A 57,432-nucleotide genomic window follows, 5' to 3' on the forward strand; every position below is an offset into this window, starting at 1 on the left:
CGTGCACCGCCGGGACGACGTTCTCGCCGTCGACCTCCACGACCGCCTCGCGCGGGGCGCGCAGCGCGGTGTGCAGAACCGCCCGGTCCTCGGTGAGGTTGATGCGGTCCCCGCGGAACATGGCGTCACGCAGGCCGAACACATCGGTGGCGACGGCCAGTTCCTGGAGCAGGGCCAGGGTCTCGTCGTCGACGAGGTGCTTGGAGTAGTCGATGCGCAGATCGCCGACGCGCACCACGTACCGCCGCGCGCGCTCGGGGTCCTCGGCGAAGAGGTCGCGCAACTGCGGGCGCAGGGCCGCGCGGTGGTCCTCCAGGGCGGTCCACTCGGGCCGCCGGGTGGGCTTGGGGTAGTCAGACATGAGAGGGCTTCTCCTTGGGGGCCTCGCCCCGCAGGGCGATGGCGTACATCTCGTCCGCGTCGAGGCGCCTGAGCTCCTCGGCGATGAGTTCGGAGGTGGAGCGGACCTTCAGCGCGAGGGTGCGCGAGGGCTGGCCCGGCAGCGACAGCGTGGCCAGCGGGCCCTCGGGGCGGTCGATGACGATCTCGCCGTTCGCGGTGCCCAGCCGGACGGCCGTGACCACCGGTCCCGCGGTCACGATCCGCTCGCTCTTCACCCCGAGGCGCGCCTCCAGCCAGCGGGCCAGCAGTTCGGCGCTCGGGTTGTCGGCCTCGCTCTCCACGGCCGCCGAGGTGATCTCCACCCGCGCCTGGTCCAGGGCCGCGGCGAGCATCGAGCGCCACGGGGTGAGCCGGGTCCAGGCGAGGTCGGTGTCGCCCGGCGCGTAGGCCCGGGCGCGGGCCTCCAGCGCGTGCAGTGGGCGCTCCACGGCGTACATGTCGGTGATGCGGCGCTGGGCGAGCCCGCCCAGCGGGTCCTTGGCGGGGATCTCGGGGGCGTCCACCGGCCACCACACGACCACCGGGGCGTCCGGCAGCAGCAGCGGCAGCACCACGGAGTCGGCGTGGTCGGAGACCTCGCCGTAGGTCCGCAGCACCACCGTCTCGCCGGTGCCCGCGTCGGCGCCCACCCGGACCTCGGCGTCCAGCCGGGAGGCGGTGCGGTCGCGCGGGGTGCGGGCGTGCCGCTTGATGACGACCAGGGTGCGCGAGGGGTGCTCGTGCGAGGCCTCCTCGGAGGCCTTGATCGCGTCGTAGGCGTTCTCCTCGTCCGTGACGATCACCATCGTCAGGACCATGCCCACGGCGGGGGTGCCGATGGCCCGGCGGCCCTTCACAAGGGCCTTGTTGATCTTGCTTGCCGTGGTGTCGGTCAGGTCGATCTTCATGGCCTGCGCCAGCTCCGTCCGTCTCGTGCGAGCATCTCGTCGGCTTCCCCGGGTCCCCAGCTGCCCGAGGCGTACTGCGCCGGCCTGCCGTGCCGCGCCCAGTACTCCTCGATGGGGTCGAGGATCTTCCAGGACTCTTCCACTTCCTGGTGACGGGGGAACAGATTGGCGTCGCCGAGCAGGACGTCCAGGATGAGCCGCTCGTACGCCTCGGGGCTGGACTCGGTGAACGACTCGCCGTAGGCGAAGTCCATCGTCACGTCCCGGATCTCCATCGAGGTGCCGGGCACCTTGGAGCCGAAGCGGACGGTGACGCCCTCGTCGGGCTGGACGCGGATGACGATCGCGTTCTTGCCCAGCTCCTCGGTGGCGGTGTGGTCGAAGGGGGAGTGCGGCGCCTGCTGGAACACCACCGCGATCTCGGTGACCCGGCGGCCCAGCCGCTTGCCGGTGCGCAGGTAGAACGGAACCCCGGCCCAGCGCCGGTTGTCGACCTCCAGCCTGAGCGCGGCGTAGGTGTCGGTCGTCGACTTGGGGTCGATGCCGTCCTCCTGGAGGTAGCCGCGCACCTTCTCGCCGCCCTGCCAGCCGCCCGCGTACTGACCGCGCACGGTGTGCCGGCCGAGGTCGCGGGGGAGCTTCACGGCCTTGAGGACCTTCAGCTTCTCCATCAGCAGCGCGCCCGCGTCGAAGGCGGCCGGCTCCTCCATCGCGGTGAGCGCCATCAGCTGGAGCAGGTGGTTCTGGATGACGTCACGCGCCGAGCCGATGCCGTCGTAGTAGCCGGCCCGGCCGCCGATGCCGATGTCCTCGGCCATCGTGATCTGGATGTGGTCGACGTACGACCGGTTCCAGATCGGCTCGAACATCTGGTTGGCGAAGCGCAGCGCCAGGATGTTCTGGACGGTCTCCTTGCCCAGGTAGTGGTCGATCCGGAAGACCTGCTCCGGGTCGAACACGTCGTGCACGACGGCGTTCAGCTCGCGCGCGCTGCCCAGGTCGTGACCGAACGGCTTCTCGATGACCGCCCGCCGCCAGGAGCCCTCGGGGGCGTCCGCCAGGCCGTGCTTCTTCAGCTGCCGGACCACCTTGGGGAAGAACTTCGGCGGCACCGAGAGGTAGAAGGCGTAGTTGCCGCTGGTGCCCCGAGAGGCGTCCAACTCGTCGACGGCGGAGCGCAGTTGCTTGAACGCCGCGTCGTCGTCGAAGTCGCCGGGGATGAACCGCATGCCCTCGGCGAGCTGTTGCCAGACCTCCTCCCGGAAGGGGGTGCGGGCGTGCTCGCGGACGGCGTCGTGCACGACCTGCGCGAAGTCCTGGTCCTCCCAGTCCCGGCGGGCGAACCCGACGAGGGAGAACCCCGGCGGCAGCAGACCGCGGTTGGCCAGGTCGTAGACGGCCGGCATCAGCTTCTTGCGGGACAGGTCGCCGGTGACGCCGAAGATGACGAGCCCGGAGGGGCCGGCGATCCTCGGCAGCCGCCGGTCGCGCGCGTCACGCAGCGGGTTGGTCCACTCGGTGCTCATTCCGCGTCCACTCCCTTGTCCGTTCCCTTGTCCGCGAGCGACTTGGCGACCGCCTCCAGCAGCTCCTGCCAGGCGGCCTCGAACTTGGCGACGCCCTCGTCCTCCAGCCGGGTGACGACCTCGTCGTAGGAGATGCCGAGGGCCTCCACGGCCGCGAGGTCGGCGCGGGCCCGCGGGTAGCCGCCGGTGACGGTGTCGCCGGTGATCACACCGTGGTCGGCGGTGGCGTCGAGGGTGGCCTCCGGCATGGTGTTGACGGTGCCGGGCGCGACCAGCTCGTCGACGTAGAGGGTGTCCTTGTAGGCGGGGTCCTTCACACCGGTCGACGCCCACAGCGGGCGCTGCCGGTGGGCGTCCGCGGCGGCCAGCTTCAGCCAGCGGTCGGAGGCGAAGACGTCCTCGTACGCCTGGTAGGCGAGGCGGGCGTTGGCGAGGGCGGCGCGGCCCTTGAGGGAGAGCGCCTCCTCGGTGCCGAGGGCGGTCAGCCGCTTGTCGATCTCGGCGTCGACCCGGGAGACGAAGAACGAGGCGACGGAGTGGATCGACGACAGGTCCAGGCCCCGCTCGGCGGCCCGTTCCAGGCCCAGCAGGTAGGCGTCCATGACCTCGCGGTACCGCTCCAGCGAGAAGATCAGCGTGACGTTGACGCTGATGCCCTCGGCGAGGACCGCGGTGACGGCCGGCAGGCCCGCCTTCGTCGCCGGGATCTTGATCATGACGTTGGGGCGGTCGACCAGCCAGGCCAGCTGCCTGGCCTCGGCGACGGTGGCCGCCGTGTCGTGGGCGAGCCGAGGGTCGACCTCGATGGAGACCCGGCCGTCCCGGCCGCCGGTGGCGTCGTACACGGGCCGCAGGATGTCGGCGGCGGCGCGGACGTCGGCGGTGGTCATCATCCGTACGGCCTCGTCGACCGTGACGCCCCGCACCGCGAGGTCGGCGAGCTGCTCCTCGTAGCCCTCGCCGGAGCCGATCGCGGCCTGGAAGATGGACGGGTTGGTGGTGACGCCCACCACATGCTTGGTGGTGAGGAGTTCGGCGAGGTTCCCGGAGGCGATCCGCTCACGGGACAGGTCGTCCAGCCAGATGGAGACGCCTTCGTCGGAGAGGCGCTGGAGCGCTCCCGTGGCAGCGGTTGCTTCGGTCACTGTGATCATCTTCTTTCTGGCGGTCGGATCAGCCACGGGCGGCAGCGAGCGATTCCCGCGCGGCCACGGCGACGTTCTCGGCGGTGAAGCCGTACTCGGCGAACAGGGTCCCGGCGTCGGCGGAGGCGCCGAAGTGTTCGAGGGAGACGATGCGTCCTGCGTCACCCACGAACCGGTACCACGTCAGACCGATCCCGGCCTCGACCGCGACACGCGCTCGCACGGACGGCGGAATCACGCTGTCGCGGTACGCGCGCGGCTGCTGCTCGAACCACTCCACCGACGGCATCGACACCACCCGGGTGCCGGTCCCCTCGGCCTCCAGCAGCTCCCGCGCGGCGACGGCGAGCCGCACCTCGGAGCCGGTGGCGATGATCACCACCTCGGGCGTCGGGGTGGAGGAGTCGCGCAGGACGTAACCGCCCCTGGCCGCGTCCTCGTCGCGCTCGTACGTCGGCACGCCCTGGCGGGTCAGCGCCAGTCCGTGCGGGGCGGGGTCGGTGGCGTGCCGGCGCAGGATCTCCGCCCAGGCGACGGCGGTCTCGTTGGCGTCGGCGGGCCGCACCACGTTCAGGCCGGGGATGGCGCGCAGCGAGGCGAGGTGCTCGACCGGCTGGTGGGTGGGGCCGTCCTCGCCGAGGCCGATCGAGTCGTGCGTCCACACATAGGTGACGGGCAGCTGCATCAGCGCGGACATCCGCACCGCGTTGCGCATGTAGTCGGAGAACACCAGGAACGTGCCGCCGTAGACACGGGTGTTGCCGTGCAGGGCGATGCCGTTCATCTCCGCGGCCATGGAGAACTCGCGGATGCCGAAGTGGATCGTGCGGCCGTAGGGGTCGGCCTCCGGCAGCGGGTTGCCCTCGGGGAGGAACGAACTGCCCGCGTCGATGGTGGTGTTGTTGGATCCGGCCAGGTCGGCGGAGCCGCCCCACAGTTCGGGGAGCACGGCGCCGAGCGACTGCAGGACCTTGCCGGAGGCGGCGCGGGTGGCCACCGATTCGCCGGGCTCGAAGACCGGCACGGCGGACTCCCAGCCCTCGGGGAGCTGACCGGCCACGATCCGGTCGAACAGCGCGGCGCGCCCGGGGTTGGCGGTGCGCCACTCGGCGAGGCGCTTGTCCCAGGCGGTGTGCGCCTCGGCGCCCCGGTCCAGGGCGCGGCGGCTGTGCGCCAGCACTTCGTCGGCGACCTCGAAGGTGCGGGCGGGGTCGAAGCCGAGCAGCCGCTTGGTGGCGGCGATCTCGTCCTCGCCGAGCGCGGAGCCGTGCGAGGCCTCGGTGTTGCGGGCGTTCGGCGCGGGCCAGGCGATGACCGTGCGCAGCGCGACGATGGAGGGGCGCCCGGTCTCGGCGCGGGCCGCCTCCAGCGCCGTGTGCAGGGCGTGGACGTCGACGTCGCCGTCCTCGGTGGGCTCCACGCGCTGGGTGTGCCAGCCGTACGCCGCGTAGCGGGCGAGGACGTCCTCGGAGAAGGCGGTCGCGGTGTCGCCCTCGATGGAGATGTGGTTGTCGTCGTAGACGAAGACGAGGTTGCCGAGCCTCTGGTGGCCGGCGAGCGAGGACGCCTCGGCGGAGACGCCCTCCTCCAGGTCGCCGTCGGAGACGATCGCCCAGATGGTGTGGTCGAACGGTGACTCGCCCTCGGGTGCCTCGGGGTCGAACAGGCCGCGCTCGTAGCGGGCGGCCATGGCCATGCCCACGGCGTTGGCGGCGCCCTGTCCGAGGGGTCCCGTCGTGGTCTCCACCCCGGCCGTGTGGCCGTACTCGGGGTGGCCGGGCGTCCGCGACCCCTGGGTGCGGAACGCCTTGAGGTCGTCGAGTCCGACCTCGTACCCGGCGAGGAAGAGCTGGGTGTAGAGCGTCAGCGAGGTGTGCCCGGGGGAGAGGACGAAACGGTCACGGCCGGTCCATTCGGGATCGGCGGGATCGTGCCTCATCACCTTCTGAAAGATCGTGTACGCGGCGGGCGCGAGGCTCATGGCGGTGCCGGGGTGGCCGTTGCCGACCTTCTGTACGGCATCCGCAGCCAGCAGGCGTGCGGTGTCGACGGCACGCCGGTCGAGTTCGGTCCATTCGAAACGGTCCGGTGTGTGCGTGCTCATCTTCAAGAAGTCCTCGATAAGAGCGGGCTGTGTCGGTTGACGCGTTCAAAAGTAAAAGTCTGACTTTTTCAAGGGAAGGTCGCGGTGTGTCAGCCTGTGGTGAAAGTGGGACAGCGGGAGCAGGGCCGAGGCGGTACGGGACAGACATGGCGGACAGAACAGTGCAAGGCGATGGCGTGGACGGGATCAGAACCTTCCCCTTCCCGGTCGACCTGAGCGTTCGCGGCGTCGGTATGCAGGTGGGCCCGATGGGTGACGCCCGCACCTGGCACGCCGAGGTACCCCTGGAGCGGATGCACCGCATCGACTTCCATGTCGTGATGCTCTTCGACGGCGGTCCGGTCCACCACATGATCGACTTCACCGAGTACGAGGCCGGACCCGGCGACCTGCTGTGGGTCCGGCCCGGACAGAGCCACCGCTTCGCACCGACGGGCGAGTACCGGGGAACCGTCCTGACCATGCAGCCCGGTTTTCTGCCCCGCTCGACCGTGGAGGCCGCCGGCCTCTACCGCTACGACCTGCCGCCCCTGCTCCACCCCGACGAGCCGCAGCTCACCGCCCTGCGCGCGGCCCTCGACCAGCTCCGCCGGGAGTACGAGGACACCACCACGCTCCCCCTGAGCCTGCACACCGCGGTCCTTCGCCACTCCCTCTCCGCGTTCCTGCTGCGCCTGGCGCATCTCGCCGCCAGCTCGCACGACACCGCCCACCGGGAGGCGGGTTCCACCTTCACCCTCTTCCGGGACGCGGTGGAGCGCGGCTTCGCCACCAACCACAGCGTCAGCGCCTACGCCGACCGGCTCGGCTGCTCGCGGCGCACGCTCGTGCGGGCGGTCCGCGCCGCGACCGGCGAGACACCGAAGAGCTTCATCGACAAGCGGGTGATCCTGGAGGCGAAGCGGCTCCTCGCCCACACCGACCTGCCGGTCGGCCGGGTCGGGGTGGCCGTCGGCTTCCCCGACGCGGCGAACTTCTCCAAGTTCTTCCACCAGCACACCGACCAGACCCCGGCCGCCTTCCGGGCGGAGATGCGCTGAGCGCCCCGCCCGCTCAGGACAGCGGCAGGCCGTTGACGCCCAGGCGCCGGGCGCCGCGCGGGGAGAGCGTCATCGGGCCCGCCCAGCCCAGGTGGACGAGGGCGACCTGGGAGGGCAGCGGGGCGACGGGATCGGCCTCTCGGCCGTGCGACCAGTTCTGGAACAGGCCCTCGGTGGTGTCCACCGCGGACACCACCATGGTCACCTTCAGCTCCGACTCGCCCCAGGTGTGCCACAGCGCCCAGCCCTCGGGCCGGGCTTCGACACCGAACCGGGCGCAGGCGCCGGCGTAGTCCTCCGTACCGCCCGGCCGCAGGACCGCCGCGCCGAACAGCGGGACCGTCGCACGGCCCTCCTCCAGACAGCCGTCGCCCTCGAAGTGGTAGTGGTGCAGCACCCGGGCCAGCGCGTTGAGCCGGCGCTGGAGCGGGGTGGCGTCCTCGGGGTCCTCGTCCAGACGGACCCGTCCCTCGGCGGACGCGGCGGCGCCGACCCGATGGGCCAGTCGCTCGATCTCGCGGAGGTACTCCAGTTCGGTGCGCATGGCGCGCAGTCTGGCAGTACGGCACGCGCCGGCGGTCCGGATTTTTCCGGGGAAGCGGACCGCCGACGGCGCACCGCCCCTGTCAGCGGCGGAAGTTGAACCAGTTCACGTTCACGAAGTCGGCCGGCTGCCCGCTGGTGAAGGTCAGATAGACGTCGTGCGTGCCCGTCACCGCGCCCATGTTCGCCGGGACCGTCCGCCAGCTCTGCCAGCCGCCGGTGTTGCCCACCGCGAAGCTGCCGACGGGCGCGTTGCTCCGGCTGTCCAGTCTGACCTCGACCAGACCGCTCACCCCGGATCCGGCACCGCTCGCCACCCGTGCCACGAACTGGGTGGCCGCCGGGGAGCCGAAGTTGACGCCCCGGTAGAGCGCCCAGTCACCGTTGGCCAGCGCGCCGATGTTCTGGCCGCCGCCGGAGTCGGAGGTCGCCTCGGTCATGGTGCCGGACTGGCTGTCGTGGGACTCGGCCTGGATGGCGCTGTAGGCGTCCCGGTTCCCGCTCGGCGGAGGGGTGGTACCGCTCCCACTGGACAGCACCTGGACGTAGTCCACGACCATCGGGTAGCCCGGCACGGTCGCCCCGTCCGGGCCGCCGCCGAACGCGTCGACGAAGCCGCCGCCCATGGCCACGTTCAGGATGACGAAGTACCCGTGGTTGGTGGCGTTGTTCCAGGTGGTCGCGTCCACCTGGTCGGAGCGCACGGTGTGGTAGTTGATGCCGTCCACGTAGAAGCGGATCTGCTGCGGGCTGGTCGAGCGGTCCCACTCCAGCGCGTACGTGTGGAAGCCGGCCTGACAGGTGGTGTTGGGACAGGCGCGCGAACCGCCGATGCCCGTGGTCTCGTTGCAGGGGCCGCCCGGACTGGTGCCGCAGTGCATCGTCGACCACACGGTGTTCAGGCCCTGGACGTTCTCCATGATGTCCAGCTCGCCGACGCCCGGCCAGTTCCAGTAGTTGCCCCGGTACGGCGTGCCCAGCATCCAGAACGCCGGCCAGTAGCCGCGGGCCGCCGCGCCGGTGACGTTCGGCATCTGGATACGGGCCTCCACCCGCAGCTTGCCGCCCGACGGAGGCTGGAAGTCGCCGCGGACGGTCTCGATGCGGCCGGAGGTCCAGTTGCCGGAGCCGTCGCGGCGCGGGGTGATGCGCAGGTTGCCGTTGCCGTCCAGGGCCACGTTGTTGGTGCTGGACGTCATGTTCTCGATCTCGCCGGTGCCCCAGTTGGAGGGGCCGCCGGGGTAGCCGTGGCCGGTCGCGTACTGCCAGTTGGAGGTGTTGACGCCGCTGCCCGCGGCGCCGTTGAAGTCGTCCACGAACACCTGCGTCCAGCCCGAAGGGGGCGTCGGCGCGGAGGCGTCCGCGGAGGCGACGGCGGCGGCCGCCAGGCCCAGGGCGCTGGCGAACGCGATCAGGGCGCGCCGCAGCGGGCGCCGTCGTCTGTGGGGAGTGCCGGAGGTTTCGCTCATGGGCGTACTGCCTCTCGGGTACGGAGTGTGGGGGTGAGCGGGTGCACTCGAGAGCGCCGATGACCGATTGAGAGCGCTCTCAAAGTGCCGCCAATGTGCTCCCCGACGCTTCGGTCGTCAAGAGGTGAAGCAGAGAAAACCCTTTCACGGCACGGGAGTTCACTGCGTGAATGCGCTAGAGCGCGCTCCCTGCCCGCCATTCGTCCCAGGTGAGATTCCAGCCGTTGAGCCCGTTCGCCGGATCGACGGTTTCCTCGTCGGAGTTGGTCACCACGACGACGTCACCGAGCATCGAACTGTCGTAGAAGCGGTACCCGGCAACGGAGTTGTCGTCCGCTCCCTTGGTGTCCCGCAGGCCGATGCAGCCGTGGGTGGTGTTCGCGCCGCCGAACACCGATTCGGCCGCCCAGTAGTTGCCGTGGATGAAGGTGCCGGAGGTGGTCAGCCGCTGTGCGTGCGGGACGTCGGCGATGTCGTACTCGTCGCCGAGGCCGACGGTGGAGGACTCCATCCGGGTCTCCTCGAACCGCTCGCTGATCACCATGATCCCGGACCAGGTGGTGTGTTCGGCGTCGCCGCCGGTCACCGGGTAGGTGGCGAGGGTCTGCCCGTCCCGTACGACCGTCATCCGCCGCGTGGCGAGGTCGACGGTGCTGATCTGCTCGCGGCCGATGTGGAAGGTGACGTCCTTGGACTGGACGCCGTAGACACCGTCGGCGCCCTCGACGTCCCGCAGCCGCAGACCGAGGGTGACGGTGGTGCCGGCCGCCCAGTACGACTCGGGGCGGAAGTCGAGCCGGGTGTCGCTGAACCAGTGCCCGACGACCTCGACCGCCGGTTCCGCGGTGACGGTGATCGCCCTCTCCACGGCCGCGCGGTCCGTCACGACGTGCGTGAAGTTGATCGACACCGGCATGCCGACGCCGGAGGTGGAACCCGCCTCCGGCGTGAACCGGCCGGTGAAGGTCGCGCCGGGCGACTCGGTCGTGAAGGTCGCCGTCTTCGTCACGGCACCGCCCGCCGACTCGGCGGTGACGGTGTACGTCGTGCCCGAGACCGGGTTCCCCGTCGAGGTCCAGGTGGTGCGGGCGTCGTCGTAGGTCCCGGCCAGGGCGGCTCCGTCGGCGCCGGTGACGGAGACCGAGGCGAGGGTGCCGTCGGTGACGGTGACCTCCACGGGCCGGGTGAACGCGGCCTTCCCCGCGCCGTCGGCCGGGTTCACCGCGATCACCGGCACCGGGGCGGAGGACGCCGAGGCGGTCCCGGTGGCCCGGGCGACGGCGCCCTCCGAGGCGTCCGTGGAGCCCCCGCACCCGGTCAGCGCGGCGACGGGGACCGCGCCGAGCACGGCGAGGACCCCGCGCCGCGACCACCCCCGGGACGAGGGCTGGGACCGGTTCGATATGTGCGAGACGCCCACGGCAGGCCTTCCTGATCCATCCATGTTTGCCCGTGCATGGTGCGTCTCGTTCCTGGGACGACTCTTTGAACGGGCGGTGCCCGCCCTGAGATTCCGATGGACTCGCCTCGGCGTGTTGGCGTCGCCGCAGGTGAGAGGTGTACGGAGGTGCCCGGCGGTTGCCGGGTGGCTCACATCACCGTGGACGGCTCGGGCACGGGAGCTGCGGCCTGTGCGAGGGGGTGGGGGCGGTTGGTCCGGGGTGGTGGTGGGTGTCGGCCGGGGTGGTCGTGGGTGTCGGCTCGGGGTGGTGAGTGGTGAGTGGGGGCGTGAGGGGGTGGTGCGTGGTGGGCGGGAGCGGTGGAGGTCCGGCGGTTCGGGGCGGTGGTGGGCCGTGGGCGTGCGGCGGCGGGCGGGTGGTCGGCGTGGGGTGGGGGTCGGGTGGTCCGGGGTGGTGGGCGTGAGGGGTGGCGGTCCGGTTGGGGCGCGGCGGTGGTGGGGCGGTCGGTTGTGGGAGGGGGCGGCGGTGGGCCGGCTTCGGGTGGTGGTGGGTGTGAGGGGGTGGCTGGCATCTGGCCTGGGGTGGTGGGCGTGCGGCAGTGGCGGGTGGCCGGTTTCGGGTGGTGGGTGGTCGGCGTGAGGCGTGGCGGTCTGGTCGGTGCGTGGTGGGCGGGAGCGGTGGAGGTCCGGCGGTTCGGGGCGGTGCGTGCCTCGCGCGGTGCAGCCCCTGCTGCTCGCCTGCGTGACCGCGACCCGGGTGCCGGGGCCTCGCGGGGGCGCGAAGCGTTCGCGGGCCCGCGAGGCTCATGTGCTCCGGTGCTGCGGCTCGGCCCCGCGGGGTGCGGGCGCGTGTACCCGTTCGCCGGGTCGGGCCGGGCACGGGCGTGCCCCGGCAGGGCGTGGTGCCTGCCGGGGCCGGGGCCGGGTCCGGGGCGCGGGTCCGGTGTGGACGCGCCGGTCAGACCTTCGTCGGTACCGGCGGTTCCGGGACGGCCGGCGCCTCCGTCAGGCCGAAGCGGTCGTGGGCCCGGCGCAGCGGACGCGGGGCCCACCAGGCGTGCCGGCCGAGCAGCGCCATCGTGGCCGGGACCAACAGCATCCGCACCACCGTGGCGTCGATCAGCACCGCCAGGGTGAGCCCGAGACCGATCTGGAGGATGGGCGAGAAGCCGCCCGTCATGAACGCCCCGAAGACCACCGCGAGCAGCAGCGCGGCACAGCTGACCACCCGGCCGGAGCGGCGCAGCCCGGTCACCACGGCCGCCCGGTCGTCCTCGCCCCGTTGCCGGGCCTCGCGGATCCGGGCCAGGATGAACAGTTCGTAGTCCATCGCCAGCCCGAAGGCGATGGCGACGATCAGCGGCGGCGCGGTCAGGCTCAGTGCACCCAGCCCCTCGGCGTCGAGCAGTCCCGCCAGATGGCCGTCCTGGAACACCCACACCACCACCCCGAGCGCGGCGCCCAGACTGAGCAGCGTGGTCGCGATGGTGCGCAGCGGGATCAGCACCGAACCGGTGAAGGCGAACAGCAGGGCGAAGATCCCGGCGAGGACCGTCACGGCCGCCCACGGCGCACGCTCCGCGAGCATCGCCCGGAAGTCCACCAGCCGGGCGGCGACCCCGGTCACCTCGACCGGTTCGTCGCCGCGCAGTTCCCTGATCCGCTCCACCAGGTCCGTGGCGGCCTTGCCGTCGACCCCGCCGGGCGGCCGGATCTCCACCACCGTGGCGCCGCCCGGCAGCGTCCGGGACTCGGCACCGGACAGCGCGCCGATCCGTTCCACGGTCGCCGGATCGGCGCCGGGCCGGGCCACGACGGTGATCGGGGAGACCCCGGTGCCGGGCGGGAAGTGCCCGTCGACGGTGTCGTACAGCTGCCGTGCCTCGGTGCTGGTGGGCAGTTGCTTGGCGTCGCCCACGCTGATCGTCAGGCCGGCCACGGGCAGTGCCACCACCAGCAGCGCCGGTACGACCGTGGCGACGACCAGGGTCCGGCGGCGGGTGGCGAAGCGGGCGAGTCGGGCGAAGAGGCGGCCCTCCTCGCGGTCGGGGCGTACCCGGGCGGGCGGGATGCGGCCGCCGAACCTCGCCAGCAGCGCGGGCAGCAGGGTGAGCGCGGCCAGCATGTCGACGACGACCACGGCGGCAACCGCCAGTCCCATGCTGCGCAGGAACACACTGGGGAAGACCAGCAGCCCGGTCAGGCTCACCGCCACCGTCACCCCGGAGAACAGCACGGTCCGCCCCGCCGCCTCGACCGTGCGGTGCACGGCCTCCACGACGTCGTCGGTGTGCCGCCGCTCCTCGCGGAAGCGGACCAGCAGCAACAGGGCGTAGTCCACGGCGAGTCCGAGGCCCAGCATGGTGGTGACCTGGATGGCGTACACCGAGATGTCCGTGACCTCGCTGAAGGCGAACAGCGCGAGGAACGCGCCGGCGACCCCGCTGACCGCGATCACCAGCGGCAGCGCCGCGGCCCGCAGTCCGCCGAACACCACCAGCAGCAGGGCGAGTACGACCGGCAGCGAGATCAACTCGGCGTTCTTGACGTCCTCCTGAGCGCGTTCCCCCAGTTGCCGTCCGAGGAGTTCGCCGCCGCTGACATGGACCTCGGGCGCGTCGATCTGCCGGATGCGGTCGGCCGCGGCGTCGGTCGCCCGTTCCTCCGCGTCCTCCTCCAGGCCGCCCTCGAAGGTGACCGGGATGATCAGGGCCTGTCCGTCCCGGGCGGTGAGCCCGGGCGTGCGGTACGGATCGGGTACGGCGGCCACCCCGGCGATCTCACGGACCTCGGCGACGGCCCGCTCGACCTGGGCGCGCAGGGCGGCGTCGGAGACCGCCTCGCCCGCGACCACGGCGGTGACGGTCTCGCCCGCCGGGTCCGCCCCGGCGAGGTACTCCTCGGCCAGCTCCGACTCGGTGCCGGGCACGTCCGGCACGTCGTCGGAGAGCCGGGCGAAGACACCCGTGCCCAGGCCGAAGCCCAGCAGCAGGAACAGCAGCCAGAGCAGGATGACGGTGAGCGGGCGGCGCGTGGCCGCCCGGGCGAGCGTGGCGAGCACGGTCCCTCCCGGTGATGGACGTCGACTTCGCCCCCAGACTCGTCCCGGACCGGGGTTCGCCGGATCGCCGGAGGGAGCGGTTTCCCGGCCTCCGCCGCACGGGGGAGAGGGCGGGCGGTCTCACCCGTACGAGGGATGCGGGGGCGGGAATCATCGCGGTCCGCCCGGGAGTTGAACGATCAGGAGCGACCGAGCACGAAGGAACACACCTGACCGCCGGGGAGACGAGCGGTCAGGAACCGCCGATCACGAAGGAGTGCCCATGACCGAGGAGCCCGCCGTCCGTGAGCTGCGCCTGGTGGTCACCGCTGAGGACTACGACGCCGCGCTGCACTTCTACCGAGACGTCCTCGGCCTGCCCGAGCGGGCCGCCTTCTCCTCGCCGGGCGGGCGGGTGAGCATCCTGGAGGCGGGCCGGGCGACGCTGGAACTGACCGACCCCCGCCACGCCGAGTACATCGACGACGTCGAGGTGGGACGGCGTGTCGCCGGGCATGTCAGAGTCGCCTTCGAGGTGCCCGACTCGGAGTCGGCCACCCGAAGACTCGCCGAGGCCGGCGCGGAGGTCGTCGCCGAGCCGACCCGCACCCCCTGGAACTCGCTGAACTCCCGACTCCGGGCGCCCGCCGCGCTCCAGCTCACCCTCTTCACCGAGCTGGGGGAGGATCAGGACTGACCGTCGCCGGGAGTGACCAGACCCGTCTCGTACGCGCAGATCACCGCCTGCACCCGGTCCCTGAGCCCCAGTTTGCTCAGCACATTGCTGACATGGGTCTTCACGGTGTGCTCGCTCACGAACAGCGCCGAGGCGATCTCCGCGTTGGTCAGACCGCAGGCCAGCATGCTCAGGGTCTCCGTCTCACGGGCGGTGAGCACCTCCAGCCGTCGCGGGGCGACCTCCGCCGCGGCCTCCCGCCGACGGCGCCGCACCAGGTCCGCGACCAGGCGCCGGGTGACCGTCGGGGCGAGCAGTGAGTCACCCCCGGCGACCACCCGGACCGCGTGCACCAGGTCGTCCCGGCGGACGTCCTTCAGCAGGAAGCCACTGGCCCCCGCGCACAGCGCGTCGTAGACGTACTCGTCCAGGTCGAACGTGGTCAGCATGACCACCTTGCAGGCGGACTGCCCGCACACCCGCCGGGCCGCCTCCAGGCCGTCCATGACGGGCATCCGGATGTCCAGCAGGAGGACGTCCGGCGCGTGCCGCCGCACCGCCGCGACGGCCTCCGCGCCGTCACCCGCCTCCGCGACCACCTCGATGTCCGGCTGCGCCTCCAGGATCATGCTGAAGCCGCTGCGGACCAGTTCCTGGTCGTCGGCGACGACCACCCTGATGCTCATCCGTGTGCCGCCTGCCGGTCGTCCGCCGGGAGCCGCACGAGAACCCGGAAGCCGCCCCGCGGACCGCGCCCGGCACGGGCGCTGCCCCCGCAGGCCGAGGCCCGCTCCCGGATGCCGATCAGCCCGTGCCCGCCGTCCGGGCCCGAGGGGCCGCGTCCGTCGTCCGTCACGGACAGGGTCAGTTCGTCCTCGGTCCAGTCGAGCGCGACCGTGGCGGAGGAGGCGTAGGCGTGCTTGACGGTGTTGGTGAGCGCCTCCTGCACGATCCGGTAGGCGGCCACCTCGGTGTCCGCGGGCAGCGGCCGCGGTTCGCCCTCGGCGAGCAGCTCGACATGGAGCCCGGTGGTCTCGGTGACCTGCCGGACCAGGCCCGGCAGCGCCGCCACCCCGGGCTGCGGGAGCCGCCGTGCCTCGACGTCGCCCCGCTCCTCCTTCAGCACACCGAGGATCCGCCGCAGCTGCGCCATGGCGTCCCGGCCGGTCCCCGCGATCGTGTCGAACACGGCCTCGGCGCGCGCCGGATCGCTGCGCACCACGACCGGCCCGGCCTCGGCCTGCACCACCATCAGGCTCACCGCGTGGGCCAGGATGTCGTGCATGTCGCGGGCGATCCGGGCACGCTCCTGAGCGATCGCCCGCGCCGTGTCGGCGGCCCGCTCGCGCTCCAGCCGGCGCGCCCGGTCCACGAGGGCGGCGGTGTAGGCGCGCTGGATCCGGGCCAGCATGCCGAAGCCGTACGCCCCGGCCACGCTGAGCAGTTGGAAGGCGTACTCGAAGGGCAGCGGCTCCTGCTTGTGCTGCATGGTCAGCACCACGCCGAGGACCCAGCCCGTGAGCATGGCCCGGCGCTGCCAGACCTTCCCCTCGGCGGCAACGGTGTAGAGGACGACCAGACCGGCGTACACCACGTCCGGCGGGGGCGCGTGGTACCAGGCCATCGCGGGGGTGGCCGCGGACACCGCGCAGGCGGTGGCGAACGGCGCCCGGCGCCGCCACACCAGCGGCACCGCCGTGGCCGCGGCCAGCAGCCAGCCCTGCCAGGTCAGCCGGTGCTCCCCCTCGTCGGGGAAGATCCACTGGAGGGAGGCGGCGAAGAGCACCACGGCGGCGAGCGCGGCGTCGACGACGTACGGGTTCGCCGTGCGCAGCCGGGTGACGGCCGGGGCGAACCAGGGGGGCGGGGGCATGGGCGGCTCCTCGGGGCAAGAGGCCCCCTCAGTATCGGAGGCCGGATGCGGCACGGTCCTCACCGGTGAGAGGGATATCGCGGCCGGGGCCGTGAGCGTTGCGACAGCACCGAGAAGGAACCAGAAGTCCGAACCGTCCCTCTTCGTGGTCGCCCTCTCCGTAGCCCGCCCTCTCGCAGTCGCCTTCTCCGCAGTCGCCCCTCCCCATCGCCCCTCCGCAGTCGCAACAGAGCGTTCACAGCGTAGGCATGGTCGCGGGCCGACCGATGCGATCACCATCGTCTGCGGACCCCTGGGCCTGTCGGCCCCAGCCCGCCGCCTCCTGGGAGACCCGTAGGCCGAGCCGCCGCGACTTCTCACCGCGGTCGCCGCCGTGCCGGCCGCGGCCGCGGCGGTCACCGGCTGCGAGGTCGGCGGGCGGGCACTGCCCCCAGCCGACGCGAAGCCCGCCCCTGCGCGCCCGGTGGCCCGGTTCGGCCCGACCGGCTCAGCTTCGTAGTGCTCCTCGCCGACGACCTCGGCCACGGCTAACTCAGCTTTTACGGAAGAAAGTTGATCCGCACCCCCGCCTCGACACCCTGGCCGCCGAGGGACTGCGCTTCGTCGACGTCGACGCCGACGCCACCGCCCCGGTCTGCGCGCCCTCCCGCTGCTCGCTGCTGACCGGACTGCACAGCGGCCACGCCACCGTACGGGAGAACCCCTGGGGCCCCGGCGGCCAAGGCGCCCTCACCGAGGTGGACTTCACCTTCGCGGAGGCGCTCAGGTCCCTCGGCTACCGCACCGGGATCTTCGGCAAGTGGGGATTCGTCCCAGGGCTGCCCGGCCAGCCGAGCCACCCCAACTCCCGAGGTTTCGAGGAGTTCTACGGCTACATCGGCCATCGGCCCGCCCACGACTACTACCCCGGCCACCTCGGATGGCGACCGTTCCGGCCACCCGTGCCCGGTACGCGCCCGACCTGCTCCAGGAACGCGCGCCGGCGTTCCTCGACGCGCACGGTGCCGGGCCGTTCCTGCTCTGCCTCACCCCGAACCTGCCCCACGCCCCCAGCCAGGTCCCTGACGAGGGCGAGTACGCCGACCGCCCCTCGCCCGGCCCCGACCGGCGGCACGCGGCCCGGATCGGCCGCCGCGACAGCCTCGTCGGCGAGATCGTCGACCGCCCCACCCGACTCGGCGTCGCGGACCACACCTGGTGCTGGTCACCGGCGACAACGGCCCGCACGAGGAAGAGGGCGCCACCTCGAACTCTTCGACGCGGCGGGCCCGTTGCGCGGCTGCAAGCGCAACCTGTACGAGGGCGGCATCCGCGTCCCACTGATCGCCTGGTCCCCGGGGCGGGTCCGGCCCGGCACCACCGACCGCCCCACCCAACTGACCGACCTGCTCCCCACCCTCGCCGACCTCGCCGGAGCCTCCGCGCCCACCGACCTCTCCCTCGCCCCGCTGCTGCGCGGCACCGGCCCCGACGCACGCCACGACGACCTGTACTTCTACCGCAACCACAGCGGAGTCACCTCGCGCTCGGACGCCGAGGACCGCGGCCGGCCCCGGCCCCGGTTCAGCGCCGAGGTCCCTAACGACAGGCCCCTCCCGAACCTCAAGGCCGGGAGGGGCCGCCACCGCCGCCGTACGAACCACGCCCGCCCGCCGGCGTTCGGTCGAGCGTGACTCAGGCGCCGGGATCTGGGGGTCTTGCCCCGCCTGGCCTCAACGGCTGCAGGCGGTAGGGCAGTTGCTCCGTCGGTCCCGCGTCCCTCCGTAGCCTCGGGCCGCTGCTTCCTCCTGCGCAACACCTTGACGGCGGCTTCCCATGAGTTTTAAATCACAACGTAAATTAAGTAGTGAGACTTTTGGTGAACCGGCGCCCCCACCCTCCCTCCCCAAGGAGAGCCGCATGCCCACCCGCACCCCCCGCATCCTGCTGACCGCGCTCGGCGCGGCGGTCGCGTTGACGGCGGGCCCCGCCACAGCCGCCCCCGCCCTCGCGCCGAGCGCCGCCGCCGCAGCCGCGGCCGCCTGGGACACCGACCGCGCCGCCGCCGCGTACGCCCAGAACCCGGCCGGGGTGACCGCCTCCGGCAGCGAGAACGCGGGCCTCGCCCCCGGGCGGGCCTTCGACGGCGACGGAACCACCCGCTGGTCCAGCGACTTCGCCGACACCGCGTGGATCCGCCTCGACCTCGGCGCGACCCTCCGGATCGACCGCGTCGTCCTTGACTGGGAGGCCGCCTACGGCAAGCGCTACGTCCTGGAGGTCTCGAAGAACGGCACCGACTGGACCCCGTTCTACACGGAGACCGCCGGCACCGGAGGCACCGTCACCGCCCACACCTACCCGCAGGAGGTCACCGGCCGCTACGTCCGGATGCGCGGCGTGGAACGCGCCACGCCCTGGGGCTACTCCCTGTACGCGTTCAAGGTGTACGGCGGCGAACCGGCCCCCGCCTCCACCAGTCGCGCCAACCTGGCCCTGAACCACCCGGCGTTCACCAACTTCTACCAGCACGCGGGCAATTCACCCGCCTTCGTCACCGACGGCGGCTGGCCTGCCGATCTCAAGGCGGACCAGAGCCGCTGGTCCAGCGACTGGAACGCCGACCGCTGGGTCTCGGTGGACCTCGGCGCCCGCGCGACGATCGACACCGTCGACCTGTACTGGGAGGCCGCCTACGCCGTCGACTACGAACTCCAGGTCTCCGACGACAACCGCACCTGGCGCACCGTCCACCGCCCCTCCGCGTCGGAGGTCGCGGCCCGCAGGGCCGACGTGAAGTCCCCCGGCGAGGCGGCGGGCCGGCACGACTCGGTCCGCCTGGCCCAGCCGGCCACCGGCCGCTACGTCCGTATGCTCGGCAAGGAACGCCGCTCCTTCCACAACCCGGCCCCGGCAACCGCTCAATTCGGCTATTCGCTCTACGAGTTCCAGGTCTGGGGCACTGGAGGCAGCGAGACGGCCGCCTACCCGGCGCTCCCGGCGGACCAGTCCGGCGCCTACCGCACCACGTTCTTCGACGACTTCACCGGCGCCTTGCTCGACCGCGCCAAGTGGCGCGTGGTGCGCACCGGTACGGAGATGGGCCCGGTCAACGGCGAGTCCCAGGCGTACGTCGACTCCACCGACAACATCCGCCAGGAGAACGGCAGTCTGGTCCTGGAGGCCCAGCACTGCAAGGGCTGCACCAAGGCCGGCGGAGGCACCTACGACTTCACCTCGGGCCGCATCGACACCAACACGAAGTTCGACTTCACCTACGGCCGGGTGAGCGCCCGGATGAAGCTCCCGGTGGGCGACGGCTTCTGGCCCGCGTTCTGGCTGCTCGGCAGCGACGTCGACGACCCGTCGGTGTCCTGGCCGGCCTCCGGCGAGACCGACATCATGGAGAACGTCGGCTACGGAGACTGGACCAGCACCGCGCTGCACGGCCCTGGCTACTCCGCGGACGGCAACATCGGCGCCCGGCAGGTCTACCCGAACGGCGGCCGAGCCGACCACTGGCACACCTACGCCGTGGAGTGGACCCCGACCGGCATGCGCTTCTACGTGGACGACGTCCTGGTCCAGGAGACCACCCGGAACAAGCTGGAGTCGACCCGGGGCCAGTGGGTCTTCGACCACAACCAGTACGTGATCCTCAACCTCGCCCTGGGCGGCGCCTACCCGGCCGGCTGGAACAAGGTCACCACCCCGTACTGGGGTCTGCCGCAGTCGAGCGTGGACCGGATCGCGGCCGGGGGAGTGCGGGCGGAGGTGGACTGGGTCAGGGTCGAGCAGAAGGGCTGACCCGCCCCTCGGCGGGCCCGGTGAGCGGCGCGGCCGCTTGGCGACGCGGCCGGAGGGGTCCAGCCCCCTCCGGCCGCCGGCCGAGTGCCCGCGAGATCCCCCGCGCCGCGATCCGCACCGCGGGGGCTCGACAGCCGCGCGGGGTCAGCCCGTGGCCTGGCGGTACGCGTACACGCTCGTCGACACCGCGCAGACGCCCGGCTGGATCACCTGGGCGCGCAGGGTGCCGCTCCGTGCGTCGTAGTCCACGCCCTCCGTCTCGAAGGTGCCGGTGCACACGCTGCGTTGGGGCAGCGCGAACAGGGCCCGCACCGCGCCGGTGACCGGCTGCCCGTCCAACTTCCGTTCCAGATCGACCTGGAGGAGGGGACGGATCTGCGGGAACAGCGATCCGGTGGCGTCGTTGGAGGCGCACACCAGGCGGGTGTCGGTGACGAAGTCGCAGCCCTGGATGTCGCGCACGGGTCTGTCCAGGGTGATCTGCCAGACCTCCTTGAGCTCCCCGCCGGTGGGCGGGGTCGCCGGGTTGAGCAACGGGGCGGGGAAGACCTGGAGGCGGTTCTGGTCGCCCCACTCGCCCGCCACCAGCCACTGCCCGTCGGGGGAGACGGCGGCGAAGGAGTTGTTCAGCTTCTCGCCCGGGTTGAGCTGGTGCACGTACTCGTAGCGCTTCCCGGACGGCGTGGTCACCGCGAACATCTTGGAGGTGGCCGTGTCGGGCCCCTGGTAGGCGTCGAAGACGTGGCCCTCGGCGATGTCCGGGTCGCCGACGTGGTTCCAGCCCTTGATCCGCAGGGAGAGCGGGATGTCCAGCAGCCCCCGGTACAACAGCGAACCGTCCGCCCGGCTGGCGAGCCCCTGGCCGCCGCCCAGCGAGTCGGTGTACGCCGTCCCGGTCTCCTCCCACCGGGGGTCACCCGCCGCGGACGCGTTCCCCGCACCGATCGTGAGAGCAACGAACGCAGCTGCCAGACAAAGAAGTTGACGCTTCATCAGACAAACATCCTTGAGGTCGAGGGGATGGCCCTGGAATGGAACCACGTATCACCCCCAAGGTCACCGCCCCCAACCCACCCGACCCAGCTGCGACCCACCAAGGGGCGCGGGGAACTGCGCGCCCAACCACCCACGACCCGCACCCGCCCACCGACCCCTCCAAGGGGCGCGGGGAACTGCGCGACCAGCCACCAACCGTCCCGCACCCGCCCCCCGCCCCCGACCACCCCACCCCGTGGGCGCCCCCGGAACCCGGTGCGATCTGACCGCCCTGCCCGCAGGGCAAACACCCGAACCACCCCCCACATGCGTAGATTGACCCGGCGAGGGGCCCGGCCCCAAAACAGACGGCAGGAAAGAGCAAGGCGTGAGGCTGACGATCCTCGGCGGAGGCGGATTCCGCGTACCGCTCGTCTACGGTGCACTACTCGACGACCACGCCGAGGGCCGAGTGACCGAGGTCGTCCTGCACGACCTCGACCCCGACCGCCTCGCCGCAGTAACCCGCGTCCTGGCCGAACAGGCCGCCCCGATCCCCGACGCCCCCCGGGTCACCACCACCACCGACCTCGACGAAGCCCTCCGCGGCGCAGACTTCGTCTTCTCCGCGATCCGCGTCGGCGGCCTCCAGGGCCGCGCTGACGACGAGCGGGTGGCGCTCGCCGAGGGCGTCCTCGGCCAGGAGACGGTCGGCGCCGGCGGCATCGCCTACGGACTGCGGACCGTGCCGGTGGCGACCGACATCGCCCGAAGGGTGGCCCGGCTGGCACCGCACGCCTGGGTCATCAACTTCACCAACCCCGCGGGCCTGGTCACCGAGGCCATGTCCCGCCACCTCGGCGACCGTGTCATCGGCATCTGCGACTCGCCGGTCGGCCTCGGCCGCCGTATCGCCCGCGTCCTCGGCGTCCACGATCCCGCCAAGGCGTGGATCGACTACGTCGGCCTCAACCACCTCGGCTGGGTGCGCGGACTGCGCGTCGCCGGACACGACGAACTCCCGCGGCTGCTCGCCGACCCCGCGCTGCTCGGCTCCTTCGAGGAGGGCAGGCTCTTCGGCACCGACTGGCTCCGCTCCCTCGGCGCGATTCCCAACGAGTACCTGCACTACTACTACTTCAACCGTGAGACGGTCGACGCCTACCGGCGGGCCGAGCGGACCCGAGGCGCCTTCCTCCGCGACCAACAGGCCGGTTTCTACGAGGAGATGAACGACCCGAAGGCCGGCGCGCTGGCCGCCTGGGACCGTACCCGCGCCGAGCGCGAGGCCACGTACATGGCGGAGAACCGGGAGAGCGCCGGCGCCGGCGAGCGGGAGGCGGACGACCTCTCCGGCGGCTACGAAAAGGTCGCCCTCGCACTGATGCGGGCCATCGCGCGCGACGAGCGCACCACCCTCATCCTCAACGTCCGCAACCGGCACACCCTTTCCGTCCTCGACGCGGACGCCGTCATCGAGGTGCCGTGCCTCGTCGACGCCAACGGCGCCCACCCGGTCTCGGTCGATCCGCTGCCCGGCCACGCCACCGGGCTGGTCTGCTCGGTCAAGGCCGTCGAGCGCGAGGTGCTCGCCGCAGCCGAGTCGGGCTCCCGGGCGACGGCGGTGAAGGCGTTCGCGCTGCACCCGCTGGTCGACTCGGTGAACGTCGCCCACAGGCTGGTCGAGGGTTACATCGCGGTCCATCCGGGCCTCGCGTATCTTGACTAGACCACTTTCGCGACGGGCCCCGCCCCGAACGGCCCGCGCCGCGGGGGCGGCGGCGTACCCGGGTCCGACCCCGCGTCCGGCGAGGAGATGCCGTGCCGATACAGCCCTGGTTCACCGACGCCAAACTGGGGATCTTCGTCCACTGGGGGATCTACGCCGTCGACGGAGTGGCGGAGTCCTGGTCCTTCTACGACGGCCGCGTCCCCCGCGACCAGTACCTGTCCCAGCTCGGCCGCTTCACCGCCGACCGCTACGACCCGCGGGCCTGGGCCGGGCTGTTCGCCCGCGCCGGCGCCCGCTACGCCGTCCTCACCAGCCGCCACCACGACGGCGTCGCCCTGTGGGACTCGGCGCACGGAGACCTGGGCGTCGGCCGCGACCTGCTCGCCGGATACGCCGACGCGCTGCGCGAACAGGGCCTGAAGGTCGGCTTCTACTACTCGCACTCCGACTGGAACCACCCCGACTACACCTCCGTCCGCCGCCCCGGCCCGCTGCCGGACTGGCAGGACAACCGCTACGCGCAGGCCCCCGCCGACGCCCAGGACCCCGCCGCCTGGGAGCGCTACCTCGCCTACCGGGACGGTCAGATAAGGGAGTTGACCTCCCGCTACCGGCCCGACCTGCTCTGGTTCGACGGGGAGTGGGAACGCGACGAGGAGCAGTGGCGGATCACCGAGCTGGCCGCGCTGATCCGCTCCGAGGTCCCGGACGTCGTCCTCAACGCCCGCATGCTCGGCGAGGGCGACTACGCGACCCCCGAGCAGGGTGTGCCGGTGGTGCCGCCGGACGGCCCCTGGGAACTCTGCCTGACGGTCAACGACTCCTGGGGCTACCAGCCCCACGACCACAACCACAAGTCGCTCGCCCAGCTGATCCGCTACTTCACCGAGACGATCGGCGCAGGCGGCAACCTCCTGCTGGACGTCGGCCCGCGCGCCGACGGCACCGTTCCAGCCGCCCAGGCCGAACGGCTGGAGGGCCTCGGCGCCTGGATCGCCCGGCACTCCGACGCCGTGCACGGCACCGGACGAGGGCTGCCCGCAGGACACCACTACGGGCCGAGCACCCTCTCCGCGGACCGGCGCACCCTCTACCTGACCCTGTTCGACGCCCCGCGCGCCGAGATCGGGGTCCGCGGACTGCTCGGCGGGGTGCGCCGGGTCACGGTCCTCGGCGCCGGCCGGGAACTGCCCCACCGGATCGTCGGCGGACTGCACGAGACCCCCGGCGTGCTGTGGATCGACCCGCCCCCCGCGGCCGACCTCGACGCCTGCGCGACCGTCCTCGCGGTCGAACTGGACAGGGAACTGGAGCTGTACCGGGGGGCCGGACGCTCCTGATGGGGAGGGGTTGTCCGCGAAACTTCCAGGAAGTTTTAAGGAAGCGGCAAAACGCCAGGCCACGGCCGGAATCAGGCCCTCCGCGGCGTTCGCGCTTCGCCTGGCCGACACCCGCAGTTCGCCTTCTGCCTCTGGGATGCGCGCACAACGGCGCAAGAGAGAGGTGTCACGGTGCGAGACTCGCGCACATCGGTGATCGGCAAGGGGCTCCGGCGGCGGGGCAGGCTGATGATCCAGGCGGTGAGCCCGCCGCGCCGCACCCTGGACGGAGTCCCCGCGCCCAGGGCCGCGGCCGAACCCGCCAAGCCCGTCTACGTCGCCCCGCGCGCCCCGCGCCTGGTGGAGTCACCGGTGTTCGTCCTGTCCTCGGTGCGATCCGGCTCGACGCTGCTGCGGGTGCTGCTGAACAGCCACAGCCGGATCCGCGCCCCGCACGAGATGCATCTGCGCACGGTCCACGTCCAGTTGAGCCGGGGCTTCACCCCGGACGCGATGAAGGCGCTGGAACTGGACCGGACCGAGCTGGAACACCTGCTGTGGGACCGGGTGATGCACCTGGAGCTGACCCGCAGCGGCAAGGACGTCCTCGTCGACAAGACACCGCCGAACACCCTCATCTGGCCCCGGCTGCACCGATGTTGGCCCGACGCCCGGTACATCCTGCTGCTGCGCCACCCGGGCGCGATCATCGCCTCCCTCACCGAGCGCCGCAAGGACCCCGACCACGCGGAGATCCTGGCGGAGGTGCTGAACTACTCGGAGAGGCTGGAGGAGGCCCGCCGCACGCTCGACGCCCATGTGGTGACCTACGAGGAACTCACGGCGGAACCGGAGCGGGCCACCCGTGCGCTGTGCGGATACCTCGGCGTCGACTGGGAGCCCGGCATGCTCGACTACGGCACCAAGGACCACGGCACCTTCCGCCCGCAGCTCGGCGACTGGAGCAGCACCATCAAGTCGGGCCGCATCCAGCCGGCCCGCACGGCCGACGCCACCGCCGAACTCCCCCCGCGCCTGCGGGAGATCGCGACGGCGTGGGGATATCAGTCCCCCTGACCTGACCTGACCTGACCGGTGACGGCGAAAGCCCCGCACCCCTCACGCCCGAAGCCGGACGCGAGAGACGTGAGTGACGGGCGGGACCTGCTGGAAGCGAACCGCGGTTCGCCCCCGGCACCGCTACAGCGGCAGTGCCTGACCCGCCCGGGTCCCGACCGGACCGACAGGACCGATCGGACCGGCAGGACCGACCGCACTGACGGGACCGACGGAACCAACCGTCTCCGAGCCGTCGGCGGTCTCGACCGCCTCGGCCGGGGCCGGACCCGCCACCACGGGCAGCGCCTGCTGAAGCTCCTCCGCCCGCTGCTGGGGCAGCGACACCCCACGCAGCGGGCGCGGACCGGAGACCACCGTGTAGTCCTGCCCGAGGAACGGCGGCGCGACGTCGCCCGGGTCCTCGCCGAGCGCCAGCTGCACGGCCGCCCAGGGAGCGTTGATCCCGCACAGCGACAGCTGGTGCAGCCCGCCCGCCGGACGCGTGTTGACGTCCATCAGCACGGGCCGGTCCCCGAACATCCGGAACTGGATGTTGGACAGGTAGTGCAGCCCGAACCCCTCGGCGACGGCCCGCGCCGGCTCCAGCCACTGCTCGTGCAGCGTGAACCCGCGCCGGCGGCCGTTCTTGGTGCGGCCCACGGCCATCCGGAGCCGGTTGTCGGGTCCGGTGAGGCAGTCCACGGACACCTCCGGCTGCTCCAGCCGCGGCATCACCAGCCAGTCCACCTGCTCCTCGGAGTCGGCCAGCGCCTCCAGCACCAGGTCCAGCGGGACGTAGGGGCTCGGGAAACCGCTCAGGTGCATGAGGGAGAAGGGGGTGCGGGTGATCACGCGGAAGCCCACCCCGCCCGCCCCGGACGCCGGCTTGAAGCAGGCCCGGTGCCCGGCGGCCTCCAACTCCTCCACCGCGGCCACCAGTTCCTCGGCGCCGCGCACCCGCCACCACGGCGGCACCGGCACCCCGATCGCCTGGACGGCCTCGTAGGCGATCACCTTGTCGTGGAAGACGGCCACGGCCTCCGGCGGCGGCGCCAGCAGCGCCGTACCGACCGCCGCGAAGTCCGCCCGGTGCGCCACCACCGCGGCCTGGTGCAGCCGCGGCACGAACACGTCGATCCCGCGCCGGGCGCACTGGTCGAGCGCGTACTCCACGTACCCGGCCGGGGAGAGGCCCTCCGGCTCCAGCTCCGCGGTGTCGGCGGCGGCCAGCACCGGGGAGTCCGCGTCGCCGTGCGTGGCATGGATCTCGACGGCCCGATCGCTCGGATTTCGACGCAGCTGATCCATGAAGAACACGTTCTCCGCGTACGTGCGGTTGAGCCAGACGCGTACGCGAGAGACCATGCAGGCCGCCTTTCACGGTTCACGGGCACGGCGAAGCAGGCCGTGCCCGGCCAGGGAGGTTGGAGGTACACCAAACCGCCCCGTGCGAAGGGAATTTCATGGCGGTGGTGTTGGGGCGATCATACGGCTTGGCACAGGCCCCGCGTGCAACGTGCGTGTTACGGATTCCCCGACCGGGCCCGGCGTGATCAAGGGACACCGTAGTCGCGCCCCGACACGGGCGGCGCGGGCGGGAACCCGCCTTGTACCCGAACCGCTTATGTGTTCTGGTGGTGCTTTCTACGCGCGGAGGGGGACGAGAGGTGGCGTCGACGGTCGGCGGTGCCGGACAGCTGCTGGCCATCAGTGACCTGCACATCGGCTACGAAGAGAACCGCTCCTTAGTCGAGAAGATGCGGCCGGAGAGCGACGACGACTGGCTGCTGGTGGCCGGCGACGTCGCGGAGACCGTGGCCGACATCCGCTGGGCCCTGCAGACGCTCGCCGGACGCTTCAGCAAGGTGATCTGGGTGCCGGGCAACCACGAGCTGTGGACCCACCCCAGGGACACGGTGACCCTGCGCGGCGTGGCCCGCTACGAGTACCTGGTCGCCCTGTGCCGGGAACTCGGTGTGACCACGCCCGAGGACCCCTACCCGGTCTGGGACGGCGCCGGCGGCCCCGTCGCCGTGGCCCCGCTCTTCCTGCTCTACGACTACTCCCTCCTCCCGCAGGGCTGCGCGACCAAGGAGGAGGGCCTGCGGTACGCGCACGGCACCGGCATCGTCTGCAACGACGAGTACCTGCTGCACCCCGACCCCTACCCCACCCGCGAGGCGTGGTGCCGGGTCCGGGTCGCCGAGACCGAGCGCCGCCTCGCCGCGCTCCCCGCCGACCTGCCCACCGTCCTGGTCAACCACTACCCGCTCGACCGGCACCCGATGGAGATCCTCTGGCATCCGGAGTTCGCCATGTGGTGCGGCACCGGGCTGACGGCGGACTGGCACCGCCGGTTCCGGGTACAGACCATGGTCTACGGCCATCTGCACATCCCGCGGACCACCTGGCACGACGGCGTCCGGTTCGAGGAGGTGTCGGTCGGCTACCCGCGTGAGTGGCGCAAGCGCCCGGAGCCGCCGGGACGGCTGCGCCGCATCCTGCCCAGGGAGGTCGGGGCCCCTTGATCGAGGAACTGCTGCCGGCGGCGGTGGTGACCGTGGAGGCGTACGGCGACGAGGACGCCGAAGGCACGGTCCTGTACCCCGAGGAGGCGGCGGTCGTCGCGCGGGCGGTGGACAAGCGCCGGCGTGAGTTCGCCGCCGTCCGCGGCTGTGCCCGCCGTGCCATGGAGAAGCTCGGGGTGCCGCCGCAGCCGCTGGTGCCCGGCGACCGGGGCGCCCCGCGCTGGCCGGACGGGCTGACCGGCAGCATGACCCACTGCGACGGCTACCGCGCGGCCGCCCTGGTCCGTGCCGGCGACCTCGCCTCCCTCGGCATCGACGCCGAACCCGACGAACCGCTGCCGGACGGGGTGCTGGCCGCCGTGGCGCTGCCCGGCGAGGCTCTCAGGGTGGGCCGGCTGACCCGCGAACGGCCCGGGATCCGCTGGGACCGGCTGCTGTTCAGCGCCAAGGAGTCCGTCTACAAGGCGTGGTTCCCCCTCACCGGCCGGTGGCTGGACTTCACCGAGGCCGACATCGAACTCCTCGCCGAACCCGGCGGACCGCCCCACGGCCGTCTCACCGCGACGCTCCTCGTCCCCGGCCCCCTGGTCGGGGGCCGCCGCGTCGCCGCCTTCGAGGGCCGCTGGACCGTCGGACACGGTTTCCTCGCCACGGCGGTCGCGGTACCGCACGGCTGAGCCGACGAACGACTGAGTCGGCGCACGGCTCGCGGCCGGCGCGGTCAGGGCTGCGGGCACCAGCTGTGCAGCAGCCGGAAGAACTCCTCCTCGTTGCCCGTCAGCCCGGCCTCCGCCAGGGCGCGCTCCGCCTCGGCGAGCACCCCGGGCGGCACCACGGGTGGTCGCCCCCCGCCCGGCGGGCCCCCGGCGGCGTCGAAGGCCGCCCGCACGGTGTGCAGCAGCCGCAGATACGCCTGCACGGCGACGCGTTCGCGGTCGGTCAGTACGGCGGTGGGCATCGGTCGGCTCTCCCCGAAGTCGGCGTCGTCTCCCGCCCCGCGGAACAGGGCGCCCCACCAGCTTGCCGCCCAGCACTGACAACCGGGGTCGGAGCACCCCGCGGTTCGCCCGCTCAGCGCAGCTCGGGGGGCGTACGGGCGCGACTCAGCCCTGCGGTCCGCGGTACCCCAGCGACGCCTCGATCCGACCGGCCAGATGGTCCTTCTGGACCGGGCCGCGCAGCGAGGAACCCGCGAGCCAGGTCCGGCACTTGCTGGCCAGCAGCAGCCCGAAGCTCTCCGCCTCCTGCTCGTCGCTCAGGTCGAAGCGGCTGCGCGCCGCCACCTGCCGTACCGTCGCCTCCAGCTGGGCGTCGTCCTGGAGCAGCCGGGCCGCGACCGCGGCGCCGTCCACGTGGTGCCCGCGGTGCCCGGCCTTCATGTGCCACAGCTCGTGCCCGAGGATCACCAACTGGTGGTCGGGGGCGGTGCGTTCCTCGATGACGACGAGGTCCTGGTCGGCCATGTCGAGCCACAGGCCGCTCGCCGTGCCGGGCGGGAAGGCGGCCATGCGGAAGCGGACCGGGCGGCCGCGGCGCCTGGCCATGGCCGCGCACAGCGCGCCGTACAGGTCCGCCGGGTGTGCCGGAGCGGGGAGTTCCAGCTCACCGACCAGCTCGCCGCACAGGCGGTGCATGTCCCTACGGATGCCCACAGATCTCCCCCGGGTCACGACTCGGGCCGCTTGACGCTCTCCAGGAGCATGTCCAGCCATTCGGCGACCTTGTCGCGGTGCTGGTCGGTGGGCAGTTGCGCGGCCCGCCAGGCGATCCCGCGCACGCCGTGGTCCTGCAGCAGCCGCTCCAGCGGGTCCTCGGAGGTGACCGCCGACTCCCGCTCGGCGAGTTGCTGGAGGAGTTCCTGTTCGGTGCGCTGGAGGGCGCCCGCCAGCGCCTCGGGGTCCTCGGCGGTCAGGAAGCCCGCGTGGACCCGGAAGAAGCGCTGGATGGCGTCGCAGTGCTCCATGGTGGGGCGCCGGTCGCCGTTGATCAGGGCGCCCGCCTGCTGCCGGGACATCCCGGCGCCGTCGGCGATCTCCTGCTGGGTGTACTTGCGGCCGTTGGGCTTGAGCCGGGTGCGGCGCAGCAGGTCCAGGCGTTGCAGGAAGCGGGCCTGGACGTCGGGTTCGCCCGCGGGGCGGCCGCACAGCAGCGCCTTGACCACGGGTTCGGGGACGCCGGAGGCGAAGGACAGCCGGACGGTGTGGAAGACCTCGGTGTGCGGGACGCCCAGCCGGTCGGCGAGCGCGGTCACGCGGGCGACGACGGCCGGCAGTGCTGCCGTCCCCGTGGCGCCCGGACCCTCGAAGCCAACCGTCACCGACAGAACTCCTGAATCTCTTCACCGTTTCTCACCGGCGGTCGCGGTGAACTTCCCGGAGAGTAGCGGGTGGTTCGAACTCACATCCAGGTCTCGCCACAACTGTGGCCAATTTCAGCCGTCAACCGGCATGAAATGCCACGATAGTTGACACGGCTCGCGTCGGGGCAGCAGGATCAGGGCGCCGCGTCAAGGCCGCACAGGCAAGAGGGGTGACCTCCCGATGGCATATCAGGCAGGAGGGCAGCGATCGGCACCGCGGCCCGTCCCCGAGAATCCCGAGGCCCAGGCCTACCTCCAGGACTACGCCAGTCTCCTGGACGCCGTCTCCTTCCCCTCCGTCGTCCTCGACCGGCGCTGGGACGTCGTCCTCGCCAACACCGCTTTCGCGTCACTTTTCCGCGGTGTGGGCCCGCATCCCACGGCCATGCCGGGTGACAACTTCCTCCGGTTCGTGCTGTTCCACCCCGACGCCGGCACCGTGCTCGGCGACCACGAGTCCAGCTGGTGCCTGCCGATGCTGGCGAACTTCGCGGCCGCGGTGGAGCGCCACGGCCACGACCAGGCCCTGCAGTCCATCCGCCGGGACATCGCCCAGGACCCGATCATGGAGGCGGCCTACCGGCACGGCCTGCCGCACTGGATCCGCACCGTCGGCGAACGGGCCCTCGCCCCCGACGGCGCCGTACGGCCGCTGCTGCATCCGGACCCGCGCTGGGGCGCGACCGAGTGCCGGATCGTCGACGAGACCCCCGGCGTGCTGCGGGACATGGGGTGCACCCGGCTCACTCTGGTCCTGCGTGACGCGCGTCGAACGGCACACCCCGGGCGCCGTGCGGGGCGTCCGCGGCGCACGGCGGCCCACCTGAGCGTGGTGCCCGCCTCCGAGGCCTGACGGGCACCGTCGGCGTTCAGGTCGCCGACGGCGCCTTGTCAGTCCCCGCCCGTCCCGGCCCGCCGGGTCAACTCCCGCCTCCGGGACGACTCCTGTCCTCCGCGCGCCACGATCGGTCTCACCCGCGCGGTGGCATTCCCAGCGAAAGAGCCATGTGACATAGTACTGCCGTGACCAAGGGACTGACCTGCGATGTCGTGGTCGTCGGAGCCGGAATGGTGGGCGCCGCCTGCGCCCTGTACGCCGCCCGGGCCGGCCTCGACGTCACCGTGGTCGACCGCGGACCGGTGGCCGGCGGCACCACCGGCGCCGGGGAGGGCAACCTCCTGGTCTCCGACAAGGAGCCGGGCCCCGAACTGGACCTCGCGCTGCTCTCGGGCCGGCTGTGGACCGAACTCGCCGCGGAGTACGGCGAGTCGATCGAGTACGAGGCCAAGGGCGGGGTCGTCGTGGCCTCTTCCGCCGAGAGCCTCACCGCGCTTCGGCACCTCGCCGACGGCCAGCGCGCCGCGGGAGTGGTCGCCGAACCCGTCGGCCCCGAGGACCTGTACACGCTCGAACCCCGGCTCGCCCCGGGCCTGCCCGGCGCCGTGCGTTACCCGCAGGACAGCCAGGTCATGCCCGCCCTGGCCGCCGCCCACCTGATCCGCGCCTCGGGCGCCCGCCTGCTCACCGGCCGGACCGTCACCGCCGTGCTGCGCACCCCCGGCGGCGCGGTGCGCGGAGTCCGCACCGGCCACGGCGAGATCCACGCCCCGGCCGTCGTCAACGCCGCCGGGACCTGGGGCGGCGAGCTGGCCGCCCTCGCCGGCGCCCGGCTGCCCGTCCTGCCGCGCCGGGGCTTCGTCCTGGTCACCGAACCCCTCCCGCGCCTGATCCACCACAAGGTGTACGCCGCCGACTACGTGGCCGACGTCGCCAGCGACTCGGCCGCCCTGCAGACCTCACCGGTCGTGGAGGGCACCGCCGCGGGACCGGTGCTGATCGGCGCGAGCCGGGAACGCGTCGGCTTCGACCGGTCCTTCTCGCTCCCCGTCGTACGGGCCCTGGCGGCCGGCGCCACCCGCCTCTTCCCCTTCCTGGCCGACGTCCGCGCCCTGCGCTCCTACGTCGGCTTCCGCCCCTACCTCCCCGACCACCTCCCCGCCGTCGGCCCCGACCCCCGGGTCCCGGGCCTGCACCACGCCTGCGGCCACGAGGGCGCCGGCATCGGCCTCGCCACCGGCACCGGACACCTCATCGCCCAGGCCCTCACCGGCGCCCCGCCCGACCTGAGCCTGTCCCCGTTCCGCCCCGACCGCTTCCCGGCACCGGAGGAGGCCCCGTGAGAACACCCCTGGACCTGGCCGGAGCCCGACCGGGCCCCGCCTTCACCGTCACCCTCGACGGCCGGGAGATCGAGGCGCTGCCGGGACAGACGGTGGCCGCCGCGCTCTGGGCGGCCGGCGTCACCTCCTGGCGCGCCACCCGCGGCACGGGCCGCCCCCGGGGCGTCTTCTGCGGCATCGGGGTCTGCTTCGACTGCCTCGTCACCGTCAACGGCCGCCCCAACCAGCGCGCCTGTCTCCTCCCCGTGCACCCCGGAGACACGATCGGCACCCAGGAGGGGACGGGCCACGATGACTGAACACCCCCGGCTCGCCGTGATCGGCGCGGGCCCCGCGGGCCTCGCCGCCACCCTCGCGGCCGCCGCCCGCGGGGTACGGGTCACCCTGATCGACGCGGCCCCCGGGGCGGGCGGGCAGTTCTACCGCCGGCCCGCCCCGGAACTGCGCGCCGCCCGACCGCAGGCCCTGCACCACCAGTGGCACACCTGGGAACGCCTCCGAGACGGCCTGCACGCCCATGAAACAGCCCGAACCGTAAGGCATTTGACGGACCATCACGTCTGGCTCGTCGACCGTCACCGCGCCGGGTTCACCGTGCACGCGCTGCGCGGCCCCGAACAGCGCGACCCCGTCGAGGTGCGCGCCGACGCGGTCCTCCTGGCCACCGGCGGCTACGAGAAGGTGCTGCCCTTCCCCGGCTGGACCCTGCCCGGCGTGGTCACCGCGGGCGGCGCCCAGGCCATGCTCAAGGGCGGCCTCGCGGTGTCCGGCCGCACCGCGGTCGTCGCCGGCACCGGACCGCTGCTGCTGCCGGTGGCGACCGGGCTCGCCGCCGCCGGGGTCGACGTCGCGGCGCTCGTGGAGTCCTCCGACCCGACGGCCCTGCTGCGCCGCTCCCGGACCCTGGCCGCCGAACCCGGCAAGGCCCTCGAAGGCGCCGGGTACGCGGCCCGGCTGCTGCGGCACCGGGTGCCCGTCCTGGCCCGGCACAGCGTCGTCGAGGCGCACGGCACCGGGCGGCTCACGGCCGTGACGGTCGCCGCCCTGGACCGCGCCGGACGCGTCAGGCCCGCCACCGTTCGCCGTATCGTCTGCGACACCCTCGCCGTCGGCCACGGCATGCTCCCGCACACCGACCTCGCCGAGACCCTCGGCTGCCGGCTCGACGGCCCCGCCGTCCACGTCGACGACGAGCAGCGCACCGACGTGCCCCTGGTCTGGGCCGCGGGGGAGACCACCGGAATCGGCGGCGCCGCCCTCTCCCTCGCCGAGGGGCACATCGCGGGCCGCTCCGCCGCCGCCCGGCTGCACGGCACCGCACCCGACCCCGCCGGCTGGGCACCGGCCGCCCGCACCCGGACCCGGCTGCGGGCCTTCTTCGCCGCGCTCGACACCGTCTGCGCGCCGCCCGCCCACTGGGCCGAGCAGGTCACCGACGACACCGTGGTCTGCCGCTGCGAGGAGGTCACCGCCGGTGCGGTCCGCACGGCCGTCACCGAACTCGGGGCCGGCGACCGGCGGACCGTGAAACTCCTGACCCGGGCCGGCATGGGCTGGTGCCAGGGACGGATGTGCGCACCCGGGGTCGAGGGACTCGCCGGCTGCCCGCCCACACCGTCCCGGCGGCCACTGGCCCGCCCCGTCCCGCTCGGCGTGCTCGCCCGGGCCGGGGAGGACGACGACTGACCCCGAAACGACGGACCACGGACCACCCGCACCCATCAGTGACATGTCACACTCCACACAGGGAGCCCGTATGACCGGCACCGACCACCGTCCCTGGCACGGCGTCCTCGTCGCCACCGCCCTCCCGCTCGACGACGACCTCGCCGTCGACCACGCCCGCTACGCCGAACACTGCGCCTGGCTCGTCGAGAACGGCTGCGACGGCGTCGTCCCCAACGGCTCCCTCGGCGAGTACCAGGTCCTCACCCCCGAGGAGCGCGCCAAGGTCGTCGAGACCGCCGTGGCCGCCGTCGGCGGCGACCGGGTGATGCCCGGCGTCGCCGCCTACGGCTCCGCCGAGGCCCGGCGCTGGGCCGAGCAGGCACGCGACGCCGGCTGCGCCTCCGTGATGCTGCTGCCGCCCAACGCCTACCGCGCGGACGAGCGTTCGGTGCGCGCCCACTACGCGGAGGTCGCGAAGGCGGGCCTGCCGGTCGTGGCGTACAACAACCCCATCGACACCAAGGTCGACCTGGTGCCCGAACTCCTCGCCGAACTCCACGCCGAGGGACACGTCCAGGCGGTCAAGGAGTTCTCCGGCGACGTCCGCCGCGCCTACCGGATCGCCGAACTGGCGCCGGAACTCGACCTGTTGATCGGCGCCGACGACGTCCTGCTGGAGCTGGCGCTGGCCGGCGCCAAGGGCTGGGTGGCCGGCTTCCCCAACGCGCTGCCGCAGGAGACCGTGCGGCTCTACCGGGCGGCCGTCGCCGGTGACCTCGCCGTCGCCAAGGAGCTGTACGCGCGCCTGCATCCGCTGCTGCGCTGGGACTCCCAGGTCGAGTTCGTGCAGGCGATCAAGTCGTCCATGGACGTCGTGGGCCGGTACGGCGGCCCGGTGCGCCCGCCCCGGGTCCCGCTGGCGCCCGCGCAGGAGGCGGCCGTCCGCGCCGCCACGCGGCAGGCCCTCGCGGCCGGAACGGGCCGGTGACCGTGCGCAGCAGAATCGTCCTGCACGCCGTCGACTCGCACACCGAGGGCATGCCCACCCGGGTCGTCACCGGTGGCGTCGGCACGGTCCCCGGCGCCACCATGAACGAGCGGCGGCTGTACTTCCGCGAGCACCGCGACGACATCAAGCGGCTGCTGATGAACGAACCGCGCGGCCACTCGGCGATGAGCGGCGCCATCCTCCAGCCGTCCACCCGCCCCGACTGCGACTGGGGCGTCCTCTACATCGAGGTCTCCGGCTATCTGCCCATGTGCGGACACGGCACGATCGGCGTCGCGACCGTACTGGTGGAGACCGGCATGGTCGACGTCGTCGAGCCGGTCACCACGATCCGCCTCGACACCCCGGCGGGCCCGGTCGTCGCCGAGGTCGCCGTCGAGGACGGCGCCGCGAAGTCGGTCACTCTCAGGAACGTGCCCTCCTTCGCCGTCGCCCTGGACCGGCGGATCACCCTGGCCGACGGGCGCACGGTCACCTACGACCTGGCCTACGGCGGCAACTTCTACGCCGTCCTCCCGCTGGAGGAGTTCGGGCTGCCCTACGACCGGGCCCACAAGGAGGAGATCCTGGCGGCCGGCCTCGCCCTGATGGAGGCGATCAACGCCGAGGAGGAACCGGTGCACCCCGAGGACCCGTCCATCCGGGGCTGCCACCACGTCCACCTGTACGCGCCGGGCGCCACCGCACGGCACTCCCGGCACGCGATGGTCATCCACCCCGGCTGGTTCGACCGCTCGCCCTGCGGCACCGGCACCAGCGCCCGCATGGCCCAGCTGCACGCCCGCGGCGAACTCCCCCTGCACACCGAGTTCGTCAACGAGTCGTTCATCGGCACCCGGTTCACCGGCCGGCTGCTCGGCACCACCGAGGTCGCCGGGCTGCCCGCGGTCCTGCCCAGCTTCACCGGCCGCGCCTGGATCACCGGCACCGCCCAGTACCTGCTCGACCCGGACGACCCGTTCCCGGCGGGGTTCGTCCTGTGAGTGCGCGTCGAGCCGGGCTCCGGGGCGGCGATAATGGCCGGTGACGCGTGACATTGCATTCCCTAGGAGACCATCCCATGGACCCCCGGCCCGCCGGCGCCCCCTCCCTGCCCACGCTCGGCGGAAAGAAGCGCAGCTACCGCGAGGGCGTCGCCGACGCCCTGCGGGCCGCGCTGATCGCCGGTGAACTCCTCCCGGGAGAGGTGTACTCGGCGCCCACCCTGGCCGCCCGGTTCGGCGTCTCGGCGACCCCGGTGCGCGAGGCCATGCTCGACCTGTCCAAGGAGGGCCTGGTCGACACCGTGCCCAACAAGGGCTTCCGGGTCACCCAGGTCTCCGAGAGGCAACTGGACGAATACACGCACATCCGCGCGCTCGTCGAGATCCCCACGGTGGTCGCCCTGGCCGGGACCGCCGACCCGGTCTCCCTGGAGGCGCTGCGCCCCGCCGCCCGCGAGATCGTGCGGGCCGCCGAGGCCGGCGACCTCATCGCCTACGTCGAGGCCGACACCCGCTTCCACCTCGGCCTGCTGGCCCTCGCCGGCAACGCCCACCTCGTGGCGGTCGTCGGCGACCTGCGCGGCCGCTCCCGCCTCTACGGGCTCGACGCGCTGGTGAAGGCGGGCCGGCTGACGGCCTCCGCCGAGGAGCACCTGGAACTCCTCGACGCACTCCTCGCACGCGACGAGGACGCCGTGCGCGAGGTCATGACCCGGCACCTCGGCCACGTCCGGGGGCTGTGGGCGGCGAAGTAGCCGCAGCACGCGAAGTCCCCTGGCGCCGTGCGCGGTTCGGCGCGGCGCCGTCCGTGCACCGGCCGGCCCGCGCGCCTTCGTCGCCCTCCGCGGTGACCGGCGTCCCGGCGACCTCGGGGGTGCCGGGGTACCCGCCGTGCGGATACGTCCCGAGGGACATGCACCCGTGGTGCCCGCACCCCCCGTATCCCCGACCTTCACACGAGGGCCACCGCACCCTTCCCCGTCGTTTCGTGCTCCTGGAACACTCCTTGCGCGCGCGTTTCGTCATGACCCCGTCCGGTCACCCCACCCAGCATGAGAGGTCACTCCGTCATGCCCGATGTCAACCGGCGCAGGTTTCTCCAGGTCACCGGTGCCACCGCCGTGTTCGCCGCGCTGTCCGCCAGTATCGAGCGGGCCGCCGCGCTGCCGGCGAACCACCGCACCGGCTCGATCGAGGACGTCGAGCACATCGTCGTCCTCATGCAGGAGAACCGCTCGTTCGACCACTACTTCGGCAGGCTCAGAGGCGTCCGCGGTTTCGGCGACCCGCACCCGGTGACCCTGGACAGCGGCAAGCCGGTGTGGCACCAGTCCGACGGCACCAAGGACCTGCTGCCCTTCCACCCCACCGCCGACGACCTCGGCATGCAGTTCCTGGAGGGCCTGCCGCACGGCTGGACCGACGGCCAACAGGCCTACCACAGCGGCAAGTACGACCGGTGGATCCCGGCCAAGGGCACCACGACCATGGCCTACCTCGACCGCGAGGACATCCCCTTCCACTACGCGCTCGCCGACGCCTTCACCGTCTGCGACGCCTACCACTGCTCGTTCATCGGCTCCACCGACCCCAACCGCTACTACATGTGGTCCGGGCACACCGGCAACGACGGACAGGGCGGCGGGCCGGTCCTCGGCAACGACGAACTCGGCTACGACTGGACGACCTACCCGGAGCGACTGGAGGCCGCCGGGATCTCCTGGAAGATCTACCAGGACATCGGCGACGGCCTCGACGCGGCCGGCTCCTGGGGCTGGATCTCCGACGCCTACCGCGGCAACTACGGCGACAACTCCCTGCTGTACTTCAACAAGTATCGCAACGCCCGGCCCGGCGAGCCCTGGTACGACAAGGCCCGCACCGGCACCGACGTCAAGAACGGCGACGGGTACTTCGACCTGCTGCGGGCCGACGTCGAGGCCGGGACGCTGCCGCAGATCTCCTGGATCGCCGCCCCCGAGGCGTTCTCCGAGCACTCCAACTGGCCCTCCAACTACGGCGCCTGGTACATCGCGCAGGTGCTGGACGCGCTGACCTCCAACCCCGAGGTGTGGGCGCGGACGGCGCTGTTCGTCACGTACGACGAGAACGACGGCTTCTTCGACCACCTGGTGCCGCCGCTGCCGCCGCAGGACGCCTCCCGCGGAAAGTCGACCGTCGACGCCTCCCTCGACGTCTACCCCGGCGACAGCCGCCGTCCGGCGGGAACCTACGGGCTCGGCCCGCGGGTGCCGATGCTGGTCGTCTCACCGTGGAGCAAGGGCGGCTACGTCTGCTCCGAGACCCTCGACCACACCTCGATCGTGCGGTTCATGGAGCGCCGCTTCGGCGTCGCGGAGCCCCACATCTCCCCGTGGCGCCGTACCGTGTGCGGCGACCTCACCTCGGCGTTCGACTTCTCCCGCGGCGACAGCCGCCCGGCCGCGCTGCCGGACACGGACGAGTACGAGCCGCAGGACCGCGAGCGGCACCCCGACTACCGGCCGGTCCCGCCCGCCGACCCGGCCATGCCCCGGCAGGAGCGCGGTCTGCGCCGGTCCCGCCCGCTGAAGTACGACCCCCGCGTGGACGGTTCGGTGGACCCGGAGGCCGGCCGGTTCACGCTGACCTTCGCCTCCGGCGCCGAGGCGGGCGCCGCCTTCCTGGTGACCTCCGGCAACCGCACCGACGGGCCCTGGACCTACACCACCGAGGCCGGCAAGAGCATCGCCGACACCTGGAACTCGGCTTACTCGGGAGGCTCGTACGACCTCACCGCGCACGGCCCCAACGGCTTCCTGCGCGTCTTCAAGGGCTCGAACCGGGTCGCCGGACCCGAGGTCACCGCCCGTCGCACCGGCGACGACATACGGCTGACCTTCACCAACCGGGGCTCCCGGAGCGTCCGCCTGCGCGTCACCGGCGGCTACGGCGGGCGGGACCGAACCTTCACCGTGCGCCCCGGCACCACCGTCCGGCACACCGCCGACCTCTCGGCGAGCCGCCGCTGGTACGACCTGACCGTCACCTGCGACGCCGACCCGGCGTTCCTGCGCAGGTTCGCCGGGCACGTCGAGAACGGCCGTCCCGGGGTGAGCGACCCGGCGATGATCACCGAGTAGCGGGGCCGCGCGACGGCACGGGGTGCCTCACAGCGGTGTGAGGTGTCCCGGTTCCGGCCGCCGGGGCGTCAGCACGGACTCGACGGCCGCCGCGCCCGGGATCAGTACGGGGCCGACGGGCGTCCGGCCGGGGACGAGCACGGTCCCGGCGCCCGCGGCGACCGCGGAGGGGTTCGGCACCAGCGCCGGTTCGACCGACGCCGTGCCCGGCTCCAGGGCCAGTACCGCGGCCACCGGGTGGTCCTCCTCGACCGCCGGGTGGTCCACCCCGGCCACCGGGTGGCTCTCCTCGGGGGCAGGGTGGGGAGTCACCCGGGTCAGCAGCAGGACGCCCCTGGCCGCCACGCCCGCGCCGGCCAGCGCCAGCAGCACACCGGCCGCGCCGCCCTGGAGCCGCTCGCCCAGCAGGACCAGGCCGATCAGCGCGGCGGCGACCGGGTTGGTCAGGGTCACCACCGCGAGCGGGGCGTCCAGACCGTCGCGGTAGGCGGTCTGGGACAGCAGCAGACCACCCACCGCGAAGGCCGCGACCAGCAGTGCCACCCCGGCCACCTGCACGCTGAGCAGCGGGCCCGAGCGGTCGGTGGCGGCCACCGTGACGGTCTGGGTCAGCGCCGAGGCGACCCCGGAGGCGAAGCCCGAGGCGGACGCGTGCCGCAGCCCCGGACGGGTGCCCGGGCGGGCGAGCAGCCCGATCAGCGCGGCCGTGGCGGCGGCCACGCCGAGCGCCTCGGGGGTGCTGAGGACGTCGTCCGGCGCCGGCCCGGACGCGGTGATCAGGATCGCGGCCAGACCGGCCAGGGTCAGCGCCGTGCCCCGCCACTCCACCGCGCTGACCTTCCGGCCCGCGACCCGGGCACCGAGCGGCACGGCCGCGACCAGGGTGAGCGCGCCGAGCGGCTGGACCACGGTGAGCGGCCCGTACTTCAGGGCCACGACGTGCAGCAGCGCGGCCGAGCCGTTCAGCCCGACCGAGGCCCACCAGGCGCCGGAGCACATCAGACGGAGGATTCCCGAGCCCGCGGCGCGGGAGGCGAGCCGCTCCTGGGCGACCGCCGCGGCCGCGTAGGCGACGGCCGAGAAGAGGGACAGCACTACCGCGAGCAGTGTGGCGTTCATCGGCCAGCTCCCACGAGAGACGTTTCGTCCGCCGGTACGAGGTGTTCGGTGCCGCGTCCCGCGGTGGTCCGGGTGCGGTGCGGTGAGAGGGGGGTCCCCCGGGCCGGGGTCCGGGGGCGGATCAGGGCGAGGGCGAGCCCGAGCAGGGCGGCCGCCACGATCGCGTCGAGCCAGTAGTGGTTGGCGGTCCCCACGATCACCAGCAGGGTCACCAGGGGGTGCAGCAGCCACAGCACGCGCAGCCGCGAGCGGGTGGCGACGATCAGGCCGACGGCCACCATCAGCGCCCAGCCGAAGTGCAGGGAGGGCATCGCCGCGAACTGGTTGGAGAGCTGGTCCTCGGCCGGCGGGCCGTACACCGACGGGCCGTACACCCGGGCGGTGTCGACCAGACCGGTCGCGGCGAGCATCCGCGGCGGGGCGAGGGGGAAGAGCAGATGTCCGGCCAGGGCGACCGCGGTGACGGCGGCCAGTACCCGGCGCGCCCACACGTAGTGCGCGGGGCGGCGCAGGTACAGCCAGACCAGGAAGGCGACCGTGGCGGGGAAGTGGACGGCCGCGTAGTAGGTGTTCGCGACCTCCACCAGGCCGTCGCCGTGCAGCAGCAGCGCCTGTACCGCGCCCTCGCCGGGCAGCTGGACGGCCCGCTCCAGGTCCCACACCTCCCGCGCGTTGCGGAAGGCCTCGCCGGTGTGGCCCGTGGCCAGCTGCCGGCCGAACTTGTAGACGAGGAAGAGTCCTACGACGAGGAGGAGCTCACGGACGAGCGGCGGACGCGCGGTGGCGTCCGGCTCGGCCGGTGCAGGCTCGGTGCGGGCATTCATCCCCCGGCCCTTTCGCTGACGGTGCTGCTCGGGTGGTGCGGGCGGCGGCCCGCGGTGCTTATGACTCCGCGGACGCGCCGAACTCATCGATACGGGTACGTACCGAAACGCCACTGTACCGATACGGCAGTGTACCGATACGGTCGGGTACCGGTACACTGGTGTATCGATTGACTTGGGCCACACCGTGAAGCACCGAGCGAGGGGAAGTGCCGATGACGTCGCAGGCCGCGGACGGACCGGAGACGGTCACCGCCTCGCGCCGCTCCAAGATCACGCCCGAGCGTGAGCAGGAGTTCTTCGACGCCGTCCTCGACCAGATCCGCGAGTGCGGGTACGACGCGGTCACCATGGAGGGCATCGCGTCCAGCACGCGGTGCAGCAAGTCCACGCTCTACCGGCAGTGGAAGAACAAGCCCCAGTTCGTCGCGGCGGCCCTGCGCTCCAGCGGCAGCCCGCGCTTCGCCGGGATCGACACGGGTACGCTCGCGGGCGACCTGCGCGCGGCCGGACGGGCCGTCGGGGACTGGTCCGGGGACACCACGAAGCTGCTCCAGGCCTTCGGGCACGCGGTCACCCAGGACCCCGAGCTCCAGAAGGCCCTGCGCGAGGCGCTCGTCGAACCCGAGCTGGCCGCGCTCCGGAAGATCATCCAGCGCGGGGTCGAGCGCGGCGAGGTCGCCGCCGACCATCCCGCGCTGCCGTACATCGCCGCGCAGATCTTCGGCGTGCTGCGCGCGCGGCCCGTGCTGGAGGGCGAGTTCGCCGACCCCGACTACCTGCTGCGCTTCGTCGAGGCGGCGGTACTGCCCGCACTCGGGCTCACCTAGAACCCAGGCCGCCGTCCACGGGATGACCGGACGGTGGCCTGCTCGCGCCGCACCGTGGGGACGGGGGCGGCGCGCACCCCCCGGCCGGGTGGGGTCCCTCTTGAGCGGAGAGGTGCCCCACCCGGCCGTCGTCGTACCGGGCGGTGCTCAGACGTCCTGGCCGCTGCCGCCGCCGGTCGCCGCCTCGATGCCCCGGGTGATCTCGTCGATCACGGACTGCTTCTCGCCGACGTCGATGCCGAAGCGGACCACCACGATCTGCCCGGACTCGGCGGGGGAGGGGAAGGCCAGGGACTCGACGTAGCCGTCGGCGCCCTTGCTGGTGACCGCCTTCCAGCGCACCCGGTAGCCCTTCTGGCCGGCCACGGTCACCGCCTTCGAGGCCAGCACCTCGTGCGAGGTGATCTCGCCGTAGCCCTCGCCGTAGGACCGCTGGGCGTTCTTCTCGATGTCCGCCTTGGCGACCGCCTCGAAGACCTCTCCGTGCTCGTCGTGGTGGCCCGCAGGCCCGGCGACGTCCGCGGCGAGGGCGCCCGCCACCTCGACGCCGTGTCCAAGGCCGCGAGCAGCCCCGACGCCAGACTCAGCGCACTGACCCCGGACGCCACCGCCGGACTCACCCGCGCCACCCTCGGCGGGCACGCGGACGGCGCGTTCTGCCGCGAGGTCTGGGCCGTGACCGCCGGAAACCCCTACGAGACCGTCGAGTTGCTCGCCAAGGTCCAGGACACCGAGCTGGAACCGGTCGAGTCCTCCGCCGCCGAACTGCGCGCCCTGAACCGCTCCGCCCGCGGCGGCGGCCTCGTCGCCCGCCTGGAGGGGCTCGGCATCGAGGCCACCCGGTTCGCCTGGGCCGCCGCCATCCTCGGCGCCGGAATCACCGTCGACCAGGTCGCCCGGCTCGCCACCATGAGCCCCGAGGACGCCCTGCGCTGCGCCGAACTCCTGTGCAACGCCCGTATCCTCACCGCCCCCGACCTCGCGGCGCGCACCGGCGGAGAGGGCGAGCTGGAGTTCGTCCACCCCCTCATCGCCACCGCCGTCTACAACTCCATCCCGCCCGCCCTGTGCACCGCCATGCACGGCATCGCCGCCCGGGTCGTCACCGACTCCGGGCGCGGAGCGGCTGCCGCCTCCCGCCACCTGCTGGAGGTCCACCCGGACGACGACGTCGAACTCGTCGCCCAACTCCGCGACGCCGCACGCGAACACCTCGCCGTCGGCGCCCCGGACGGCGCCCGCCGCTGCCTGGAACGCGCCCTGCGCGAACCGCCCCGCCCCGAGATCCACCCGCACGTCCTGTACGAACTCGGCTGCGCCACCCTGCTCACCTCGCCCGCCGTCACCATCGGCCACCTGCGCAACGCGCTCGCCCTGCCCGGACTCGACGGCGATGAACGCGTCGACGCCGTCTACCGGCTCTCCCAGGCCCTGCTCCACAACAACCAGTTGGAGGAAGCGGTCCGCACGGTCGAGGCGGAGGCCGCCCGGCACGAATCCGGGCCCGCCCGTATGCGGCTCCAGGCCGTGCAGTTCATGTGGGAGGGCCTCTACGCGGGCGAGAACACCACCCCCGGACGCTCCGAACGGCTCGCCGAACTCGCCCGCACCTGCACCGGCCGGGACAACTCCGAGCGGGCCCTGCTCATCCTGCGCGGCTTCGACGCCATGGTCCGCGGCGAGAACGCCGAGGAGGTGGCCGAGGTGTGCGACCGCGTCCTGGTCAACGGCCGCCTCGCCCCCGGACTCGGCTGGACCGACCCCGAGTGGGGCATCGAACTGCTGATGATGCTCGCCAACGCGTACGCCTTCGCGGACCGGCTCGACCGCGCCGAGGCCCTCTACAACGAGGCGCTGCGCGCGTACGAGTCGGCGGGCTGGCTCGGCGGACACCTCGCCCTGGCCCACGCCTACGTCGGCGTCGGCCACCGCAGGCGGGGCCGGCTGCGCGAGGCGGAGAAGTCGCTGCGTGAGTCCCTGCGCCTCGCCGAGCGCGTCGGCCGCGGACTGCCCCTGTACTGGTCCGCCACCTGCAACCTCGTCGACACCCTGCTCGCCCGCGGCCAGGTCGCCGAGGCATGGGAGGTGGCCGAGCAGTACGACTTCGCGCCGCCCTACCCGTCCACCATCGTGCTGCCCGACCCGCGGTCGGTGCGCGGACGGCTGCTGCTCGCGATGGGCCGCACCAAGGACGGCATCAACGAACTGGAGGCCGCCGAGAAGGCGGCCGCCGCCCGCGGCCACCTCAACCCCGTCCTCGTGCCCTGGGCCGCCGACCTCGCCCGCGCCCTCGCCACCGAGGACCCGGCGCGCGCCGCCCAGCTCGCCACCGACCTGCGCCGCAACGCCGAACGCTTCGGCACCGACACGGCCATCGGCGAGGCCCTGCGCTGCGCCGCCGCACTGGAGACCGGCCAGCGCGCGGTACGGCTCGCCGCGCAGGCCGTCACCTACCTGGAGGCCTCGCCCTGCCAGTACGAACACGCGGCCGCCCGCATCGAGTACGGCATCGCGGCCCGCTCCACCACCGAACTCCACCGCGGCCTGAGCCTGGCCCGCCAGTGCGGCGCCGACGGCCTGGTCTCCCAGGCGGAGCAACTCCTCGCGAGCGGAGTGGCACCGGACTAGGACCGGCCGCGACGGCGTTGGCACCGGACCGGGGTTCGGCCGCGCCCACCTCTGCAGGGGACTGGGGCCGGCCACACGTCAGCCTCAGTGGCGGAGTTGAGCCGGCCGCGCCGGAACTCCACGGGGGCGTGAGCCCGGCCCGCCGGTGTGGCGCCGTGGGGCTGGTGGCGCAGGCGGAGCTTCCGTGAGCGGAGTCGCACCGGACTGGGGACGGCCGCGACTGCGCTCGTACCGGAGTTGAGGTCGTCGCGCCGGAACTCCACGGGGCGTGGGCCCGGCCCGCCGGTGTGGCGCCGAGGGGCTGGTGGCGCAGGCGGAGGGCTCCTCGCGAGCGGGGTCCGCTCCGGACTGGGTCCGGCCGCGCCCGCGTTCGCAGCGGAGGGGAGTCGGCCGCGCCTGCCTTCGCCGTGGACTGGGGCCGGTCGCGCACGCGTTCATACCGGACCAGGGCTCGGTGCGCCCGCCCTCGCACTGGACTGCAACCGGCCGTACCCCCGTTCGCAGTCGGCGTCGGCCCACTCGGCGGGGCGCGGCGCCGGCCGGGTCAGCCCCTGTCGTCCTCCGCCAGGACCCGTTGGGCCGTGGCGAACGCCGAGTTGGCGGCCGGGACTCCGCAGTACACGGCCGTCTGGAGCAGCACCGCGCCGATCTCCTCCGGGGTCAGGCCGTTGCGGCGGGCCGCCCGCACATGCATCGCCAGCTCGTCGTAGTGGCCGTGGGCGACCAGCGCGGTCAGTGTGATCATGCTGCGCTCGCGGCGGCTGAGCGTGGGGTCGGTCCAGATCTCGCCCCAGGCGTAGCGGGAGATGAAGTCCTGGAAGCGCGCGGTGAACGGGGTCTGGCGGGCCTGCGCCCGGTCCACATGGGCGTCGCCGAGGACCTCCCGGCGCACCCCCATCCCGAGGGCCGCGCCCCCGTCGAAGTGGGCGCGCAGCGCGGTGAGTACGGCCTGCGGGCACTGCGCGGGCGCGAGATGGGAGGCGCCCGGGATCTCCACGAGCGCGGCGCCGGGCACCGCGTCCGCGATCTCCCGCAGATGCGCCGGCGGGGTCGCCAGGTCCTCCCGGCCCGCGATCAGCAGCGTCGGCGCGGAGATCCGCGCCAGCTCCGCGCGCAGGTCGAAGGCGGCGAGCGCGTCGCAGCAGGCCGCGTACGCCCCGGGGTCGGCCACCCGGTGGTCGCGGACGAGCCGGTCCACGGTGAACCCGGGGGTGAACCAGCGGGCGTCGGCGGACCCGGCCAGCTCGGCGAGCCCCTCCGCCCGCACCAGGGCGGCCCGTTCCTGCCAGGGGCGCGCCCCGTTGAAGTGGGCCGAGGAGCAGATCACGGCGAGCGACGACACCCGGTCGGGGTGGTGCACGGCGAGGTGCAGCCCCACCGCGCCGCCCAGCGACACCCCGGCGTAGGCGAACCGGTCGACGCCGAGCGAGTCGGCCAGCCGCAGCACCAGGCCGGCCAGGTCGCCGACGGTGGCCCCCGGCCCGATCAGGTCCGCGGCCGAGCCGCCGTGCCCGGGCAGGTCCCAGCGGACCACCCGGTGCCCGATGGACAGCTCGGGCGCCACCGCGTCCCACAGCGCGTACGAGGTGCCCAGCGAGGGTCCGAGAAGCAGCGCGGGCGCGGAATCGGGGCCCTCGGCCAGGTGGTTGAGGAGATGGTCGTTCAACGTCGCTCCAGAGCGCGGTCGGTGAGGGCGGCGGCACTGCCGGTGTAGCGGGCGGGGTCGGTCAGCTCGCCGAGGTCGACGTCCCTCAACTCCGTTTCCTCCGAGAGGAGTTCCGCCAGGGTGCGGCCCTCGGTGTGGGTGCGCCGGGCCGCTTCGGTGAGCAGCGCCTTGGCCCGGGCGCGGCCCAGCACCGGGGCGAGCGCGGCGGACAGCCGCTCGGAGACGATCAACCCGTGCGTCAGGCTGAGGTGTTCGCGCATCGTGTCCGCGTGGACCCGCAGCCCGTCGGTGAGTTCGGCCGCGTCCCGGGCGGCACCGCCGGTGAGCCGCAGCAGCTCGCGCAGCGGCTCCCACTCCGCGTGCCAGGCTCCGGCCGGCCGTTCGTCCTCGGCGGCCAGGGACCCGTACAGCGTCGCCGCGAGCTGCGGCGCCCGCCGGGCCGCGGCGGCGATCAGCGTGGACCGTACGGGGTTGGCCTTGTGCGGCATGGCCGAGGAACCGCCGCCGCTGCCCTCCGCCAGCTCGCCGATCTCCGTGCGGGACAGCGTCAGCACATCCGTCGCGATCTTGCCCAGCGCCCCGGCGGTGAACGCCAGACAGCCGGCCAGGTCGGCGACCGGAGTGCGCAGGGTGTGCCACGGCAGCGTCGGCGCGGCCAGTCCGGCCTCCCGGGCGTACGCCACCACCAGCGCCGTCGGGTCCTCGGTGCCGTACGCCGTGAACGCTGCCAACGTGCCCGCCGCGCCGCCGAGTTGGACGGGCAGTGCGTCCCGTACGGCGGTGGCGCGGTCCCGGGCGTCGAGGACCAGCGCACGCCAGCCCGCAGCCTTCAGCCCGAAGGTCGTCGGTACGGCGTGCTGGGTGAGGGTGCGTCCGGGCAGCGCGGTGTCCCGGTGCTCGGCGGCCAGCCGGGCCAGCGCGGACCCGGTGCGGTCGAGGTCGTCGAGGACGGCGCCGAGCGCCCGGTGGGCGACCAGCATGGTCGCGGTGTCCATGATGTCCTGGCTGGTCGCGCCCCGGTGCACGTAAGGCCCGTACTCCTCGCCCACGGCCCGGGTCAGGTCGGCGACCAGCGGGATGACCGGGTTGCCGCCGGAGCGGGCCCGCCGCGCGATCGAGGCCATGTCGTAGCGCCCCGCGTCGGCGGCGCCGGTCACCGCCGCGCCCGCCGCCGGAGGGCCCTGGGCGCGGGTCAGCGCGGCCTCGGCGTCGAGCAGCGCCTGGAGGTAGGCGGTGTCACCCGTCGCGGTGGCGGCGGCGCACCCCGACCACCCGGGGCCGAGCAGGCTGTCGGCATCGGCAGAACTCACTGGAACTCCAGGAAGACCGTCTCGCCCTCGCCCTGAAGGCGGATGTCGAAACGGTAGGCGCCCGGGCGGTCCTCGGCGGCGATCAGCGTGGCGCGTCGCTCCGGCTCCACCCGGGAGAGCAGCGGGTCGGCGGCGAGCGCCGCGTCGTCGCCCGGCAGGTAGATCCGGGTGTACAGGTGCACCAGCAGCCCGCGGGCGAAGAGGCACACACTCAGGTACGGCGCGCTGTCGCCGCGGGCGCCGGGCCGCAGCGTCCGCGCGCTCCAGTGGCCGTTCGCATCGGTCTGGACGCGCCCCCAGCCGGTGAACTCCACGCCGTTGCGGCCCAGGAAGCCGCCGGTGGCCGGGTCGCGCCGCATGGAGCCGTCGGTCCGCGGCAGCCGGCCCTGCGGGTCGGGGCCCCACAGCTCCAGGAACGCGTCCGGCAGCGGATCGCCGGCGCCGTCGAGGACGTACCCCTGGAGGGTGACGGTGTCGGGGTGCCCGGCCGGGGCGATGTCCCCGCCGCCGGGGAAGGGCAGGGCGTGGCCGTAGAACGGGCCGACGGTGTGCGACGGGGTCGGCAGGACCGTCTCGGGGCGACTCGTGTCGATCTTCGTCATGGCTGGTCAGCGCCCTTCTTCGATCCAGGTGGCGTTCGGTCCGTCGAGCACGATGTCCCAGTGGTAGCCCATCGAGAACTCCGGCACCGACAGGTCGTGGTCGTAGGTGGCGACCAGCCGCTGCCGGGCCGCGTTGTCGGTCACCGACTGGATGATCGGGTCGTAGGGGAAGAGCGGGTCGCTCGGGAAGTACATCTGCGTCACCAGCCGCTGGGTGAACGCCGAGCCGAAGAGCGAGAAGTGGATGTGCGCGGGACGCCAGGCGTTGAGGTGCTGCCGCCAGGGGTACGGGCCGGGCTGCACGGTCGTGAAGCGGTAGTGCCCGTCGTCGTCGGTCAGGGTCCGGCCGACGCCGGTGAAGTTGGGGTCCAGGGGCGCGTCGTGCTGCTCGCGCTGATGGGCGTACCGGCCCGCCGAGTTGGCCTGCCAGATCTCGACGAGCTGTCCGCGCAGGGGACGCCCGGACCGGTCCAGGAGCCGCCCGGAGACGGTGATGCGCTCACCGATCGGCTCGCCCTGGTGCTGCCGGGTGAGGTCGTTGTCGATCTCGGTGATGTCCCGCTCGCCGAAGGCGGGGGAGGCCAGCTCCACCAGCTCGGGGTCCTTGCTGACGTCGATCGCGACCGGCGGTCGCTTCGGGTGGCGCAGGACGGAGGAACGGTAGGGGGCGTAGTCGCGCCGCGGGTGGTGCTCCACGGGGGCGCCGCCGGCGATCCGCTTCTCGTACGCCGCGCGCTCGGCCGCGATCTCCTGGTCGATGTCGTGCTGGGTGAGTGTCATGGCTTTCCTCGGGGTGTTCTCGGCGTTCGAGGACGAGAGCGGGGACCGGGCCGGTGCGGGTGCCCCGGGCAGCGTTCCGGCCGTGCGCCGGTTCCTGCGCCCGGTGCGGAAATTAATCAGGGCACTGACTATATGGGTGAGGCGTCCTTCACGCTGCCATCGGCGAGCCCACCCGTCAAGAGCTGGGAGAAGGGCCGGTCCCGACGGCAGCCGATGTCCGACCGTGCGGGGTATCGTTCAGTGCACCAACGAATTCGACGACGCGCGACGTCACTCGACGACGCCCGACGACAGGAGTGCGCATGGCCGCGGTGGATCTGACCACCCACCCCGGGCATCTGGCCCGGCGGTTGCAGCAGGCGCACTACCTGCTGTGGAACACGATGGTCTCGGAGGAGATCACCTCCCCGCAGTTCGCCGTGCTCAACGCGCTCGTCGCCGAGCCCGGCCTCGACCAGCGGACCGTGGGGGAGCGGGTCGGGCTGGACCGGTCGACCATCGCGGAGGTGATCAGCCGGCTCGGCCGCCGCGGGCTGCTGGACAAGGTCCGCGACCCCGGGGACGGCAGACGGTTCCTGCTGCGCCTGACGGACGACGGGACGCGCACCCACCGCAAGCTGGCCGTGCGCACGGCCCGGATGAACCAGGTCTTCCTCGCTCCGCTCTCCGCCGAGGAGCAGTCCGTCTTCTTCGACCTCATCCGGCGCGTCGCGGACGCGGCCGAGGGGCTCCGCAATCCGGCGGAACCCCTCGTACCGCAGGGCTGAAGCCGGCGCTCAGGGCGCCTTGACCAGCACCACCCACACCTGGCCCTCGGCGAAGTTGAGCGGGGAGCCGTCGCCGGTGGTGAACTCGGTGCCGTCGTCGGCCTCGGCCCGCTTCCAGTCCGCCTCCCAGGCCCGGCCGTCACGCAGCACCTTCGCCTTCCCCGAGCCCACGGTCTCGGTGTACGGCGTGCGGTTGCCGAGCGAGTCGTGGAAGTCGGACTCCCGGATCCTCACGTACTGCACGACGACCGTCGCCGGGGCCGGCCGCTCGCCGTCGGTGGTCGTGGTGGGGGTGCCGTCCTGCTCGACCAGCCAGCCGTCCCGGCTCTTTGACCAGGTGAAGGTGAAGCGGGCGGCCGGGTAGCGGACGGTCTCCGAGGTGTCGGCCGTACCGCCGGCGGGGGCGGCGCCGTAGCGGAAGCCGGTGGTCAGCGCGTCGGCGCCGGGGGCTTCGGGCACCAGCCGGTCGGGGCGCAGATAGAGGTTGTGCGGGGCGGGCCGGTCGTTGCCGCGGTAATAGGCGCCGGAGGTCGCGCCGGGCGGCTGGGCGTCGACCGGCGCCCCGTCGATCAGCGGCAGCAGCTTGCGCTGGGCCCCGGAGAAGGCGAGCGTCGGCTCGTCGAACTGGCGCAGCAGTTCGAGGTCCGACTCGCGTGCGCTGCGCACCGGCCCGACCGCCTCGGGCAGCTCGGTCGCGTAGACGGCCATCAGCCGGCTCAGCCCGCCCTCGACCTGCTCGACGTAGACGATGTCGGCCGCCCCCAGACCCGTCTGCGGCCGGGCCTGCCGGACGTTGTCGATCTTCACGGCGAGTACCGGTCCGCTTCCCGAGGCGGACTGATCGGGGCTGCGCCGCTCCCCCTGGTCGGCCCCGCGACCGTCGTCACGCCCGCCGCCGGACGTGTCACAGCCCGCCGTGAGGGAGAGGGCCGTCATCGCCGCCAGCAGTGCCGCGGTCGTCGCGACGCGTCTCCCGCGGACCCTGTGTCCCCTGTTCACCGGCGCCACCCCGTTCTCCTGTTATCGATTGTGCGCTTGTCGGTTCATCGGTGCCTTTACCCGCTCGAATCTGATCGCGCGCGTCGAATCGTCCGATCGGCGCACGCCGACGGACGTAGGACAGGGGTCTGGGGACGTGACGGCAGCGTCCGACGGACGCCACGACAGGGGCGGGGCGGCCGCCAGAGGCTGGATCAGCCGCCGAGGATCTGGGCGAGGTCGTAGCGCACCGGCTCCTCCAGCTGGCCGTACGTGCAGCTCTCGGGCGTCCGGTCGGGGCGCCAGCGGCGGAAGCGGGCGGTGTGCCGGAACCGTGCCCCGTTCTCCATGTGGTCGTAGGCCACCTCGCAGACCCGCTCCGGCCGCAGCGGCACCCAGGACAGGTCCTTCTTCCCGGACCAGCGGCTCGGCGCCCCCGGCAGCCGCGCCTTCTCGTGCGCCGCCTCCTCGGCCCAGGCCGCCCAGGGGTGTCCCGCCGGATCGTCCATCCGCAGCGGCGCCAGCTCCTCGACCAGCTCGGCCCGCACCTTCATGGTGAAGGCGGCGGACACCCCGACATGCTGGAGGGTGCCCGCGTCGTCGTACAGCCCCAGCAGAAGCGAGCCCACCACCGGGCCGCTCTTGTGCAGCCGGTAGCCCGCCACCACCACATCGGCCGTCCGCTCGTGCTTGATCTTGAACATGGCCCGCTCGTCCTGGCGGTAGCACGAGTCGAGCGGTTTGGCGATCACCCCGTCCAGCCCCGCCCCCTCGTACTGCTCGAACCAGCGCGCGGCCACCTCGCCGTCGGTCGTCGCCGGCGCCAGGTGTACGGGCGGGGTCGCCCCGGCCAGCGCCCGGGTCAGCAGCGCCCGCCGGCCGGTCAGCGCCTCGTCCAGCAGCGACTCCCCGTCCAGGGCCAGCAGGTCGAAGGCGACGAACGAGGCGGGGGCGCGCTCGGCGAGGGTGCGCACCCTGGAGTCCGCCGGATGGATCCGCTCGGTGAGCGCGTCGAAGTCCAGCCGCCCCTCCCGGGCGATCACGATCTCCCCGTCCAGCACGCACCGCTCCGGCACGCGGTCCTTCAACGCCTCCACCAGCTCGGGAAAGTACCTGTTCAGCGGCTTGGTCGTCCGGCTGCCCAGCTCCACCTCCGGCCCGTCCCGGAACACGATCGCCCGGAACCCGTCCCACTTCGGCTCGTACTGCATCCCCGGCGGGATCCTCGTCACCGACTTGGCGAGCATGGGCTTCACGGGGGGCATCACGGGCAGGTCCATGCCCCGATTCTGCGCGCGGCGCCGGCCGTCCGCCCGGTGTGCGGGCGGTGGGAGGCACGCCTACCGTGGCGAGCATGGGCGAAGCGGTGGAACTGGAGGCGGGCGGACGCACGGTACGGCTGTCCAGCCCCGGCAAGGTCTTCTTCCCGGAGCGCGGGTTCACCAAGCTCGACCTCGCCCGGTACTACCAGGCCGTCGGACCCGGCATCCTGCGCGCGCTGCGGAACCGGCCCACCACCCTGGAGCGCTACCCGGACGGCGTGGACGGCGAGCACTTCTTCCAGAAGCGGGCCCCCAAGAACATGCCCGACTGGATCCCCCGGGCCCACATCACCTTCCCCAGCGGCCGCAGCGCCGACGAGATGTGCCCCACCGAGGAGGCGGCCGTGCTGTGGGCGGCCCAGTTCGGCACGCTCACCTTCCACCCCTGGCCGGTGCGCGGGGACGACGTGGACCGCCCCGACGAACTCCGCATCGACCTCGATCCGCAGCCCGGCACCGACTTCGACGACGCGGTCCGCGCCGCCCACGAACTCAAGCAGGTGCTCGCCGAGTTCGGCGGGCTGACGGGCTGGCCCAAGACCTCCGGCGGACGCGGACTGCATGTCTTCGTGCCCATCGAACCGCGCTGGACGTTCACCCAGGTCCGGCGGGCGGCCATCGCCGTCGGGCGGGAACTGGAGCGCCGGATGCCGGACCGGGTGACCGTCAAGTGGTGGAAGGAGGAGCGGGGCGAGCGCATCTTCGTCGACTACAACCAGGCCGCGCGCGACCGCACCATCGCCTCCGCCTACTCCGTACGCCCCCGCCCGCACGCCCCCGTCTCGGCACCCCTGCGCTGGGAGGAGGTGGGCCAGGCCCACCCCCGCGACTTCGACCTGGCGACCATGCCGAAGCGCTTCGCCGAACTCGGCGACGTCCACGCGGACATGGACGGCCACCGCTTCTCCCTCGACGCCCTGCTGGAACTGGCCGCCAAGGACGAACGCGACCACGGCCTCGGCGACCTGCCTTACCCGCCCGAGTACCCCAAGATGCCGGGCGAGCCCAAGCGGGTGCGGCCGAGCAGGGCCAGGAACGACACCGCGTGAGGGCGGGGCCGTTAACGGCCCCGCCCCGCATGCGAGTTCAGGTCTCCTTCCTCACAACTCCTTGATCCGGATGTCCCGGTAGGACACCACGTCGGTCGTGCCGTGCACCTGGAGCCCGAGGTAGCCGGAGGCGAACCGCCGCCCGTCCGTGCCCGGGTCGTCCGAGCGGGGCGGGGAGAAGCTCTGGCCGCCGAGATTGTCGAACTCGTTGATCAGCACGCCGTTGCGGTAGACCGAGTAGTGCTGGTCCACCACCCGGATCTCGTAGTCGTTCCAGGTCCCCTTCTGCGTGACGCCGGCCCCGGCCAGACCCACCCGGTCGAAGCCGTACACCGAGCCCGTCTTGTACATGTCGCCGTCGGGGCGGTCGAGCACCTGCACTTCGTGCCCGTACTTGATGGCGACCCACTCCGGCCGGGTCTCCTCCGGGTGGTCGTGGACCCACGGGAAGCGCACGAACACACCGGAGTTGGCGTTGCCGGTGCCCGGGGCGTCGTCGCGCCACTGCAGACGCAGCGAGAAGTCGCCGTACTTGCGCTCGGGGAACCACAGCATGCCGAGACCGGCCTTCGTGGTGCCGCTGGTCATCGACCCGTCGGCGTTCAGCGCGAACGAACCGCCGCCCACATGACGCCACTTGGCGAAGGAGTCCGCGCTGCCGTCGAAGACCGGGCGGTAGCCCTCGGTCTGGCCGGGCTTTCCGATGCCGGACTGGCGCGCGGCCTTGGTGACGGCGTTGTACTCGCGCTGGTCGACGACGCCCTCGCGCAGCAGCCGGTCCAGGACCGTGCGCACATGCTTGAGGAAGAGGGCCTGGGAGGTCCACTCCTTCTCGTCCTCGATCAGCTCGTTGATCCGGCACCGGTTGCCGGTGAGCCGGTTCGGCACCCCGGAGTCGACCGTTCCCACGATCACCGTCAGCCGCTCGTCGTACTCCGGGCACGGCGGCGCAGGCACTCCGCCCGCGACCACCGTGAAGCTCACCGTGCGGGCCGCCGAGGTGTTGCCCGCCCGGTCGGTCGCCCGGTAGGCCAGGGTGTGCGCGCCCGCCCGGTCGACGGTCACCGGACCGCCGTAGGCGAGGTAGGGGCCGCCGTCGAGCGAGTACTCCACGCTCGCCACGCCCCCCGAGTCGGTCGCGCTCACCGTGACCACGGCACGCGCCACGTACGCCCCGTCGGAGTTGCGCGTGCCCTCGACGGTCACCCCCGTCACCGGCGGTGTGGTGTCCTGCGGCGGCGCGGCCACCACGGTGAACTCCACGCTCTTCTCCGCCGCCACGTTCCCCGCCTTGTCGGTGGCGCGGAACCGGACGCTGTGCGTGCCCACCTGATGCACCATCACCGGCATCGTGTACGGCTGCCAGGCACCCGAACCGACCGCGTACTCGATGGTGTTGACGCCGGACCCGGTGTCGGAGGCGGTGACGGTCACCGTCGCCATGTCGACATAGGTGCCGTCGGGGTTGCGTTCACCGCTCACCGTCGCCGAGGTCTCCGGCGGGGTCCGGTCGTCGGTGGGCGGCGCCACGACCGTGAACGTCACGCTCTTCTCGGCGGCGACGTTGCCCGCCTTGTCGGTGGCCCGGTAGCGCACCCGGTGATCGCCGACCTGGTCGACCACCACCGGGGCGGTGTACGGCTGCCAGGCGCCCGTGTCACCGATCGCGTACTCGACCCGGTCCACGCCGGAGCCGCCCTCGTCGGTCGCGTGCACCGCGACGCTCGCCGAACCCACGTACTGGCCAGCGGAGTTCTGTGTGCCGCTGACGTGTGCCGAGGTCGCCGGAGCCGTCGTGTCCTCGCCGGTCCCCTCGGTGACGACGAGGATGCCCTGCATCTGGCCGTGGCCGGGGATCGTGCAGGAGTAGAAGTACCGGCCCGGGGTCAGGGTGACCTCGGCGGTGTGCCGGCCGTCCATGTCGTCGTTGGGGCTCGCGAGGATGTTCAGCTGGACGTCGCTGTTGAACTCCGGGTCACTCGTGGCGAACGTCAGCGTGTGCGGCATCCCCGTGGTGTTCCCGGTCGCCGCGCTGTTCTCGAAGACGATCGTCGCCGTGCCCGCGACGGCCGTGGCGGGGGCCGAGGTGTACTTGGTGATGTCGTCGCCCGCGGTCCAGGTGAGCACCTGTGCCGCCGCCCGCCCGGCCCCCTCGGTCCGCGCGGTGGACGGCACGGCCTGCAGTCCCAGTACGACCAGTACGGCGGCCAGCAGGGCCGTCCAGAGTCTTCGCTGCCGTGTCACTGTGCTCCCCTCGCCAGTTGGCCGGCGGCCGGCGTCGGGCCGCCGCCCGTGTAGGTGACGCGCCACAGCGCGGACTTGGCGTCCGAGGTGAAGAACCCGCGCCCGTAGTCGAGGACGTAGAGCGCGCCGTCCGGACCGAACCTCCAGTCCATGAGGTTCTTGATGCCGTCGTTGCCGACCGGCACGATCTTCTTCAACGACTCGGAGTGGACCGGGAGTCCGCCCGAGCCGTGGTTCCTCGGATCGGTGATCACGGCGTTGCGCGGCTGGTCGGCGTCGTAGAAGTCACCGACGAACCACTTGCCGTCCCAGTACGCCGGCCACTTCACCTCGCTCGCGCTGCCCGCGTCGTAGCGGTAGACGGGACCGTTCATCGCCGCCTGTCCGCCGCCCTTGAGCCACGGCAGCCGGTACGTCGACTCCGCCTGCTTGTAGGAGGGGACGCCGTTCGCGTCGCGCGGGAAGTCCGGGGCGCCGCCCTGCGGCGAGTACCAGATGTTGTTGCCGGTCACCGGCGGCAGGTTCACCAGGCCGTCGTTGTTCGGCGACTCGTTCTTCGGGTGGTCGCAGTCGTACCAGCCGAGCGGCTTCGACGGATCGGGCAGATTGCGGTCCCGGTAGGGCTGCTTGTTGCCCATGCAGTACGGCCAGCCGCGGTTGCCCGCCTCGGTGATCACCGCGAAGGTGTCGTACTTGGCCGGACCCCAGGTCGTGGACGGCGCTCCCGCGTCCGGCCCGACCCAGCCCGCGTACAGTGTGTCGGTCGACTTGTCGACGGAGATCCGGGCAGGGTTGCGCACGCCCATCACATAGATCTCGCCGCGGGTCTTGCCGCCGCCCTCGTCGGTCTCCCGGCCGGTGAACAGATTGCCCTCCGGCAGGGTGTACGTGCCGTCCGGCTCCGGATGGATGCGCAGGATCTTGCCGTTGAGGTTGTTGGTGTTGCCCGCGGTGCGCCGCGCGTCGGCGAACGACACGCCCTTGTAGTTCGGCTCGGGGTTGTTGCCCGAGTAACCGTCACTGAACCGGCTGGAGTTGTTGTCGCCGGTCGCGATGTACAGGTTGCCCTTGGAGTCCCAGGCCATCCCGCCGCCCGCGTGGCAGCAACTGTGGATCTGCACCGGCCACTTGAGCAGCACCTTCTCGCTGCCCAGGTCGAGCTTCCCGGTGGCGTGGTCGAGGGTGAAGCGCGAGACGCGCCGCTCGGCCATCCGCGTGTCACGGTTGATCCGCGCGTGCGGGGTCCAGTGCAGGTACACCCACCCGTTGCTCAGGAAGCCGGGATCCAGCTCGATGCCGAGCAACCCCTCCTCGACCTTGACCAGTTCGTCCCCGCCGCCCTTGTTGCCGAAGACGGTGAGCGCGCCCGCCAGGGTGACCTGTTTGGTCCGCGGGTCGTAGACGTGGATCTCGCCCGTGCCCTTGCCGATGTCGGGGTTGTTCCAGTCGGTGACCACCGGCCGGCTGGAGTCGGCGCCGCCGCGCCCGATGTAGAGGACCCGCCCGTCGGGCGCGGTGACCAGTCCGTGCGGTTCGCCGATCTGGTCGTTCTGCCCGGCCTGGTTGGGCGCGGTGAGTCGCTCCGCCCGGTAGTTCCCGGTGATGGTGGCCTTGCAGTCGGCGCGCGCCAGCCGCGTCGTCCACAGCAGCGCGCCGCGCACATGGGCGCGGAAGTCGGTCTCGTCGTACGACGACACCGTGCCGCCCATACCGGTGTAGAAGGACCGGCCGCCGTCGTAGTCACGGCACCAGCTGACCGGATGGTCCCAGCCGTTGGCGCCCGTACCGGGCTGGTACGTCGACTCGCGCACCCGGGCCACGGTGTGGACCGTACCGGTGGGGTTCTTCACCCAGTTCAGCCAGCGGTCGGGGCGCTTCCACTCCAGCGGCAGGTCCTTGGCCGCCGGGTGCGCGCGGTCGCCGACCTCCACGGTCGCGCGCTGCGCGGTGGTAGGGCCGCCGGCCGTCGGGCGGGCGCCGATCAGACCGGTGAACCAGTCCGAGTACGGCTCCGCCCGCGCCGCGTCGTGCAGGCCGACGAAACCGCCGCCCGCCTCCATGTACGCCTCCAGGCCGGCCTCCTGCTCGGGGTCGAGGACGTCTCCGCCGCCGGTCGGGAAGACGACGGCGTTGAAGCGGCCCATCCGGGTCTCGTCGGTGAAGACCGAGGCGTCGTCGGTCGCCACGACCTTGAACCGCTGGTCCGCCGGGCCCGACAGGCCGATCTGCTCGATCGTCTCGATCGCGGCGTTCACCAGCGGCGACTCCTCGCCGGCGGCGGCCGAGCCGTAGAAGATCAGCACACGTACGTTGGCGCCGCCCGGGGGCGACTTGATGGACATCGTTGTCAGGGGTGGTTCCGGGGCCGGCCGCGCGTTCGCGGGCGGCCCCGACACCAGTCCGGCGGCGACGACTCCGGCCGCCACGGTCGCGGCCCAGCCGCGTCTTCTTCCGCTCAACCCTCGTAAGTGCATGGGCACCTCCTCGG

At 72.8% G+C, this 57,432-nt stretch carries 45 protein-coding genes and 3 pseudogenes; 21 read left to right on the forward strand and 27 right to left on the reverse strand.

Annotated features, from left to right (window positions below; translation table 11 throughout):
- The 5 genes from ABT296_RS29735 to tkt all read right to left on the reverse strand — a co-directional run.
- Positions 1 to 361: phosphoglucose isomerase-related protein (locus ABT296_RS29735; RefSeq protein ID WP_502977354.1), on the reverse strand; the 361-nt coding region annotated here is incomplete at its 3' end.
- On the reverse strand, positions 354 to 1,289 hold the full coding sequence (gene opcA / locus ABT296_RS29740; protein WP_351931764.1) for a glucose-6-phosphate dehydrogenase assembly protein OpcA: 936 nt from the start codon (positions 1,287 to 1,289) through the stop codon (positions 354 to 356). The genes ABT296_RS29735 and opcA, both read right to left, overlap by 8 nt.
- A complete protein-coding gene (gene zwf, locus ABT296_RS29745) occupies positions 1,286 to 2,815 on the reverse strand; it encodes a glucose-6-phosphate dehydrogenase (protein ID WP_351931765.1) in 1,530 nt (509 codons plus the stop codon). Before zwf ends, opcA begins: the two co-directional genes overlap by 4 nt.
- Positions 2,812 to 3,969, reverse strand: a complete 1,158-nt coding sequence (gene tal, locus ABT296_RS29750; protein ID WP_351931766.1) for a transaldolase — start codon at positions 3,967 to 3,969, stop codon at positions 2,812 to 2,814. Before tal ends, zwf begins: the two co-directional genes overlap by 4 nt.
- Before the next feature lie 19 nt (positions 3,970 to 3,988).
- A complete protein-coding gene (gene tkt / locus ABT296_RS29755; RefSeq protein ID WP_351931767.1) occupies positions 3,989 to 6,064 on the reverse strand; it encodes a transketolase in 2,076 nt (691 codons plus the stop codon).
- A 146-nt stretch (positions 6,065 to 6,210) separates the two neighbouring features.
- Here tkt and ABT296_RS29760 point away from each other — a divergent pair, with 146 nt between their 5' ends.
- Positions 6,211 to 7,104: a helix-turn-helix domain-containing protein gene (locus ABT296_RS29760; protein WP_351931768.1), complete on the forward strand. Its 894-nt coding sequence runs from the start codon at positions 6,211 to 6,213 to the stop codon at positions 7,102 to 7,104.
- A 13-nt stretch (positions 7,105 to 7,117) separates the two neighbouring features.
- Here ABT296_RS29760 and ABT296_RS29765 read toward each other — a convergent pair whose 3' ends face one another.
- The 4 genes from ABT296_RS29765 to ABT296_RS29780 form a co-directional block, all read right to left on the reverse strand.
- A complete protein-coding gene (locus tag ABT296_RS29765) occupies positions 7,118 to 7,648 on the reverse strand; it encodes a hypothetical protein (protein WP_351931769.1) in 531 nt (176 codons plus the stop codon).
- A gap of 82 nt (positions 7,649 to 7,730) precedes the next feature.
- Positions 7,731 to 9,116 (reverse strand): glycoside hydrolase family 16 protein, encoded by a 1,386-nt coding sequence (locus ABT296_RS29770; RefSeq protein ID WP_351931770.1) that lies wholly within the window; start codon positions 9,114 to 9,116, stop codon positions 7,731 to 7,733.
- 175 nt (positions 9,117 to 9,291) lie between these two features.
- Positions 9,292 to 10,536 carry a L,D-transpeptidase gene (locus ABT296_RS29775; RefSeq protein ID WP_351931771.1) on the reverse strand — a complete coding sequence of 415 codons (1,245 nt, stop codon included), beginning with the start codon at positions 10,534 to 10,536 and terminating at the stop codon, positions 9,292 to 9,294.
- Between the two features lie 937 nt (positions 10,537 to 11,473).
- Positions 11,474 to 13,576, reverse strand: coding sequence for an MMPL family transporter (locus ABT296_RS29780; protein WP_351931772.1), 2,103 nt, complete (start codon positions 13,574 to 13,576; stop codon positions 11,474 to 11,476).
- Positions 13,577 to 13,838: 262 nt separating this feature from the next.
- Between ABT296_RS29780 and ABT296_RS29785 the strand changes: the two genes are divergently transcribed.
- On the forward strand, positions 13,839 to 14,252 hold the full coding sequence (locus ABT296_RS29785) for a VOC family protein (RefSeq protein WP_351931773.1): 414 nt from the start codon (positions 13,839 to 13,841) through the stop codon (positions 14,250 to 14,252).
- Here ABT296_RS29785 and ABT296_RS29790 read toward each other — a convergent pair.
- Positions 14,243 to 14,917, reverse strand: coding sequence for a response regulator transcription factor (locus tag ABT296_RS29790; protein WP_351931774.1), 675 nt, complete (start codon positions 14,915 to 14,917; stop codon positions 14,243 to 14,245). The genes ABT296_RS29785 and ABT296_RS29790 overlap by 10 nt on opposite strands.
- Positions 14,914 to 16,104, reverse strand: coding sequence for a sensor histidine kinase (locus tag ABT296_RS29795; protein ID WP_351931775.1), 1,191 nt, complete (start codon positions 16,102 to 16,104; stop codon positions 14,914 to 14,916). Before ABT296_RS29795 ends, ABT296_RS29790 begins: the two co-directional genes overlap by 4 nt.
- Positions 16,105 to 16,370: 266 nt before the next feature.
- Between ABT296_RS29795 and ABT296_RS38760 the strand changes: the two genes are divergently transcribed.
- Positions 16,371 to 17,777 carry a sulfatase-like hydrolase/transferase gene (locus ABT296_RS38760; RefSeq protein WP_502977357.1) on the forward strand — a complete coding sequence of 469 codons (1,407 nt, stop codon included), beginning with the start codon at positions 16,371 to 16,373 and terminating at the stop codon, positions 17,775 to 17,777.
- Between the two features lie 226 nt (positions 17,778 to 18,003).
- Positions 18,004 to 19,890 (forward strand): discoidin domain-containing protein, encoded by a 1,887-nt coding sequence (locus tag ABT296_RS29810; RefSeq protein WP_351931776.1) that lies wholly within the window; start codon positions 18,004 to 18,006, stop codon positions 19,888 to 19,890.
- 144 nt (positions 19,891 to 20,034) lie between these two features.
- Here the strand turns inward: ABT296_RS29810 and ABT296_RS29815 are convergent, their stop codons facing one another.
- Positions 20,035 to 20,883: a hypothetical protein gene (locus ABT296_RS29815; RefSeq protein ID WP_351931777.1), complete on the reverse strand. Its 849-nt coding sequence runs from the start codon at positions 20,881 to 20,883 to the stop codon at positions 20,035 to 20,037.
- Positions 20,884 to 21,253: 370 nt separating this feature from the next.
- On the opposite strand from ABT296_RS29815, the gene ABT296_RS29820 reads away from it, so the two are divergent.
- The 3 genes and pseudogenes from ABT296_RS29820 (at position 21,254) to ABT296_RS29830 (ending at position 24,993) form a co-directional block, all read left to right on the forward strand.
- The gene (locus tag ABT296_RS29820) at positions 21,254 to 22,594 is read left to right on the forward strand and encodes a 6-phospho-beta-glucosidase (protein ID WP_351931778.1); all 1,341 of its coding nucleotides are present in this window, start codon (positions 21,254 to 21,256) and stop codon (positions 22,592 to 22,594) included.
- Positions 22,595 to 22,665: 71 nt separating this feature from the next.
- Positions 22,666 to 23,937 (forward strand): annotated as a pseudogene (locus ABT296_RS29825) (alpha-L-fucosidase); the annotation flags it as partial.
- Between the two features lie 171 nt (positions 23,938 to 24,108).
- Complete coding sequence (locus ABT296_RS29830) at positions 24,109 to 24,993, forward strand: sulfotransferase family protein (protein ID WP_351931779.1); 885 nt, start codon at positions 24,109 to 24,111, stop codon at positions 24,991 to 24,993.
- A gap of 123 nt (positions 24,994 to 25,116) precedes the next feature.
- Here ABT296_RS29830 and ABT296_RS29835 read toward each other — a convergent pair whose 3' ends face one another.
- The gene (locus tag ABT296_RS29835) at positions 25,117 to 26,340 is read right to left on the reverse strand and encodes an ATP-grasp domain-containing protein (protein WP_351931780.1); all 1,224 of its coding nucleotides are present in this window, start codon (positions 26,338 to 26,340) and stop codon (positions 25,117 to 25,119) included.
- Positions 26,341 to 26,642: 302 nt separating this feature from the next.
- On the opposite strand from ABT296_RS29835, the gene ABT296_RS29840 reads away from it, so the two are divergent.
- Complete coding sequence (locus tag ABT296_RS29840) at positions 26,643 to 27,503, forward strand: metallophosphoesterase family protein (protein WP_351931781.1); 861 nt, start codon at positions 26,643 to 26,645, stop codon at positions 27,501 to 27,503.
- Complete coding sequence (locus ABT296_RS29845) at positions 27,500 to 28,180, forward strand: 4'-phosphopantetheinyl transferase family protein (protein WP_351931782.1); 681 nt, start codon at positions 27,500 to 27,502, stop codon at positions 28,178 to 28,180. The genes ABT296_RS29840 and ABT296_RS29845 overlap by 4 nt, the downstream gene beginning before the upstream one ends.
- Before the next feature lie 44 nt (positions 28,181 to 28,224).
- On the opposite strand, the gene ABT296_RS29850 is transcribed toward ABT296_RS29845, so the two are convergent.
- The 3 genes from ABT296_RS29850 to ABT296_RS29860 form a co-directional block, all read right to left on the reverse strand.
- Complete coding sequence (locus ABT296_RS29850; RefSeq protein WP_351931783.1) at positions 28,225 to 28,461, reverse strand: hypothetical protein; 237 nt, start codon at positions 28,459 to 28,461, stop codon at positions 28,225 to 28,227.
- Positions 28,462 to 28,606: 145 nt separating this feature from the next.
- Positions 28,607 to 29,137, reverse strand: coding sequence for a toxin-antitoxin system, toxin component (locus ABT296_RS29855; protein ID WP_351931825.1), 531 nt, complete (start codon positions 29,135 to 29,137; stop codon positions 28,607 to 28,609).
- Between the two features lie 32 nt (positions 29,138 to 29,169).
- Entirely contained in the window at positions 29,170 to 29,820 is a 651-nt protein-coding gene (locus ABT296_RS29860; RefSeq protein ID WP_351931784.1) for a helix-turn-helix domain-containing protein, read from the reverse strand.
- Between the two features lie 223 nt (positions 29,821 to 30,043).
- Here ABT296_RS29860 and ABT296_RS29865 point away from each other — a divergent pair, with 223 nt between their 5' ends.
- From ABT296_RS29865 to ABT296_RS29900, 8 genes are all read left to right on the forward strand, one after another.
- Positions 30,044 to 30,715 carry an MmyB family transcriptional regulator gene (locus tag ABT296_RS29865; RefSeq protein ID WP_351931785.1) on the forward strand — a complete coding sequence of 224 codons (672 nt, stop codon included), beginning with the start codon at positions 30,044 to 30,046 and terminating at the stop codon, positions 30,713 to 30,715.
- 170 nt (positions 30,716 to 30,885) lie between these two features.
- Complete coding sequence (locus tag ABT296_RS29870; protein ID WP_351931786.1) at positions 30,886 to 32,043, forward strand: NAD(P)/FAD-dependent oxidoreductase; 1,158 nt, start codon at positions 30,886 to 30,888, stop codon at positions 32,041 to 32,043.
- Positions 32,040 to 32,342, forward strand: coding sequence for a (2Fe-2S)-binding protein (locus ABT296_RS29875; RefSeq protein WP_351931787.1), 303 nt, complete (start codon positions 32,040 to 32,042; stop codon positions 32,340 to 32,342). The genes ABT296_RS29870 and ABT296_RS29875 overlap by 4 nt, the downstream gene beginning before the upstream one ends.
- A complete protein-coding gene (locus ABT296_RS29880; protein ID WP_351931788.1) occupies positions 32,335 to 33,729 on the forward strand; it encodes an FAD-dependent oxidoreductase in 1,395 nt (464 codons plus the stop codon). The genes ABT296_RS29875 and ABT296_RS29880 overlap by 8 nt, the downstream gene beginning before the upstream one ends.
- Before the next feature lie 70 nt (positions 33,730 to 33,799).
- Positions 33,800 to 34,699 (forward strand): dihydrodipicolinate synthase family protein, encoded by a 900-nt coding sequence (locus ABT296_RS29885; protein WP_351931789.1) that lies wholly within the window; start codon positions 33,800 to 33,802, stop codon positions 34,697 to 34,699.
- Between the two features lie 2 nt (positions 34,700 to 34,701).
- Positions 34,702 to 35,703, forward strand: coding sequence for a proline racemase family protein (locus ABT296_RS29890; protein WP_351931790.1), 1,002 nt, complete (start codon positions 34,702 to 34,704; stop codon positions 35,701 to 35,703).
- A 77-nt stretch (positions 35,704 to 35,780) separates the two neighbouring features.
- The gene (locus ABT296_RS29895) at positions 35,781 to 36,458 is read left to right on the forward strand and encodes a GntR family transcriptional regulator (RefSeq protein ID WP_351931791.1); all 678 of its coding nucleotides are present in this window, start codon (positions 35,781 to 35,783) and stop codon (positions 36,456 to 36,458) included.
- Between the two features lie 315 nt (positions 36,459 to 36,773).
- Positions 36,774 to 38,825 carry a phosphocholine-specific phospholipase C gene (locus ABT296_RS29900; protein WP_351931792.1) on the forward strand — a complete coding sequence of 684 codons (2,052 nt, stop codon included), beginning with the start codon at positions 36,774 to 36,776 and terminating at the stop codon, positions 38,823 to 38,825.
- 27 nt (positions 38,826 to 38,852) lie between these two features.
- Here the strand turns inward: ABT296_RS29900 and ABT296_RS29905 are convergent, their stop codons facing one another.
- Entirely contained in the window at positions 38,853 to 39,944 is a 1,092-nt protein-coding gene (locus ABT296_RS29905) for a DMT family protein (RefSeq protein WP_351931793.1), read from the reverse strand.
- On the reverse strand, positions 39,941 to 40,768 hold the full coding sequence (locus ABT296_RS29910) for a phosphatase PAP2 family protein (protein ID WP_351931794.1): 828 nt from the start codon (positions 40,766 to 40,768) through the stop codon (positions 39,941 to 39,943). Before ABT296_RS29910 ends, ABT296_RS29905 begins: the two co-directional genes overlap by 4 nt.
- 215 nt (positions 40,769 to 40,983) lie before the next feature.
- On the opposite strand from ABT296_RS29910, the gene ABT296_RS29915 reads away from it, so the two are divergent.
- Positions 40,984 to 41,598, forward strand: coding sequence for a TetR/AcrR family transcriptional regulator (locus tag ABT296_RS29915; protein ID WP_351931795.1), 615 nt, complete (start codon positions 40,984 to 40,986; stop codon positions 41,596 to 41,598).
- A 147-nt stretch (positions 41,599 to 41,745) separates the two neighbouring features.
- Here ABT296_RS29915 and ABT296_RS29920 read toward each other — a convergent pair.
- A pseudogene (locus ABT296_RS29920) lies at positions 41,746 to 42,072 on the reverse strand (hypothetical protein); the annotation flags it as partial.
- Here ABT296_RS29920 and ABT296_RS29925 point away from each other — a divergent pair.
- Positions 42,061 to 44,226: pseudogene (locus tag ABT296_RS29925) on the forward strand (ATP-binding protein); the annotation flags it as partial. The pseudogenes ABT296_RS29920 and ABT296_RS29925 overlap by 12 nt on opposite strands.
- Before the next feature lie 544 nt (positions 44,227 to 44,770).
- Here ABT296_RS29925 and pcaDC read toward each other — a convergent pair.
- From pcaDC to pcaH, 4 genes are read right to left on the reverse strand one after another with little or no spacing between them, the layout of a single operon-like run.
- Positions 44,771 to 45,892, reverse strand: a complete 1,122-nt coding sequence (gene pcaDC / locus ABT296_RS29930) for a bifunctional 3-oxoadipate enol-lactonase/4-carboxymuconolactone decarboxylase PcaDC (RefSeq protein WP_351931796.1) — start codon at positions 45,890 to 45,892, stop codon at positions 44,771 to 44,773.
- The gene (gene pcaB / locus ABT296_RS29935; protein ID WP_351931797.1) at positions 45,889 to 47,202 is read right to left on the reverse strand and encodes a 3-carboxy-cis,cis-muconate cycloisomerase; all 1,314 of its coding nucleotides are present in this window, start codon (positions 47,200 to 47,202) and stop codon (positions 45,889 to 45,891) included. The genes pcaDC and pcaB overlap by 4 nt, the downstream gene beginning before the upstream one ends.
- Positions 47,199 to 47,804 (reverse strand): protocatechuate 3,4-dioxygenase subunit alpha, encoded by a 606-nt coding sequence (pcaG, locus tag ABT296_RS29940; protein WP_351931798.1) that lies wholly within the window; start codon positions 47,802 to 47,804, stop codon positions 47,199 to 47,201. The genes pcaB and pcaG overlap by 4 nt, the downstream gene beginning before the upstream one ends.
- Positions 47,805 to 47,810: 6 nt before the next feature.
- Complete coding sequence (pcaH, locus tag ABT296_RS29945) at positions 47,811 to 48,584, reverse strand: protocatechuate 3,4-dioxygenase subunit beta (protein WP_351931799.1); 774 nt, start codon at positions 48,582 to 48,584, stop codon at positions 47,811 to 47,813.
- 302 nt (positions 48,585 to 48,886) lie between these two features.
- On the opposite strand from pcaH, the gene ABT296_RS29950 reads away from it, so the two are divergent.
- Positions 48,887 to 49,351, forward strand: a complete 465-nt coding sequence (locus tag ABT296_RS29950) for a MarR family winged helix-turn-helix transcriptional regulator (RefSeq protein ID WP_351931800.1) — start codon at positions 48,887 to 48,889, stop codon at positions 49,349 to 49,351.
- A 9-nt stretch (positions 49,352 to 49,360) separates the two neighbouring features.
- On the opposite strand, the gene ABT296_RS29955 is transcribed toward ABT296_RS29950, so the two are convergent.
- Both ABT296_RS29955 and ABT296_RS29960 read right to left on the reverse strand, forming a co-directional pair.
- A complete protein-coding gene (locus tag ABT296_RS29955) occupies positions 49,361 to 50,287 on the reverse strand; it encodes a DUF3048 domain-containing protein (protein ID WP_351931827.1) in 927 nt (308 codons plus the stop codon).
- A gap of 257 nt (positions 50,288 to 50,544) precedes the next feature.
- Positions 50,545 to 51,609 (reverse strand): ATP-dependent DNA ligase, encoded by a 1,065-nt coding sequence (locus ABT296_RS29960; RefSeq protein ID WP_351931801.1) that lies wholly within the window; start codon positions 51,607 to 51,609, stop codon positions 50,545 to 50,547.
- Positions 51,610 to 51,683: 74 nt separating this feature from the next.
- Between ABT296_RS29960 and ligD the strand changes: the two genes are divergently transcribed.
- Positions 51,684 to 52,700 carry a non-homologous end-joining DNA ligase gene (gene ligD / locus ABT296_RS29965; RefSeq protein WP_351931802.1) on the forward strand — a complete coding sequence of 339 codons (1,017 nt, stop codon included), beginning with the start codon at positions 51,684 to 51,686 and terminating at the stop codon, positions 52,698 to 52,700.
- A gap of 51 nt (positions 52,701 to 52,751) precedes the next feature.
- On the opposite strand, the gene ABT296_RS29970 is transcribed toward ligD, so the two are convergent.
- Positions 52,752 to 54,944, reverse strand: a complete 2,193-nt coding sequence (locus tag ABT296_RS29970; protein ID WP_351931803.1) for an OmpL47-type beta-barrel domain-containing protein — start codon at positions 54,942 to 54,944, stop codon at positions 52,752 to 52,754.
- Complete coding sequence (locus ABT296_RS29975; protein WP_351931804.1) at positions 54,941 to 57,418, reverse strand: ThuA domain-containing protein; 2,478 nt, start codon at positions 57,416 to 57,418, stop codon at positions 54,941 to 54,943. Before ABT296_RS29975 ends, ABT296_RS29970 begins: the two co-directional genes overlap by 4 nt.
- Between the last annotated feature and the right edge of the window lie 14 nt (positions 57,419 to 57,432).

Source organism: Streptomyces sp. NPDC000983, from assembly GCF_040299205.1.
Classification (GTDB): Bacteria; Actinomycetota; Actinomycetes; order Streptomycetales; family Streptomycetaceae; genus Streptomyces.

Bases quoted from the DNA above. Each gene is read 5' to 3' on its own strand.
- opcA (WP_351931764.1), bottom strand. From the start codon at position 1,289: ATGAAGATCGACCTGACCGACACCACGGCAAGCAAGATCAACAAGGCC.
- zwf (WP_351931765.1), bottom strand. From the start codon at position 2,815: ATGAGCACCGAGTGGACCAACCCGCTGCGTGACGCGCGCGACCGGCGG.
- tal (WP_351931766.1), bottom strand. From the start codon at position 3,969: ATGATCACAGTGACCGAAGCAACCGCTGCCACGGGAGCGCTCCAGCGC.
- tkt (WP_351931767.1), bottom strand. From the start codon at position 6,064: ATGAGCACGCACACACCGGACCGTTTCGAATGGACCGAACTCGACCGG.
- ABT296_RS29760 (WP_351931768.1), top strand. From the start codon at position 6,211: ATGGCGGACAGAACAGTGCAAGGCGATGGCGTGGACGGGATCAGAACC.
- ABT296_RS29765 (WP_351931769.1), bottom strand. From the start codon at position 7,648: ATGCGCACCGAACTGGAGTACCTCCGCGAGATCGAGCGACTGGCCCAT.
- ABT296_RS29770 (WP_351931770.1), bottom strand. From the start codon at position 9,116: ATGAGCGAAACCTCCGGCACTCCCCACAGACGACGGCGCCCGCTGCGG.
- ABT296_RS29785 (WP_351931773.1), top strand. From the start codon at position 13,839: ATGACCGAGGAGCCCGCCGTCCGTGAGCTGCGCCTGGTGGTCACCGCT.
- ABT296_RS29790 (WP_351931774.1), bottom strand. From the start codon at position 14,917: ATGAGCATCAGGGTGGTCGTCGCCGACGACCAGGAACTGGTCCGCAGC.
- ABT296_RS29795 (WP_351931775.1), bottom strand. From the start codon at position 16,104: ATGCCCCCGCCCCCCTGGTTCGCCCCGGCCGTCACCCGGCTGCGCACG.
- ABT296_RS38760 (WP_502977357.1), top strand. From the start codon at position 16,371: ATGCGATCACCATCGTCTGCGGACCCCTGGGCCTGTCGGCCCCAGCCC.
- ABT296_RS29810 (WP_351931776.1), top strand. From the start codon at position 18,004: ATGCCCACCCGCACCCCCCGCATCCTGCTGACCGCGCTCGGCGCGGCG.
- ABT296_RS29815 (WP_351931777.1), bottom strand. From the start codon at position 20,883: ATGAAGCGTCAACTTCTTTGTCTGGCAGCTGCGTTCGTTGCTCTCACG.
- ABT296_RS29835 (WP_351931780.1), bottom strand. From the start codon at position 26,340: ATGGTCTCTCGCGTACGCGTCTGGCTCAACCGCACGTACGCGGAGAAC.
- ABT296_RS29850 (WP_351931783.1), bottom strand. From the start codon at position 28,461: ATGCCCACCGCCGTACTGACCGACCGCGAACGCGTCGCCGTGCAGGCG.
- ABT296_RS29855 (WP_351931825.1), bottom strand. From the start codon at position 29,137: ATGCACCGCCTGTGCGGCGAGCTGGTCGGTGAGCTGGAACTCCCCGCT.
- ABT296_RS29865 (WP_351931785.1), top strand. From the start codon at position 30,044: ATGGCATATCAGGCAGGAGGGCAGCGATCGGCACCGCGGCCCGTCCCC.
- ABT296_RS29880 (WP_351931788.1), top strand. From the start codon at position 32,335: ATGACTGAACACCCCCGGCTCGCCGTGATCGGCGCGGGCCCCGCGGGC.
- ABT296_RS29885 (WP_351931789.1), top strand. From the start codon at position 33,800: ATGACCGGCACCGACCACCGTCCCTGGCACGGCGTCCTCGTCGCCACC.
- ABT296_RS29895 (WP_351931791.1), top strand. From the start codon at position 35,781: ATGGACCCCCGGCCCGCCGGCGCCCCCTCCCTGCCCACGCTCGGCGGA.
- ABT296_RS29900 (WP_351931792.1), top strand. From the start codon at position 36,774: ATGCCCGATGTCAACCGGCGCAGGTTTCTCCAGGTCACCGGTGCCACC.
- ABT296_RS29905 (WP_351931793.1), bottom strand. From the start codon at position 39,944: ATGAACGCCACACTGCTCGCGGTAGTGCTGTCCCTCTTCTCGGCCGTC.
- ABT296_RS29910 (WP_351931794.1), bottom strand. From the start codon at position 40,768: ATGAATGCCCGCACCGAGCCTGCACCGGCCGAGCCGGACGCCACCGCG.
- ABT296_RS29915 (WP_351931795.1), top strand. From the start codon at position 40,984: ATGACGTCGCAGGCCGCGGACGGACCGGAGACGGTCACCGCCTCGCGC.
- pcaG (WP_351931798.1), bottom strand. From the start codon at position 47,804: ATGACGAAGATCGACACGAGTCGCCCCGAGACGGTCCTGCCGACCCCG.
- pcaH (WP_351931799.1), bottom strand. From the start codon at position 48,584: ATGACACTCACCCAGCACGACATCGACCAGGAGATCGCGGCCGAGCGC.
- ABT296_RS29950 (WP_351931800.1), top strand. From the start codon at position 48,887: ATGGCCGCGGTGGATCTGACCACCCACCCCGGGCATCTGGCCCGGCGG.
- ABT296_RS29955 (WP_351931827.1), bottom strand. From the start codon at position 50,287: ATGACGGCCCTCTCCCTCACGGCGGGCTGTGACACGTCCGGCGGCGGG.
- ABT296_RS29960 (WP_351931801.1), bottom strand. From the start codon at position 51,609: ATGGACCTGCCCGTGATGCCCCCCGTGAAGCCCATGCTCGCCAAGTCG.
- ligD (WP_351931802.1), top strand. From the start codon at position 51,684: ATGGGCGAAGCGGTGGAACTGGAGGCGGGCGGACGCACGGTACGGCTG.
- ABT296_RS29975 (WP_351931804.1), bottom strand. From the start codon at position 57,418: ATGCACTTACGAGGGTTGAGCGGAAGAAGACGCGGCTGGGCCGCGACC.